52 protein-coding genes (2 of these 52 running past the window's edge) are annotated in these 56377 nt (G+C 72.9%); 32 read left to right on the plus strand and 20 right to left on the minus strand.

What is annotated here, in order from left to right; genetic code table 11:
* Positions 1–1052: the 5' portion of a type VII secretion-associated serine protease mycosin gene (gene mycP, locus ACQPXD_RS05230; RefSeq protein ID WP_432835351.1), read on the minus strand. The gene continues 277 nt to the left of window position 1, outside the view; 1052 of the gene's 1329 nt are visible here — the first part of the coding sequence; it begins with the start codon at positions 1050–1052; the stop codon falls past the left edge of the window.
* 94 nt (positions 1053–1146) lie between these two features.
* On the opposite strand from mycP, the gene ACQPXD_RS05235 reads away from it, so the two are divergent.
* Together ACQPXD_RS05235 and ACQPXD_RS05240 are read left to right on the plus strand one after the other, a co-directional pair.
* Positions 1147–1551, plus strand: a complete 405-nt coding sequence (locus tag ACQPXD_RS05235; RefSeq protein WP_432835353.1) for a YbaB/EbfC family nucleoid-associated protein — start codon at positions 1147–1149, stop codon at positions 1549–1551.
* Entirely contained in the window at positions 1548–1880 is a 333-nt protein-coding gene (locus ACQPXD_RS05240; protein WP_432835355.1) for a hypothetical protein, read from the plus strand. The genes ACQPXD_RS05235 and ACQPXD_RS05240 overlap by 4 nt, the downstream gene beginning before the upstream one ends.
* A gap of 334 nt (positions 1881–2214) precedes the next feature.
* On the opposite strand, the gene ACQPXD_RS05245 is transcribed toward ACQPXD_RS05240, so the two are convergent.
* A complete protein-coding gene (locus tag ACQPXD_RS05245) occupies positions 2215–2376 on the minus strand; it encodes a hypothetical protein (RefSeq protein WP_432835357.1) in 162 nt (53 codons plus the stop codon).
* 129 nt (positions 2377–2505) lie between these two features.
* Positions 2506–2832 carry a hypothetical protein gene (locus tag ACQPXD_RS05250; protein WP_432835359.1) on the minus strand — a complete coding sequence of 109 codons (327 nt, stop codon included), beginning with the start codon at positions 2830–2832 and terminating at the stop codon, positions 2506–2508.
* Positions 2833–4498: 1666 nt separating this feature from the next.
* Here ACQPXD_RS05250 and ACQPXD_RS05255 point away from each other — a divergent pair.
* From ACQPXD_RS05255 to ACQPXD_RS05275, 5 genes are all read left to right on the plus strand, one after another.
* Positions 4499–10891 carry a toxin glutamine deamidase domain-containing protein gene (locus ACQPXD_RS05255; protein WP_432835361.1) on the plus strand — a complete coding sequence of 2131 codons (6393 nt, stop codon included), beginning with the start codon at positions 4499–4501 and terminating at the stop codon, positions 10889–10891.
* A 97-nt stretch (positions 10892–10988) separates the two neighbouring features.
* Entirely contained in the window at positions 10989–11726 is a 738-nt protein-coding gene (locus ACQPXD_RS05260; protein ID WP_432835363.1) for a hypothetical protein, read from the plus strand.
* Positions 11710–13098 carry an HD domain-containing protein gene (locus ACQPXD_RS05265; RefSeq protein WP_432835365.1) on the plus strand — a complete coding sequence of 463 codons (1389 nt, stop codon included), beginning with the start codon at positions 11710–11712 and terminating at the stop codon, positions 13096–13098. Before ACQPXD_RS05260 ends, ACQPXD_RS05265 begins: the two co-directional genes overlap by 17 nt.
* A 120-nt stretch (positions 13099–13218) precedes the next feature.
* A complete protein-coding gene (locus ACQPXD_RS05270) occupies positions 13219–13698 on the plus strand; it encodes a DUF6301 family protein (protein ID WP_432835367.1) in 480 nt (159 codons plus the stop codon).
* Positions 13695–14171 carry a TY-Chap domain-containing protein gene (locus tag ACQPXD_RS05275; protein WP_432835369.1) on the plus strand — a complete coding sequence of 159 codons (477 nt, stop codon included), beginning with the start codon at positions 13695–13697 and terminating at the stop codon, positions 14169–14171. The genes ACQPXD_RS05270 and ACQPXD_RS05275 overlap by 4 nt, the downstream gene beginning before the upstream one ends.
* Here the strand turns inward: ACQPXD_RS05275 and ACQPXD_RS05280 are convergent.
* On the minus strand, positions 14147–14737 hold the full coding sequence (locus ACQPXD_RS05280) for a hypothetical protein (protein WP_432835371.1): 591 nt from the start codon (positions 14735–14737) through the stop codon (positions 14147–14149). The genes ACQPXD_RS05275 and ACQPXD_RS05280 overlap by 25 nt on opposite strands.
* On the minus strand, positions 14737–16413 hold the full coding sequence (locus tag ACQPXD_RS05285; RefSeq protein ID WP_432843651.1) for a right-handed parallel beta-helix repeat-containing protein: 1677 nt from the start codon (positions 16411–16413) through the stop codon (positions 14737–14739). The genes ACQPXD_RS05280 and ACQPXD_RS05285 overlap by 1 nt, the downstream gene beginning before the upstream one ends.
* A gap of 86 nt (positions 16414–16499) precedes the next feature.
* Here ACQPXD_RS05285 and ACQPXD_RS05290 point away from each other — a divergent pair, with 86 nt between their 5' ends.
* The 3 genes from ACQPXD_RS05290 to ACQPXD_RS05300 are packed head-to-tail and all read left to right on the plus strand — an operon-like array spanning position 16500 to position 18209.
* Positions 16500–16883, plus strand: coding sequence for a YwqJ-related putative deaminase (locus ACQPXD_RS05290; RefSeq protein ID WP_432835373.1), 384 nt, complete (start codon positions 16500–16502; stop codon positions 16881–16883).
* Complete coding sequence (locus ACQPXD_RS05295; RefSeq protein ID WP_432835374.1) at positions 16880–17365, plus strand: SUKH-3 domain-containing protein; 486 nt, start codon at positions 16880–16882, stop codon at positions 17363–17365. Before ACQPXD_RS05290 ends, ACQPXD_RS05295 begins: the two co-directional genes overlap by 4 nt.
* A 4-nt stretch (positions 17366–17369) precedes the next feature.
* Positions 17370–18209 carry an SseB family protein gene (locus tag ACQPXD_RS05300; RefSeq protein ID WP_432835376.1) on the plus strand — a complete coding sequence of 280 codons (840 nt, stop codon included), beginning with the start codon at positions 17370–17372 and terminating at the stop codon, positions 18207–18209.
* A 378-nt stretch (positions 18210–18587) separates the two neighbouring features.
* Here ACQPXD_RS05300 and ACQPXD_RS05305 read toward each other — a convergent pair whose 3' ends face one another.
* The 3 genes from ACQPXD_RS05305 to ACQPXD_RS05315 form a co-directional block, all read right to left on the minus strand.
* On the minus strand, positions 18588–19682 hold the full coding sequence (locus ACQPXD_RS05305) for a hypothetical protein (protein ID WP_432835378.1): 1095 nt from the start codon (positions 19680–19682) through the stop codon (positions 18588–18590).
* Positions 19679–20896, minus strand: coding sequence for a type VII secretion protein EccE (locus ACQPXD_RS05310; protein ID WP_432835380.1), 1218 nt, complete (start codon positions 20894–20896; stop codon positions 19679–19681). Before ACQPXD_RS05310 ends, ACQPXD_RS05305 begins: the two co-directional genes overlap by 4 nt.
* Before the next feature lie 120 nt (positions 20897–21016).
* Positions 21017–21397, minus strand: coding sequence for a nuclear transport factor 2 family protein (locus tag ACQPXD_RS05315; RefSeq protein ID WP_432835382.1), 381 nt, complete (start codon positions 21395–21397; stop codon positions 21017–21019).
* A gap of 71 nt (positions 21398–21468) precedes the next feature.
* On the opposite strand from ACQPXD_RS05315, the gene ACQPXD_RS05320 reads away from it, so the two are divergent.
* The 3 genes from ACQPXD_RS05320 to ACQPXD_RS05330 are packed head-to-tail and all read left to right on the plus strand — an operon-like array spanning position 21469 to position 25460.
* A complete protein-coding gene (locus ACQPXD_RS05320; RefSeq protein WP_432835384.1) occupies positions 21469–22095 on the plus strand; it encodes a Dps family protein in 627 nt (208 codons plus the stop codon).
* 22 nt (positions 22096–22117) lie between these two features.
* On the plus strand, positions 22118–24577 hold the full coding sequence (locus tag ACQPXD_RS05325) for an Hsp70 family protein (protein ID WP_432835386.1): 2460 nt from the start codon (positions 22118–22120) through the stop codon (positions 24575–24577).
* Positions 24578–24617: 40 nt separating this feature from the next.
* A complete protein-coding gene (locus ACQPXD_RS05330) occupies positions 24618–25460 on the plus strand; it encodes a hypothetical protein (RefSeq protein ID WP_432835388.1) in 843 nt (280 codons plus the stop codon).
* A 696-nt stretch (positions 25461–26156) separates the two neighbouring features.
* Here the strand turns inward: ACQPXD_RS05330 and ACQPXD_RS05335 are convergent.
* From ACQPXD_RS05335 to hisN, 3 genes are all read right to left on the minus strand, one after another.
* Positions 26157–29165 carry a putative bifunctional diguanylate cyclase/phosphodiesterase gene (locus ACQPXD_RS05335; protein ID WP_432835390.1) on the minus strand — a complete coding sequence of 1003 codons (3009 nt, stop codon included), beginning with the start codon at positions 29163–29165 and terminating at the stop codon, positions 26157–26159.
* Between the two features lie 152 nt (positions 29166–29317).
* Positions 29318–30295: a hypothetical protein gene (locus ACQPXD_RS05340; protein ID WP_432843653.1), complete on the minus strand. Its 978-nt coding sequence runs from the start codon at positions 30293–30295 to the stop codon at positions 29318–29320.
* Between the two features lie 82 nt (positions 30296–30377).
* Positions 30378–31196: a histidinol-phosphatase gene (gene hisN, locus ACQPXD_RS05345; protein WP_432835392.1), complete on the minus strand. Its 819-nt coding sequence runs from the start codon at positions 31194–31196 to the stop codon at positions 30378–30380.
* A gap of 52 nt (positions 31197–31248) precedes the next feature.
* On the opposite strand from hisN, the gene ACQPXD_RS05350 reads away from it, so the two are divergent.
* Positions 31249–31785, plus strand: coding sequence for a DUF2087 domain-containing protein (locus ACQPXD_RS05350; protein ID WP_432835394.1), 537 nt, complete (start codon positions 31249–31251; stop codon positions 31783–31785).
* On the opposite strand, the gene rsgA is transcribed toward ACQPXD_RS05350, so the two are convergent.
* Positions 31762–32790 carry a ribosome small subunit-dependent GTPase A gene (gene rsgA / locus ACQPXD_RS05355; protein WP_432835396.1) on the minus strand — a complete coding sequence of 343 codons (1029 nt, stop codon included), beginning with the start codon at positions 32788–32790 and terminating at the stop codon, positions 31762–31764. The two genes, ACQPXD_RS05350 and rsgA, sit on opposite strands and share 24 nt — an antisense overlap.
* 47 nt (positions 32791–32837) lie before the next feature.
* On the opposite strand from rsgA, the gene ACQPXD_RS05360 reads away from it, so the two are divergent.
* From ACQPXD_RS05360 to rsrA, 5 genes are all read left to right on the plus strand, one after another.
* Entirely contained in the window at positions 32838–33557 is a 720-nt protein-coding gene (locus ACQPXD_RS05360) for an SOS response-associated peptidase (RefSeq protein ID WP_432835398.1), read from the plus strand.
* 167 nt (positions 33558–33724) lie between these two features.
* A complete protein-coding gene (locus tag ACQPXD_RS05365; RefSeq protein WP_432835400.1) occupies positions 33725–34177 on the plus strand; it encodes a WhiB family transcriptional regulator in 453 nt (150 codons plus the stop codon).
* 11 nt (positions 34178–34188) lie between these two features.
* A complete protein-coding gene (locus tag ACQPXD_RS05370; protein ID WP_432835402.1) occupies positions 34189–34779 on the plus strand; it encodes an alpha/beta family hydrolase in 591 nt (196 codons plus the stop codon).
* A 140-nt stretch (positions 34780–34919) separates the two neighbouring features.
* Positions 34920–35825, plus strand: a complete 906-nt coding sequence (locus ACQPXD_RS05375) for a sigma-70 family RNA polymerase sigma factor (RefSeq protein ID WP_432835404.1) — start codon at positions 34920–34922, stop codon at positions 35823–35825.
* A gap of 6 nt (positions 35826–35831) precedes the next feature.
* Positions 35832–36116 carry a mycothiol system anti-sigma-R factor gene (gene rsrA / locus ACQPXD_RS05380; RefSeq protein ID WP_432835406.1) on the plus strand — a complete coding sequence of 95 codons (285 nt, stop codon included), beginning with the start codon at positions 35832–35834 and terminating at the stop codon, positions 36114–36116.
* On the opposite strand, the gene ACQPXD_RS05385 is transcribed toward rsrA, so the two are convergent.
* Complete coding sequence (locus ACQPXD_RS05385) at positions 36113–37954, minus strand: vWA domain-containing protein (protein ID WP_432835408.1); 1842 nt, start codon at positions 37952–37954, stop codon at positions 36113–36115. The two genes, rsrA and ACQPXD_RS05385, sit on opposite strands and share 4 nt — an antisense overlap.
* Before the next feature lies 1 nt (position 37955).
* Complete coding sequence (locus tag ACQPXD_RS05390) at positions 37956–39017, minus strand: AAA family ATPase (RefSeq protein ID WP_432835410.1); 1062 nt, start codon at positions 39015–39017, stop codon at positions 37956–37958.
* 123 nt (positions 39018–39140) lie between these two features.
* Here ACQPXD_RS05390 and ACQPXD_RS05395 point away from each other — a divergent pair, with 123 nt between their 5' ends.
* Both ACQPXD_RS05395 and ACQPXD_RS05400 read left to right on the plus strand, forming a co-directional pair.
* The gene (locus ACQPXD_RS05395) at positions 39141–39386 is read left to right on the plus strand and encodes a biotin/lipoyl-containing protein (protein WP_432835412.1); all 246 of its coding nucleotides are present in this window, start codon (positions 39141–39143) and stop codon (positions 39384–39386) included.
* Positions 39383–39895 (plus strand): GNAT family N-acetyltransferase, encoded by a 513-nt coding sequence (locus tag ACQPXD_RS05400; RefSeq protein ID WP_432835414.1) that lies wholly within the window; start codon positions 39383–39385, stop codon positions 39893–39895. The genes ACQPXD_RS05395 and ACQPXD_RS05400 overlap by 4 nt, the downstream gene beginning before the upstream one ends.
* Here the strand turns inward: ACQPXD_RS05400 and ACQPXD_RS05405 are convergent.
* Positions 39833–40615: a TetR/AcrR family transcriptional regulator gene (locus ACQPXD_RS05405; protein WP_432835416.1), complete on the minus strand. Its 783-nt coding sequence runs from the start codon at positions 40613–40615 to the stop codon at positions 39833–39835. The genes ACQPXD_RS05400 and ACQPXD_RS05405 overlap by 63 nt on opposite strands.
* Positions 40616–40707: 92 nt before the next feature.
* Here ACQPXD_RS05405 and ACQPXD_RS05410 point away from each other — a divergent pair, with 92 nt between their 5' ends.
* Positions 40708–42306 carry an MDR family MFS transporter gene (locus ACQPXD_RS05410; RefSeq protein WP_432835418.1) on the plus strand — a complete coding sequence of 533 codons (1599 nt, stop codon included), beginning with the start codon at positions 40708–40710 and terminating at the stop codon, positions 42304–42306.
* Positions 42307–43437: 1131 nt separating this feature from the next.
* Positions 43438–44466 carry an SIS domain-containing protein gene (locus ACQPXD_RS05415; RefSeq protein WP_432843654.1) on the plus strand — a complete coding sequence of 343 codons (1029 nt, stop codon included), beginning with the start codon at positions 43438–43440 and terminating at the stop codon, positions 44464–44466.
* Between the two features lie 96 nt (positions 44467–44562).
* Here ACQPXD_RS05415 and ACQPXD_RS05420 read toward each other — a convergent pair whose 3' ends face one another.
* Entirely contained in the window at positions 44563–45039 is a 477-nt protein-coding gene (locus tag ACQPXD_RS05420; RefSeq protein WP_432835420.1) for a hypothetical protein, read from the minus strand.
* A 53-nt stretch (positions 45040–45092) separates the two neighbouring features.
* On the opposite strand from ACQPXD_RS05420, the gene ACQPXD_RS05425 reads away from it, so the two are divergent.
* The 7 genes from ACQPXD_RS05425 to ACQPXD_RS05455 all read left to right on the plus strand — a co-directional run bounded on the left by ACQPXD_RS05425 (position 45093) and on the right by ACQPXD_RS05455 (position 52244).
* Entirely contained in the window at positions 45093–46589 is a 1497-nt protein-coding gene (locus ACQPXD_RS05425; protein ID WP_432835421.1) for a sensor histidine kinase, read from the plus strand.
* A gap of 392 nt (positions 46590–46981) precedes the next feature.
* Positions 46982–48673 (plus strand): nitrite/sulfite reductase, encoded by a 1692-nt coding sequence (locus ACQPXD_RS05430; RefSeq protein ID WP_432835423.1) that lies wholly within the window; start codon positions 46982–46984, stop codon positions 48671–48673.
* The gene (locus ACQPXD_RS05435) at positions 48670–48831 is read left to right on the plus strand and encodes a hypothetical protein (RefSeq protein WP_432835425.1); all 162 of its coding nucleotides are present in this window, start codon (positions 48670–48672) and stop codon (positions 48829–48831) included. The genes ACQPXD_RS05430 and ACQPXD_RS05435 overlap by 4 nt, the downstream gene beginning before the upstream one ends.
* Complete coding sequence (locus ACQPXD_RS05440; RefSeq protein WP_432835426.1) at positions 48828–49544, plus strand: phosphoadenylyl-sulfate reductase; 717 nt, start codon at positions 48828–48830, stop codon at positions 49542–49544. The genes ACQPXD_RS05435 and ACQPXD_RS05440 overlap by 4 nt, the downstream gene beginning before the upstream one ends.
* Positions 49520–50278 (plus strand): sirohydrochlorin chelatase, encoded by a 759-nt coding sequence (locus ACQPXD_RS05445; RefSeq protein WP_432835427.1) that lies wholly within the window; start codon positions 49520–49522, stop codon positions 50276–50278. The genes ACQPXD_RS05440 and ACQPXD_RS05445 overlap by 25 nt, the downstream gene beginning before the upstream one ends.
* Positions 50279–50309: 31 nt before the next feature.
* Positions 50310–50621, plus strand: a complete 312-nt coding sequence (locus tag ACQPXD_RS05450; protein WP_432843656.1) for a zf-TFIIB domain-containing protein — start codon at positions 50310–50312, stop codon at positions 50619–50621.
* A 570-nt stretch (positions 50622–51191) separates the two neighbouring features.
* On the plus strand, positions 51192–52244 hold the full coding sequence (locus ACQPXD_RS05455; RefSeq protein WP_432824726.1) for an IS110 family transposase: 1053 nt from the start codon (positions 51192–51194) through the stop codon (positions 52242–52244).
* A 235-nt stretch (positions 52245–52479) separates the two neighbouring features.
* Here ACQPXD_RS05455 and ACQPXD_RS05460 read toward each other — a convergent pair whose 3' ends face one another.
* Positions 52480–52737 carry a WhiB family transcriptional regulator gene (locus tag ACQPXD_RS05460; protein WP_190257048.1) on the minus strand — a complete coding sequence of 86 codons (258 nt, stop codon included), beginning with the start codon at positions 52735–52737 and terminating at the stop codon, positions 52480–52482.
* 381 nt (positions 52738–53118) lie between these two features.
* Entirely contained in the window at positions 53119–54057 is a 939-nt protein-coding gene (locus tag ACQPXD_RS05465) for a diacylglycerol/lipid kinase family protein (protein WP_432835429.1), read from the minus strand.
* Between the two features lie 85 nt (positions 54058–54142).
* Here ACQPXD_RS05465 and ACQPXD_RS05470 point away from each other — a divergent pair, with 85 nt between their 5' ends.
* Positions 54143–54532, plus strand: coding sequence for a hypothetical protein (locus tag ACQPXD_RS05470; RefSeq protein WP_432835431.1), 390 nt, complete (start codon positions 54143–54145; stop codon positions 54530–54532).
* A gap of 89 nt (positions 54533–54621) precedes the next feature.
* Entirely contained in the window at positions 54622–55317 is a 696-nt protein-coding gene (locus ACQPXD_RS05475; RefSeq protein ID WP_432835433.1) for a FadR/GntR family transcriptional regulator, read from the plus strand.
* A 356-nt stretch (positions 55318–55673) separates the two neighbouring features.
* On the opposite strand, the gene ACQPXD_RS05480 is transcribed toward ACQPXD_RS05475, so the two are convergent.
* Both ACQPXD_RS05480 and ACQPXD_RS05485 read right to left on the minus strand, forming a co-directional pair.
* Positions 55674–56102: an ATP-binding protein gene (locus tag ACQPXD_RS05480; protein ID WP_432835435.1), complete on the minus strand. Its 429-nt coding sequence runs from the start codon at positions 56100–56102 to the stop codon at positions 55674–55676.
* A 25-nt stretch (positions 56103–56127) separates the two neighbouring features.
* Positions 56128–56377, minus strand: the 3' portion of a protein-coding gene (locus ACQPXD_RS05485; protein ID WP_432835437.1) for an N-acetyltransferase family protein. The gene runs 236 nt beyond the window's last position; only the last 250 of its 486 coding nucleotides appear in the window; the start codon falls outside the window, past its right edge; the stop codon is at positions 56128–56130.

The raw sequence follows: 56377 nt of genomic DNA on the forward strand, positions 1-56377 counted from the left end.
GCGGGGCTCCGTGGCAGGGCCTCGTTGACCGCGCGGTACGGGTCGACCATGCCGTAGCCGAACTCGTTGCCGCGGGAGCTGCCGGCGATGCGGTCCGCGGTGGCGCGCAGCCGCCAGGAGACGTCCTTGTTGTTGAGGCTCGGCTGGGCCGCCCAGGTCAGGGCGGCCGCGGCGCTGACCAGCGGGGCCGCGAAGCTCGTGCCCTTCCAGTACTGGTGGCCGCCGACCCGGGTGGCGCCGAGCACCGTGTCGCCGGGGGCCGCGAGGTCGACGTAGTTGCCGACCTGGGACTCGTCGATGCGGCCGCCGTCCTGGTTGACGGCGGCGACGCCGAGGACCTCGTCGTAGGCGGCCGGGTAGGACGGCGGGTCGCTCGGGATCGGGTTGCGCGCGGCGCCGAGCGACGGGGCCGCCGTCGGGGCGGTGTGGTGGTTGCCGACGGCGGCGATGACCAGGCAGCCCTTGGCGTTGATGGCGTAGTCGACGGCCTGGGCGACGGCCGGGTAGTCCCGGTCGAGGCTCAGCGAGATGTTGATGATTTTCGCGTGATCGGCGGAGTACCGAATAGCCTGAGCAAAGACATCGGGACTGACCGCCTCGCCGTTGGTGCCGTCGGCATGGTCGCTGACCCGGACCGGCAGGATCTTCACACCGGGTGCGAGCCCCTCGAAGCCGACGCCGTTGACGTGCTTGGCGGCGATCAGGCTGGCCACCGCCGTGCCGTGGGACGTGCAGTCGAAGTCCGCGCCGGCGGTGTTGCGCAGGAAGTCGAAGCCGGCCAGCACCTGGCCCTGCAGCTGCGGGTGCGCGCCGTCGACGCCGGAGTCGATGACCGCGACCGTGATCCCGGCGCCGGTGGTCCTGGGCCAGATGCGGTCCACCCCGAACAGGCGCTGCGGCCAGGGCGTCTCCGTCACCACCGAGCCGGGCTTGGCCGCGTTGTCGCACACGCCCGCGGGCGGCGGGCCGGCGCTCGCCCGGACCGGCACCGCGAGCGTCACGGCCGCTGCGGCGAGCGCGGCGGCGGCCGCCGCCCAACGCTTGCGCTGCACGTCGTGACCCCTTCGCCGCGTCGAATCGGTCTGGTGGCATATTGCCGTTGTTGAGTATCGTACGGGTTGGACGGTCGGCGACGGGGAGGGCACCTTGGACAATCGTGCACTCCGTGCGCGCGCGGACGAGCTGCTCGGTGACCTCGACCGGCTGCGCGGCGGCATGCAGACCCTGCAGCAGCAGCTCCGGTCGATCACCGCGACCGCCAAGTCCGACGACGGGTTCATCACCGCGATCGTGGGCCCGCGCGGGCAGCTCATCCGGCTCGACATCGACCCGCGGATCTACCGGCGGCCGGACTCCCGCCAGCTCGCCACGGCCATCACCGCGACGATCCAGGCGGCGGCGGCCGATGCCATGAGGCAGGTCACCGAGGCGTGCAAGCCGTACATGCCCGAGGCCGACATCCAGGCGCACCTGGAGATGGATCTCGACGGCATGCGGCACCGGCTCGACTCGGAGCTCGGCCTGCTCGACGTGGAGAAGGAGAAGCGATGACGGCCGAGAACACCGCGGTCAACCCCACCGAGGCGCTCAGCGCCGCCGGGCAGCTGACCACCGTGGGCGACTCGATGCTCGCCAAGTGGCGGACGCTGCGGGGCCGCATCGACGACCTCAACGGTTCGCAGCCATGGGGCAACGACGACCCGGGCAAGAACTTCAACAAGAACTACCTGGAGGGCGACAACCCGCCGGCCAAGAGCGTGCTCGAGGGCGGCGAAAGCATGGTCGTCGCCGTCTCCAAGCTCGGCGAGCAGGTGCGGGAGGGCGTGCAGGGCACCGTCGACCTGGACGACCTGACCGGCGAGTGGTTCGGCAAGCAGTGATGCGGCCCCGCCGGGGTTGACACGGGGGAGCCGTAGCGTTGTCCGTACAGAAACCGGATCTGCATCCCCTCGACTGGCTGTGGGACGCCGTCTGCATCATCGGCGGCGGCTCCGCGTGGCCCGAGGGCGACGAGGACAAGCTGCGCGAGCTGGCGCACGCCTGGCAGGACCTCGGCACCGAGCTCAACGGCCGGCTGAACAACGCCGACACCATCGCGATGCAGGTCGCGCAGGCGTGGGGCGGCGACGCGGGCGAGGCGTTCAACACCTACTGGAACGCGCTCGCCGTCGGCCCCGAGCACGGGCTGTCGCAGATCGTCGACATCTCGATGAACTACTCCGCGGCCGCCGACAACGCGGCCATGGAGATCGAGTACGCCAAGCTCGTCCTCGTCATCACGCTCGTCATCACCGTCATCACGGTCCTCATCTGCCAGGCCCTCGCGTTCTTCACCGCCGGCGGCTCGGAGGCGGCGGCCGGCGCGGCGATCGCCACCGCCCGCACCATCGCGCAGCGGGTCTTCGCGCGGCTCCTGCAGTGGATCGGCAAGGGCATCATTCGCAAGCTGTTCGTGAAGTTCGTGATTCATGAGGTACAACAAATTGCCTTCACCGTCGGCGCGGATTACCTGGCCCAGGAGATCCAGATCTCCGCGGGCCACCGCAGCGAGCTCGACACGCATTCGCTGCTCAACAGCCTCGTGTCGGGCGCCGTCACCGGCGCGCTGACGTTCCCGCTCAGCTTCGTCCACCTGCCGATCAAGAGCCGCCTGCCCCGGGTGGCCGCGACGGCGGGCATCCACGCCGGCGCCAACGCGCTGGTCATGCCGGCCTCGATGATGCTCACCACCGGCTTCATGACCGGGGACTGGAGCTGGAAGAACATCACGCAGGGCATCTCGCTGGAGACGTTCCTCAACGCGGCGGCGATGGGCGGCGGGATGGGGGGCATCGGGGCCCTGCGCGGCCCGCACGGGCACGGGACCGGCACCGAACCGGTGCGGGTCACCGACGAGTCCGCCACCGGCTCCCGCGGCGACACCGGCAGCCTAGGCGCTCTTGGTGATGACGGAGTTACGGTCGGCGATCGGGGTGCGCAGGATGTCGGGGGGTCCGGGTACACTGCTGGGGACGGACAATCACTGGCGCCGACGTCCGAGACCCCGGCTGGCGGCTCCGTCACCGCTCCCGAGGGTTCGACGACGACGGCTCCGCGCGGCGACTCGGTAACTACTGCGGACTCGGGTTCGCACCACACCGGTGATCCGGTCACCCAGAGCTCGGGCGACCCGGTGGTCCGGGGCGGCGGCGACCCGGCGACCACAGTGGACGCCCACTCCGCCGCTGGTGATCCGGTCGGGCAGCGCGCGTCCGACACCGGACCGGCCGGCGGGCGGGACACGAGCGTTCAGGCCGGCCAGGGGGCGGACTCTGGCCGGGGAGGTGAGGCCGGTCGAGGAGCTGACGCTGGACGGGGCGCGGACGTCGGTGAGGCGGGCGCGCGCACGGGGCAGGAGAGCGGCGCGGCGTCCGGGGGTGAGCGTTCGTCCACTGTGGTCGGTGCCACCGAGCCCGGCCGGGCCGTGGACGGCGCCCGCACTGCGGACGGTGCGCGGACGACCGACGCGGCCCGCACCACGGCTGACGCTGCACGCACGGGCGACGGTGCGCGGACCACGGACGGTGCGCGGACGACGGACGGGGCGCGGACGACGGACGGGGCCCGCGCGGGGACGAACGGCGCGCGTAGCACGGACGCGACCAGGGCGGGTGAGGGCGCTCGGACGACGGATGGTGCGCGGACGACGGACGGTGCGCGAGGTGGTGACGGCACTCGGACGGCGGGCGGTGCCCGCGCCGGGGATGGTGCGCGGGCCGGGGATGGTGCGCGGGCCGGGGATGGGACCAGGAGCGGGGATGGGGCGCGTTCGGCCGATAGCGGGCGGGGCGTAGAGCAGAATCCGGCCAACGGTTCGGTTCGGGCGCCTGAGCATGCCGGTGCCGGCGGGGACGGTGTGCGGTCGGCGGAGAGTGGGCAGGAGCGGGGCGGGGCCGGAGAGCGGGATCGTGCTCATGATCCGGGGGCCGTGTTTGTGCCCCTGCCGCGGCTGGATGAGATGCCGGTGCGGATCGGTAGCGGCGATGCGCCGGGGACCGGGCGGGGCATGCCCGTGCGCGACGGCGGCGGCGGGGAGCACGGGGGCGGGCGAGGGACCGATGCCGCCGCGCCGGTGCGGGATCGTGGGACGACCGGTGGCGAGCGTGGCGGGGGCGGGGACGACAATCCGCCGCCCGGGGATCGGTCCGGGGGTGGGGACGACAATCCGCCGCCTGGAGATCGGTCCCGCGGTGGGGATGACAGTCCGCCGGCCGGGGATCGGTCCGGGGGTGGCGACGAGAACCCGCCGGCCGGGGATCGGTCCGGGGGTGGGGACGACAGCCTGCCGCCCGGGGATCACCCCGGGGGTGAGGACAATCCGCCGTCGCGGCTGTCGGCCACCGAGACCGCCGACGGTACGCGGAGCTATGAGGGGCCCACGCGGCACTTCGAGGGGGATCCGTCCTCGCCGGAGGGGAAGGCCGCCGTCGATCGGGCGGCGCGGGATTTCGCCGATGCGGTGCGCGATCAGATGGCCGAGGAGAAGCTCGGGACCAGGAACCGGGTGCGGGTGGCCGGGGCGCTGCTGACGCCCGAGGACTCGAGTATCACCACTCATACCAGTGTGCGGCCCATGCGGCACGGGGACGGGCGGGCGCCGACCGACCTGAATGTGCACCCCGAGGCGCAGCGGGTCCTGGACCGCATCAAGGCGGTGGCGGACAGCGAACCGGGGGTGCGCAGCGGGCAGAACCACGGGCGGTGCGCCGAAGTGGTGCTGGTCTCGGACCGGCTGTACGAGCTGGAGCGGCAGTGGCAGGCCGAGGGGCGGCCCGGCGAGTTTGCCGAGTACGCGCGCGACAAGCTGCGCGGCGGGGTCGTGGCCACGCACTGGATCGGGGACAACACGCTGCTGGAGCAGGAGCACGGTGACTACGCGCCGCCGTGTAACTCCTGCGAGCCGTTCCTCCGGGAATTCGGGATCGAGAGTATCGACCCGCGCGAAGGGTTCGGCACCTCCGAGCACGACACCGGGCCCCTCGGGCCGCACAGCGAGGCGGAGCCGCCCAGCACGGTCGGGCAGGTCGGCGACGGGCGTACCGTCGCGGAGACCCGCGCCGGGCGGCACATCGATCCGCCCAAGGAGGTCGACCAGGCGGCCCTGGACAAGGCGTTCCCGCGGGACGAGCACGGGCGGCCGCAGCTGCACGCCGATCCCCGCACCGGCGAGTGGGCGCAGAAGGTCAACGACGGCGGGCCGCTCGAGCCGGGGCGCAACAACAACTGCCCGGACGTGGCGATGGCGTACCTCGCCACCCACTACGGCGATCCGACCGTGGCCGGCTCCATGCACGATCCGCGGGTCGGTGGCGAGCACAACGGCGCGCAGCGCATCGCGGAGTGGACGCGCGGGCAGTGGTCCATGGACGGGCGCGACGCGGCCGGGCTCGGGCGGGTCGAGGCGGCGCTGCGCGAGGCCGGGCCCGGTTCCGCCTCGGTCATCGTGCTGAAGTGGGCCGACACCGGCGAAGGGCACTCCTTCAACGCGGTGAACGTCGGCGGCGACATCGTCTGGGTCGACATGCAGCGCGGGCTGATCTCCGACGGGGCGCCGTTCTACGACCACAACATCGCCGGAGTCTGGTCGATCACGCTCGACCCGCACGGCGACCCGCTGATGCCGGGATCCCACGACCACCTCGCGCCCGTGCACGACGGGGGGCTGGGCCGGCCGGAGCCGTGGCGGGCGCACGAGCTCACCGACCAGCCGGTGCAGCGCGGCACGATGGTCGAGATCGACCTGTACCGCGGCGGCGACGGCAAGCTGCACATCCCCGGCGATCCGCACGGCACCTGGCGCTCGGGGACCGGCTTCCTGCGCGACAAGACCGGCTACGTCCAGGACTGGCACACGGCGTCGCGCAACGACATCGTCGTGGAGAGCCACGAGGTCAACGAGCACCCGCACCGGCTGGAGCACGACCCGGCGCTGCGGACCGACCCGGTCGACGGCGTGCACAGCGCCTCGCAGGACTGGCACGCCGCGCAGGACCGGGCGGGCGACGTGATCCGGCAGCGCAACGACCTCGTCGACGAGCTCAACCAGCTCCTCGGCGGCGAGGGCGACGAGGCGTACCGGTACGACGCGTTCAAGCCCGGCAAGACGCTGGAACAGACGCTGGGCCGGCTGGCGCTCGATCCGGACGTACCCCCGGAAATGATCGACAAATTCCGGCAGCTCGAGTCCGATCTCCACGCGGCCCGCAACGACCAGGCCCGGGCCAGCGGCGTGGCCGGCATGCACGCCGGGCTCGGCACCGCCCGGGCCGGGCTGCTGGAGGGCGGATACCCGCCGGAGACCGTGCACGTGCTCGGCGACCCCACCTCGGCCACCCCCGGCGAGGTCGACATCATCGCGCTGCGCTGGAACACCGACGACCCGGCCGGCAACCGGCTGGAGATCTGGGAGGCCAAGGGCGGCGACGGCCGGCTCGGCGGGCGCTACATCCCCGAACTGGGCGGCAAGGCCGAACAGGGCACCGCGCCCTACCTGACCTGGATGCTGGAGAACGACCCGAACCTGCTCCAGCTCTACCGCGACCACCCCGGGCTGATCGACGCCATCAAGCGCGGCGAGGTGCCGGTCACCTACCACAAGGTCACCCAGTCGATCTTCCCGCGGGGCGAGGGCGCCGAGCCCGGCGGGCGGCCGGTGGTGATCGACCCGGACGGGTCGACGACGACCGTCAGCGACTTCCTGATGGAAGGCACCGACAACGTCTTCCACCCGGAGCGGCTCGAGCCCAACTGGGACCGGCTGGACAACGCCCCGCCCAGCCGGCTCGGCGTCGGCGGCCCCGGCTCCGGGCCGCTCGGCGCCGTCGACGTCGGCGACGGCGGCCGGGTCTGGCACGCGCACCTGCCACCCGGCCTGACCCGGCCCGGCGACCACCAAGGCTGGCCCGCCGGAGCTTCGCCAGGGCGGCCCAGCCCAGGTGCGGACCCGCACGCGCTGCAGGCGCACGTCCAGGAGCTGCTGCGCGGCGCCGCCGACCCGCGGCACTGGAGCCACGACGGGCCGCCGAAGATCGTCATCCACGCCGAGCACGGCATCGACGCGGCGACCGCCCGGCAGATCGAGCACACCCGGCTCGACGGTGCCCAGCCCGGGCCGGCGCCGCGGATCATCGTCGACGGGCCGCGCCTGCACGGCGACCCGATCCGGCTGCCCGCCGAGATCATCAGCCAGGACCAGCGCGACGGCGTGCCCTACTTCGACGCCGAGCAGCAGGCCGAGCACACCATCCGGGTCGTCGACGGCCGGCTGTACGACCGGGAGGGCCTGCCCCTGCACGGCCACTACATCTACGCCGTCGACGAGCGCACCCAGACCATCCACGCCATCCGCTACGCCGACGCCGGCGCCGCCAAACACTCCAGCCTGTTCGCCGGCGGCAACGTGCACGCGGCCGGCGACCTCATCGTCGAGCACGGCAAGCTGACCGTCCTCAACAACCACAGCGGCCACTACACACCGGTCGCCGACCACGTCAGCCGCGGCCGGGACGCGCTGGCGTACCACGGCGCCGACCTGTCCGGCGCCGACTTCCGGGTGGTCGGGCACGAGCCGACCGACTACTCCACCGCCCGCGGCGAGGCCGCCTTCGACCGGGCGATCGCCGAACTGGGCCGGCCCGGCGAGTTCGACGGGGTGGTCTCGGTGCGGCGGCTCACCGAGGGCGAGGCGATGGCCCGCACCGGCGAGTCCGCGCTCGTCCGGGTCGAGCTCGCCGACGGCCGGCACGTCGACGTCGACGCCACCGGGGTCCGTGAGTTCCTGCAGGCGGCCCGGCCCGAAGGCCCGGACACGGGCCTGTTCCCGCCCGACCGGGCCACCGTCACCGCCGACACCGACCTCGCCTTCCAGGGCTCCGACCTGCTCCGCGACCGCATCCAGGCGGCGCTGCCCGAGGCGCACCCCGAGGACGCCTCCCCGGCCGCGGCCCGCCCGGCCGGGCGGGCCGACCACGTGCTCGTGGAACTCGACCGGCTGCTCGCCGAGCGCCTCGGCGACCCGCCCCTGCACGACGGCGAAGGCGGGCCGATCCCGCCGCCCCGGCACACCAACCACGCGGTCGCCGCGCTGCGCGACCTCACCGACACGCACATCCACCGCCTCGCCGAGACCGCCGGCCTGACCCCCGAGCGGGCCGACCGGCTGGCCCGCGACCTGGCCGCGCGGCGGGACCGGGTGCTGGAGCGGTTCACCCGCCCGGCGCTGCCCGAGGAGATCGCGCGGATGACCGACGCGGTCCGCCGCGACCTGCGGTACACCCCGCGCGAACTCACCGGCCGTGAGCTCTACGACCTGCTGCGGGAGCAGACGTACCGCAAGACCGGGGACTTCTCCACCGGGCTCACGATCCGCGAGGCGGCCCGCGCGCTGGGCGGCTCCCACCACGACCTGATCGACGACTACCTCGCCTCGCCCGAGGGGCGCGCCCACCACGAGGCCGTGATCGGCCTCGACCTCGCCGCCGCCCACGGCCCGCGGTTCGACCTGATCGACGAGCGCTACCGCGAGCCGTCGCCGGAGCGGGTCCAGGAACACGCGGCCGAGCACGCCGGCGACTGGACGGGCCCGCAGCACGAGGCGGTGCGGCGGTACACCGGCGGCGGCGAGGGCGGCATCGACCGCTTCCTGCGGACCGGCGAGGCGGCCCGCCCGGCCGACCGTGCCGACGCCTTCCGCATCCAGGGCGCGATGCGCGAGTCCACCGCCGACCTGCGCCTGCACGGCAGCATCGACCCGCGCCGGCTCGGCCTGACCGACCCGGCCGACCTGACCGGGCTGGCCGGGCTGGTCGGCGGCGAGGTCACCATGGACAGCTTCACCCGGCTCGGCGCCGACGCCGGGCACGCACCGTACCTCGGCAGCGTGACCCTGATCGTCGAGGCACCCCGCGGTACCCCCATGGCCTGGATCGGCGCCATCGGCGAACACGCCGACGGGCACGTGCTGCTGCCCGCCGGCGCCCGCCTGCACGTGCTGGAGCTCGGCCGGGTCGGCTACGACCGGTACGAGCTGCGGCTGCGCTACGAAGGCTACGACGACCCGGCCGCGCTGGCCGGAAGGCTGCGCGTGACCGGTGAGCCGGAGTGGCCGCAGGTACTCCACGAAGAACTGCTGCCGCACGGCGCCGGACTGCCGATGACCGCCGAGCAGGTGTACGAGGCGGCCCACGCCGCCGGCGTCGACCTGCGCGGCATCGAGATCCGCGTGGTCACCGACCCCGAACAGGCCCGATACATGGACGCCCAAGGCGTGGCCGCGATCCTCCCGCCGGAGGACGGCGGCCGCGTGTTGCTGGTCGGCCCGGCCGCGTTCACCGACCACGACACGCTGGCCGCGACCCTGCACGACACCGTCCGCGAGACACCCGGGGGCCACGATGATCCGATTCTCGGTGGAGACGACGTTCGACTGGACCGGCCGGGGCCGGCTGATCTCGGGGATGACGCTGGGGGGAGTCATCGAGCCGGGGATGGTCCTGGGGGACGGGACGGGGGCCCGCACCCGGGTCCTCGGGATCGAGCCGGAGAGCCCGCGGGACCGGCGGGAGGGCTGGACCACCCTGCTGGTGGAGCCCGTGACGGCGAACCCGGCGGTGCCGGGCGCGGTACTGACCGTCCAGGAGAGCCCCGAGATCCCGTACACGTATCACGAGAGCCCCGCGACCGTGACGATCTCGGAGGCGACGCCGGGGACGAGCCGGGCGATCTGTTTCGACCGGGCAGCATCGCGCTGGCACTGGGCGCCGAATCCGCCCTCGGACAGCCGGGAGATCACCCGGGAGCACGCGGAACGGCTCCTGTGGGAGCTGGGGACGATGCTGCCGCCCGGCCCGGCCCTGCGCCGGATGCTGCTGCGGCGACGCTAGAGGCCCACCGGGCGGTGCAGGAGCGGATCGCGCCGCACTCGCCCGAACTCGCCGATGTCGTACAGCGGCTGCTCGACGACCCGCACGCGCTCAACGTCACCAACTCGCTGCGCAACCCCGCCCTGCGCGAGGTCGTGCTCGCCCACCTCGAAGAACTGGCCCGCGGCGACGCGCTGACACCCTACGACTTCGACCTCGTCGCGTTCCTCGCCGACCACCCCGGCCAAGGCCCGCTGTACGAGAAAGTGCCGCCGCACATCAACAAGGTCGTCATGCCCGACGGCACCGAGCGGACCCGGCTGGACCTCTACGTCGAACGGCTCAAGGCGGCCGACCCGGCGCTACGCGTGGGCGCGCACCCGACCGCCCACGAGATGCAGCAGGTCCGCGACTACGCCCAGCGCCTGCTCGACGAGGTCAAACCCGAGGTCGACCGGCAGCTCACCGCCATCGCCGACCGCATCCGCGCGACCACCGACGGCCCGGTCGACTACAACAGCCGGCCCAAGGACGCCAACGGGCTGATCGACAAGGTCGTCCGGATGAGCCGCGGCCGGCCCGGCGCTCCGCCCCGCGACTGGTACCGGGTCGGCGATATCGTGGACGCGGTCGGCGCCCGGATCACCGTGCCCGACACCGCGAGCCTGTGGCGCACACTGCAGGCGGTCGTCCAGCACTACGGCGTGGGCGACGGCGGGCGCATCGTGGAGGTGGACAACATGTACGCCTCGCCGAAGTCGAAGCGCCCGGAGTACCGCGTGATCCCGCTCTGCATCGGCATCGAGGTGGGCGGCCACCAGTATGCCTTCGAGCTGCAGCTGACCACCCTGCGCGCGTCGGTCGCGGCGGACATCGAGCACAACTCGCTCTACAAGCCCTACGTCGCGCTGCTGTCCCAGGCCGACGCCGAGGCCGTGCGCCGCGCCTTCGAAGAGGCCGCGGCCCTGGACCAGCTGGAGGACAGCTCGTGAGCGGGAGCGTGAGCGGTCCGGAGCGGAGCGGAGGGGCCGCTCACCATAAACACAGCTTTCCGTCGCGGCGGCGCCGGAGCGAAGCGGAGGTGGCGTCGTGACCGAGCGGCAGACGCTCTACGTCTTCCGGCTCGGCGAGGCCTACGACGACCTGGAGCCGGTCTTCGCCGTCGACGGCCGCGACTACCCCGACGACGAAACAGTGCGCGCCGACGTGCGGGCCGCCAGCGCCGCCCTCGCCGACCGCCGGCTCATCGCCGATTTCGAGACTTCGACGGTACCCCCGGAAGCTCCTCGAATCGGCCTGCCCTCATGGCCGCAGTGGCGCGCCCGCCACATCGACGGCGCCGAGCCGATCGGCGTGCGGCCCCGCCCCGACCACCAGCCCACCCCGCCCGGCTGGGACGCCATGGGCCGCTGGCTGGAGGGCGCCCAGGCCTGGCTGTCCACCCAGGTCGCCGCCGCGGCCGGCGCCGCCGGCGGCACGGCCCGCGCGCTCGCCGAGCCCGAGCCCCACCGGGTCGGCCGCGCCTCCGTCGTCCTCGCCGAGGAGCGCTACCGCGTCGACTGCGAATACCTGGCGATCCCGCCCGACGGCGGCAGCGGCCCCGTCGCCCTGCAGCAGATCGCGGCCTGGCTCAACGCCAACGACTGGCAGGTCGCCCCCGCGGTAGAGACCGGAACCTCCACCACGATCGAGGCGGCCAACGCCGGCTACACCATCGCCGCCGTGTGGAACCACCGGGGCGGCTCGGTCTGGCTGCGCGGCTCGTCGCCGACCGTCGACGCCACACACTTCGACCCAGCGGGAGGGGCCGGTGCCGCGCACGTTTGACGGTTCGGTGGACTGGCCGGCGCTGCGGTCCCGATTCGCCGGCCGGCTCGACCCGGACACACTCGCGGCCCTCGACGCGGCGGTCGCCTTCGCCGCCGAGCGGCACGGCGACCAGCGCCGCCCGGCCGGCGAGCCGTACCTCGAACATCTCCTGGAGGCCCTGCAGGTGCTGGTCGACGCCGCCGGCGTGACCGACCCCGACACGCTGCGCGCCGCGGTGCTGCACGACGTCGTCGAGGACACCCCGACCACCCTCGACGAGGTGCGGGCCCGCTTCGGCGACCGGGTCGCCGAACTGGTCGGCTGGGTCACCAAGACCGGCGACCGCGCGGAGTACCTCGCCCGGCTGCGCGACGCCCCGCCCGCCGCCATCGACGTCAAGCTCGCCGACCGGCTCAGCAACGTGCAGCGGCTGCGCACCCACCCGCGCCCGGCCAAACGATCCTCGTACTACCGCGAGACCGTCGCCACCATCGTGCCGCTCGCCGCCGGACGGCCGTTCTTCGCCGAGTGGTACACCCAGTGGCAGGCCGAGCACGCCGACCTCGCGTTCCGGATCGTCACGCTGACGGAACCGGTCCCCGGCGAGCTGACCGAGGCCGACCGGCGGTTCCATCGGGTGCTGCGGTACCTGCGCAGCGGCGCCTGGGTCATCCGCGACCCGCACACCTTCGGCGCCGACCCGCTCGACCCGGCCGCCCCGGCGGCGGTGCCGCGCGGCTACCGCACCGACGGCGACTGGATCTGGCCGGTGGCGCTGGAATACCACCTGGAGCACCACGGCGTCGCGCCCCCGCCGGAACTGCTCGACCTCATGGCCGAGCGCGGCTACTACAGCCCCCGCGTGCCCGCCGACCGCTGCGGCCAGGCCCACCAGGCGCTGCTGCCGCACCGGCCCGGCCCGTTCGAGCCGCCGGCGCCCATGCAGTTCCGTCTGCCGCCCGACGTCTACGACCTGCTGGTCACCGTCGGCTGGGCCCCCGGCCGGGACATCGGCGAGCGCATCGACCGCTGGGCGCCCGGCCTCGACCCGCAGCGGCGCGCCATCCTCGCCGAGTTCGGCGGCCTGACCTATCCGGTCTACGGCTACGGCCGCGACTGGCCGGTCATGGCATTCCACCTGCTACCCAACGGCCCGGCGAGCGACCCGTCCCGCATCGCCGCGGCCGAAACCCGCCTGGGCGCCCCGCTGCTGCCGATCGGCAGCGTCCCGCAGTGGGGCGCCGAAATTGTGCTGCACCCCAAACTTGGCATCGGCACCGCCGGCGACATCGAGCGCTACCTCGGCGCAGACATCGACGAGGCGCTAACCTCCCTGGTCCGCGGCACCGCCCCAAAGCGCCCGTGGTCGGCGCACCACACTGAGCAATGAGCCAATTTTTGCCCGTCTGGTACGGTAGGGAGTAAGGCCAGGCCGTACCGCCGAGGTCCGCTTTTTCCCGCGGTTTCTTCTGCGGTTTCTTCCGCGAGTCGCAGCGCTAGGTTAGGCGGCATGTCGATGGACCTGCGGGTGCTCGCCGCTGACGAGGTTCGCGCACTCGCCCGCCGGCTCTTGGACGAAGGCCCGCTGCTGTATGCGGTCTCGCCCGCCCACATCCTGGCCGACCTGGGCTGGAAGCCGCTCGAGAGCAGTGCCACCACGGTCCTGCTCGCCGACCCCGGCCTCGGCCTGGGCCGCGGCCGGGCCGCGCTCAACCTCACCGACGACGGCACCGTGCGCAGCATCGCCACCCCGATCTGCGACGTGCTGCCCCGCCCGATCACGCCCGAGGGCCGCGAGTTCGTCCAGGACGCCTTCGCCCTCGGCGGCCGCGCCCTGGCCGAGGAGTTCGGCCCCGCCGAGGACACCGAGCCCGGCGACGAGCCCTCCCTCGCCTGGCGCCGCGGCGAGTCGACCCTGGCCCTGAGCCGCGGCCGCAACGTCGTGAGCCTGCACCTGTGGCGCGCGTCGGACTACGAGGACGCCGCGTGACAGCGCCCACGTGGGACGAGTTCCGGGCGGCGCTGGCACGGGAGCTGGCGCGGCTCGGTGACGGCGTGTTCGTGGTGCTCAACGTGCGCGCCCGGCCGTGGCACTACGCGCAGTTCCACCAGGGCCGCAGCCACCTCGACGCGGAGGTCGCCGGCGAGGCGAGCGAGGACTCCGACGAGATGGCCGAGACGCCCGCCGGGCGGGCCCTCATCGAGTCGCTGGGCTGGGCCCCGCCGCAGCCGCCGGACGCGCCCGCCTGGAGCAAGTCGCTGCCGTGGCCGCTGACCGGGCGGGAGTACCGCGCGCTGGTCGACGCCGTCGTGCGGGTGCTGCGCGAGGTCAACGGCGTCGGCGGGCCGGCGGAGCTGGAATACCGGGCCTGGGAGGGGCGGCAGGGCAACCGGCCGTGGGCGGTGGATCTCCCCGGGGTCGGGCGCGGCGAGAGCCGCTACGGCAGCAGGTCGGGGCGGTAGCGGCGGAACCAGTCGCCGATGCGGCCGGCCGGCCACGAGCGGTCGATCATGGCCAGGCTCAGGCGCAGCGCCTGGGGCTCGGCCAGCGGCAGCCAGGAAGGGCCGTGCGCGTGCTGCCGCGCGACCGCGGCCGGGCCCAGCAGCTCGCCCACGCCGGTGATGCCGGGGCCCGAGTTGGCGTCGGCGAACGCGGCCGCGCCCTGCTCGGCGGCGGCCCGGCCCACGCCGTAGGGGGCGATCACGGCGCTGGTGCGGCGGTTGATCACCACCACGGCCTCGATGTCGGGCCAGCGCACGCGGGCGATCCGGCCGTCGCGGCGCAGGAACTCCACGCCGGTCGGGGACAGGCGCAGGCCGTGGCCGCGGCTGGCGACCCGCTGCAGCAGGGTCATGCCGCCGACCAGGACCACCGGCAGGATGATCGCGCCGGGGTAGCCGCCGACGGCGTAGCCGATCATGAACGACAGCAGCGCCACGACGATGTTCGCGACCAGGAACGGCTTGACGTGGGTGTGCCAGGTCTGCGCCCAGGTGGCCCGGAACTCCTCGGGCTGCGCCGGCTCCATCAGCCTGCCCCCACGACCGCTTCCACGTCGGCCAGCTCCAGGATCCGCAGCTCGTCGAGGCTCGGCCGGCGGCCGAGCACCCGCAGGCGCTGCGCCTGGGCCTTGCGGACGCTCTCGAACAGCTTCCGCGCGTCGCGGGCGTTGCCGAAGTTCGCGTCGCGCTCGATCGCCGCGAAGTGCCGCAGCAGCGCCGCCTCGGCCAGGTCGCCGAGCTGGTAGTCGTCGGTGGCGCACATCCGGCGTACGATGCGGACCAGCTCCTCCGGGGTGTAGTTCTCGAACACGATCGTCTTGGTGAACCGCGACGCCAGGCCCGGGTTGGCGGCGATGAACTCGTCCATCTCGGCGGTGTAGCCGGCCGCGATGACCGCGATCTCGTGCCGGTGGTCCTCCATCAGCTTCACCAGCGTGTCGATCGACTCCTGGCCGAAGTCGCCGCCCGAGCCCATCGACCTCGACAACGTGTACGCCTCATCGATGAACAGCACGCCACCGCGCGCCTCCTCGAACGCCGCCGACGTCTTCTCCGCGGTGTGGCCGAGATACTGCCCGACCAGGTCGCGCCGCGACACCTCCTTGAACGCGCCCTTCGGCAGCACCCCGAGCGCGGCCAGCAGCTTGCCGTAGACGCGGGCCACGGTCGTCTTGCCGGTGCCCGGCGCGCCCGCGAAGACCAGGTGGTGGCTCATCGCGCCGACGGACAGCCCGGCGCTGCGCCGCCACTCGTTGACCTGGATCTCGTCGATGAGCGCGCGGACCTCGTCCTTGACGCCGGCCAGCCCGACCATCGAGTCGAGCTCGGCCAGCAGCGCCTCCACCGCGACCGCGTCGCCGCCGGCGGCCGGGCTCGCGTCGCCGATCGTCAGCGGCGGCGCGTCGGGGCGGGCGGCGATCACGACCGGCGTGGCGCCGTCGGCGATGTCGAGCGCGGGCACGCCGGTGTTCTCGATCTGACACTCCTCGACCCGGCCGGCGCAGCCCCGGGCGAACGAGACGCCGACACCCTGCGTGTCGTGGACCTTGCACCGGCGGATCGTCGGCGAACTCTGATGGGCCACGACGATCCCGGCGTCGCCGGTCTGCGTGACCTCGCACCCTTCGAGGGTGGGTTTTCCGAATTGGTACACATACACGCCCCGCCGCCCGCAGCCGCGCACCACGGTCCCGGTGATCACCGGGTCGGCGCCGATGCGCACGATGATGCCGTCCTCGGCGACCTCGGTGATCTGACAGTCGTCGATGGTGCCGGGGGCGTCCTCGACCACGATGCCATACTGCGCGCCGGCGATCGTGCACTTGCGCATCTCGATGGAGCCGCCGGCCAGGTCGACGCCCGGCCCGAAGCCGGCGCTGAGGTCGCAGCCCTGCAGCGACAGCTGCGTGCCGCGGGCGGTCACCACCGGCGCGTCGGCGGAGCGCAGCGTGAAGCCCTCGATGGTCAGCGACGCGTTGCGCACGCTGACGGCCGGATACGGCACGGCGGTGGCGTCCAGCGTCACCGGCCCGCCCGACGGGTCGGCGTTGGCCAGCCGCAGCCGCTTGCCGGTGACGAAGATGGCCTCGGCATAGGTGCCCGGAGCCACCGCGATCACCGAATCGTCGGTGGCCGCGGCGAGCGCGTCGCCGATGGTGGCATACGCACCCCGCTGCTGCGGTGAGACGAGGAGTGTGCGAATCGTGGGCCCCCGGGTTGCGCGGTCGATGGGTACCCACTTTATCGGGCCACACCTATGCTCGGCGCCCGGCGGTTAGGCTGTCCGGCATGGTTCGTAGGCTGCCGCTGACCGCGGGCGCGCTGCTGGTGGGCGACACCGTCTTCCAGCACACGTCGGTGCGCGGCGACACGCCGCCCGAGCTGCACGCGCTGATCCGCCGGTTCCTGCACGAGCTGCCGGTCGAGTCGCGGGAGCGCTACGCCGGGTCCTGCGCCGAGATCGTGCTGGTCTCCGACCGGCTGCACGAGGCCGAGCGGCGGCTCGGCGCGCCGCTGACCCCGGCCGCCGCCCGGGCCGAGCTGTGGGGGGCGCGGCTTTCGCTGGTGCACATCCGGGAGCGGGGCGACCCGATGCACGGGCGCCCGGCGCCGCCCTGCCGCGGCTGCACCGCCCTGCTCGACTGGCTCGGCGTCGAGGTGGGTGACGAGTGACCGGCTTCCCTGCCGAGGTGGAGAGCGCCCTGCGCGAGGCCGGCTGGACGCCCGGCCGCGCCGACACGGCCCGGGCCCGAAGCTGGGCCCTCGCGCTGTCCTCGCACGCCTCCCCGGCCGGCCACCAGCACACCGTCGTGCCGCCCGCGCTGGCCGTGTTCGCCGAGTTCGGCGGGCTGACGGTGCGCGCGGACGGCCCCGGCGCGGAGGTGGCCCGCTGCGGGATCGTCCTCGACCCGCTGCGCGGCCTGCACTTCGCCGCGACGCTGGCCGACCTCGGCGCCCTGATCGGCGCCCGGCTGACGCCGCTGGGCGAGCAGCTCGACGGCGCCGGGCTGCTCGCCATCGACGAGCACGGCCGGGTGTTCGTCCTCGACCACACCGCCGACTGGTATCTCGGCGCCTCCGTCGAGGAAGCCATCACGGTGCTCGTCGCCGGTCGCGTGCCGGCCCGCCTCCGCGACGACGGCGCCTGGGCGTAACGCGATGACCGTCTGGCGGCCCACGACGGAGGCCGAGGAGGCGATGGCCGCGGCCGTCGCGGCCGGCGACGAGCTCGCCTACTGCAGGGCGCTGTCCGACGAGGCGCTGTACCTGCCGATCACGCCCGAAGCCGCGGCCGGGCGCGAACCGGTGACCCTGGCGACCGCCCGCGCGCGGGGCGTCACCTACGCGCTGGCCTGGACCTCCGCCGCCGCGCTGCCGCCGGAGATCCCGGCGGTGCGGCGGGCGCCGCTGTTCGAGGTCGTGTCCGCGATCGCCGGGCTGGGCTGGGGCATCGCCGTCGACCCGGGGCTGCCGGTGCAGGCGTATCTCTCGCCCGACGCGGTGCGCACCCTGCCGCCCTGGGAGCCGGAGTGGGCGCCGCTGGATCACGCGCTGCGGCTGGCGGTCGAGGCCGGGGACCGCGACGCGTACATGGGCGCGCTGCTCGACGCTCAGCTGCTGCTGCCGCTGCCGACCGCGGAGGAGCTGTCGGTGGCCGCGGCGACGCCGGACGACTACTGGACGCCCGTGCGGACCGACGTCTCGCGGGACATCACCGACCCGGAATTTCCGTGGTGGCGGACCTCGCGGGTGGACGGCGAGGCGGTGGTCTTCGCGTTCAGCTCGCTGCCGCACCTGCAGGCCGAGCTCGGGGACCGGGAGTGGATCGCCGTGCGGTTCGTCGACGTGGTCGTGGCGTGGCCGGAGGGGGGCGGGGCGCTGCGGGTCAACCCGGGCGGCGGCAACGGGGTGGAGCTGCCGGCCTCGGCGCTCGCCGACATGTATTCCCTCGTGCTCGCGGCCCTGCACGAGAAGAACCGGCCGCGGGATGAGCGATAGTCCCGCTGGTGCCGTGCCGCTTTCTGGGCGCACTAGGGCCTGTGTCGAAGTCGGCGGTACTGGCGGACCGCGCTGAGGTTCGGGCGTGTCGAGATCGGCGATGAGCGAGGTCTCCGGTCGTTGGTGAACGGCCCCGGCGGCGCTTTCTCTCCGCGATCATGCCGAGGAGCGTCCCGAATGGCGGGATCTCCATGATCGTGGAGCGATGATGTACCAGGAGCGGCACTATCGCTCCGGGATCATGAGGATCCCAGCCAGTGGACGCGTCCGGTGCATGATCGCGGAAGCAAAACGCCGCACCGGCCGTACACCACACCGGCCGCAGAGGCCACCAGCGCCGCACACCCAGGAAAACGCGTGGCCCAGCGTAGTTTCGGGCTAACGCTGGGGTGGGCCGTGGTACTGCCGCTCGACGGTGGTGGGGGAGAGCCAGACGTAACGGTTGGCGCCGCTGCCCATCAGGGCCAGCATGTCGGGCGACATTTCCTGCAGCAGGCCGGCGCCGCTCTCGGTGAGGTTCAGGGCCGAACCGGCCACGGCCGCCTCCGGCCGGCTGAGCTGCTGCAGCATCACCAGGTTGCAGCCCTGCAGGGTGTGCGCGTGCTCGGCGCCGAGGCGGCGGACCACGGTCACCTGGGTCTGCCACGGGCGCAGCTCGGGGCGTGCGCCGAAGCCGACCTGGCTCACGTCGGTCACGATGAGCAGCGGCTGCCGGGCGCTGGCCGGCGCTGAGGGCGGGCGCGGGTCGTTCCAGAGCACCAGGCGGTCGTTCATGCCCGTTGCCCACTCGCCGAGACCCTGCCACGGGCGCGGGTCGCCGGTCATGACGATGACCCGGGCGCCGAGGGCCAGCGCGCGGAACACCAGGATTCGCTGCGCCCACAGGCCGCCGACGAGCGTCACGCGGGTGGGCTCGGGGCGGAAGAAGCGGATCGGCACCGGCTGCCGCTGGTAGTCCACGCCGAGCATGAGGCCGGTCGTCCCGGTGCCGCCGCGCACGTGCTTCAGGGCGGCGGCGCTGACCTCGTGCCACTCCACCCGCAGGCGGGGCAGGTCGAAGGCGGGGAGCCGGCGGCCGGTCCGGGCCGCGCCGGCGAGGGCCACCGCCTCCGTCGGGGGGCCGCCCGGTCCCTCCTGCCAGAGGCTCCGGTCCGTGGTCGCCGGCTCGGCGGGCGCGATGGTCGCCGCGGCCGCCTGGGCGGCCTGCCAGGGCAGGCTTGGGGCGGAGGTCCGGGAGAGGGAGCTCTCCAGGTCGAACTGCGGCTGCGCCACGGCCGGGCGCACCTCGGTCGTCGTGTGCGGCTGGGCCTGCCGCTGCTGCGGCACCACGGGCTGCGCCGGCGCCGGGACGGCCGGAGCCGGCTGCGGGTGTGGTTGCGCCTGGACGGCGTAGGGGCCGGGCGGCGCCGGACGGTAGAGGCCGACCTCGTCCGGCGGCTGGGGCTGAGGCTGGGGCTGGGCTGGCTGGGTCACTTGGCACCGCCTCCGGTCGGGGCGCAGGCGTAGACGGCCGGGCCGTGCTCGCCGTCGAGCCGCACCAGCTCGGCGTGTGCGGCCGCGGCGGCCTCCTCGACCGCGCGCGCCGACGGCTCGAGGGCGGCCGCGGTGGCCGCGACGCGCACCAGGCAGCGCAGCGCCAGGCCGTCGCCGTCGCCGTCGCCGTCGCGGGTCAGTGTCAGCGATGTCGCCGAGGAGGCGGCGGGCAGCGAGACGAGCCGCTCCAGCAGCGCGGACGCGTCCTCCGGCCGGGGCCAGGTCTTGAGCCAGAACGCGTTGTGCGACAGCTCCCCGGACCGCCAGGCGGTCCACTCCTCGTTGGGCCGCCACGCCTCGCCGGCGGCGGCCGGGTCGAGCTCGCAGGCCCGCACCAGGGCGTCGGCCAGCTCGTCGGCGGTGAGGATGCGGTGCTCGATCCCGGCGTCGCGCAGCAGCCGCCCGACCTTGCGGATGAGCGAGCCGACCAGCGCCGGGGCGTGCTCGGCGTCGTAGCTGCCGGCCATCCCGGCCTCGGCCCGCGACCGCGCCTCCAGCCGCACCGCGACCCATGTGGTGCGCTCGGCTGGCAGTGGCGGCGCGGCCTGCAGCTGCTGGAGCTCCCGATACGACCGGGCGGCGAACTGGGCGTCGTCGACCTGCTGCCACGGTGCCGGCACGCTGACCGTCGTGACCTGCACGACGGCGCCCGGGTGCTCGGCGTCGTCGAGGACGCGGGCGAGCAGATCGAGCGGTACCCCCGAATCGGCATCGCCCCGCATCGACGTCTCGGCGCCGAGGACCGCCGCGGCATACCACCCGGCGGCGTCGCACCCGATGCCGATCCGCGGCCCGTCGGCGGTGCCGCCGGGCACGTCCCGCACGACCAGCCCGGGCGCGAGTGTGCGCAGCATCACCAGCCGCCGGTCGGCCTCGGGCGTCGGGTCGGGCGCCGAGCGGCGCCGCCGGGCGTGCGCGCGCGCCAGCGAGCGCCGCTCCAGCCACCACCGGCCGTGCGTGCGCAGCAGCGCGACCAGGATGACCAGGATTCCGGCGAACGCGGTGATTCCGGCGATGATCGGCCCGTGCGGCAGCATCGCGCCGATGGCCAGCAGCACGGCCTCGACCAGCACCAGCCGCCCGATGGGCAGCCCGCCGATGGATCCGGGCCGGGGCCGCAGCCGCGGCGGCGCGGACACGGGCGGTTGAGTCATCTGGCCGGCACCCCCGTAGCTTGGTTTCGGGATCGCAGCTTACCTATCCGGCTCACCCTATGGCGGGTGCGGCGTCGAGCCCTTCATCGACGCCGCGAAATGTCACACCGGGGCGGCGGTTCAGCGGGTGATCACGCGGTGCGTGATGCGCCAGCCGTCGCTCAGGCGGCGGACCGTGTCGTCGTAGGCCACGCTGCCCACCCGGCCGTCACGCAGGACGCCGAGGCCCTTCGACAGGGCCCGGACCGAGCCGTCCGGGGACTCGCTCAGCACCACGTTCGTCACGTGGTGGGCGACCGGGCCGGCGTCGCCGAGCGCCTCGGCGGCGGCGCGCATGCCGTCCACGCCGTCGAGGACGCCGCCGCCGAGGGCCCGCACGTCGTAGACGACGTCCTCGGCGAACACCGCGCGCAGGCCGGCGAAGTCGGAACGGTCGACCAGGTGGCCGTGGAGATGGATCAGGTCGGTGATCGCGATGCGGTCTTCCATGCTCAACGTCACGGCCGCCCACTTTAGGCCGGATCACCGCCGGGGGTGAGGGTGTTTCGGCCGCGGCGGGGCACAGTCGCGCCATGCCACCAAAGAAGACGCAGGCCAAGAAGGGCGGCGGCCAGAGCCAGCCGTGGCTGCACCAGCAGGGCCGGGAGATCCAGCACTTCGGCTCGATCCGGCAGTTTCCGGTCGCGCTGCCGGCCGAGGCCCGCATGTACTCCTGCGAGCGGCTCAACCAGGTGCTCGCCGACACCCAGATCCTCTACTCGCTGTACAAGAAGCACCACTGGCTCATGCGCGGGCCGACGTTCTACCAGCTGCACCTGCTGCTGGACAAGCACGCGGGCGAGCAGCTCGAGCTGATCGACTCGATCGCGGAGCGGGTGCAGACGCTCGGTGGCATCGCGGTCGGCGATCCCCGGCATGTCGCCGAGATCACCCAGGTGCCCCGGCCGCCGGACGGGGCGGAGGAGGTGCCGGCGATGCTGTCCCGCCTGCTCGAGGCCCATGAAATGGTACTTTCCGAATCCCACGACGCGGCCGCGCGCGTGCAGGAGATGGGCGACGACGGCACCAACGACCTGCTGGTTTCGGAGGTCATCCGCACCGGCGAGCTGGAGGCCTGGTTCCTCGCCGAGCACCTGGTCGACACCCCGCTGGTGCGCACCGGCGAGGAGGCGCGGGCAGCCGCCAACGGCAGGCGTTGAAGGGAGGCGCTACCGTGTCGGCGTGACGAGGCATATCGAGTCTCAGCTGGGCGTCGACTTAGGCACCACCCACACGGTCGCCGCACTGACCGCCGCCGACGGTCGCAGCCAGCCGCTGCTGTTCGACGCCAGCTTCCTGCTGCCGTCGTCGGTCTACGCCGAGGTCGACGGGCACCTGCTCGTCGGCAGGGACGCCGAGCGCAGCGCCCGGCTGGACCCGTCCCGTTTCGAGCCCAACCCGAAGCGGCGCGTCGACGACGGCACGGTGCTGCTGGGCCAGCGCGAGTACGCGGTCTCCGACCTGCTCGCGGCCCTGCTGCGGCGCACCGCGGACGAGGCGTCCCGGGTGCTGGGGATCATGCCGGTGCGCACGGTACTGACGTATCCGGCGAACTGGGCGACCCATCGCCGCTCGGTGCTGGCCGACGCGGCGGCCCGGGCGGGCCTGCCGGCGCCGATCCTCGTCCCCGAGCCGATCGCGGCCGCCGCCTACTTCACGACCGTCCTCGGGCGCAACATCGTGCCCGGCGGCGTGCTCGTGGTGTACGACTTCGGCGGCGGCACGTTCGACACCACCGTGCTGCGCCGCCGCCCGGACGGCGGCTGGGACGTGCTGGCCAGCGACGGCCTGCCCGACGTGGGCGGCGTCGACCTCGACGCGGCGATCATCGGCCACCTCGGCCAGTCGCTGACGGTCACCGACCCGGAGCGCTGGCGGCAGCTCGTCGAGCCCCGCGACGACGCCGCCCGGCGCCGCAGCCACCTGCTGCGCGAGGACGTGCGCGCGGCGAAGGAGCAGCTCTCGCGCAGTTCCACCGCGAGCGTGCACCTGCCGCTGTTCGAGACCGACGTGCACGTGACGCGCACCGAGTTCGAGCAGCTCTCCCGGTCGTACCTGGAGCGCACGGTCGACCTGACCGCCACCACGCTGCAGCGCGCGGGCGTGCGGATCGACCAGATCGGCGGGCTGTTCCTGGTCGGCGGCTCCAGCCGGATCCCGCTGGTCAGCACCCTGCTGCACCAGCGGCTCGGGGTCGCCCCGACGCTCATCGAGCAGCCCGAGCTGGTCGTCGCGCTCGGCAGCGTGCTGGCCGCGATGCCGTCCCGGCCCGCGCCGTTCCCGTCGCCGCCGCCGCCCGCCGGCCCGCGCCCGCCGGTCATCGCCGCCCCGGGCGGTATCCCGGCCGGTGGCCCGCCGCCGAACGCCCCGGTCTCCGGGCCGGTCGGGATGCCCGTCTCCGGCGCCGGGATGCCCGTTTCCGGGGCCGGGATGCCGCCGTCGCCCGTGTCCGCGCCGATCGCGGGCGCGGTCTCGCCGGCCGGATTCTCCTCCGCCGCCATCCCGAACAGCCCGCCGCCGAACGGCCCGCCGACGGGCCGCCCGCCGGCCGGGCCGAACCCGACCGCCGTCTTCGGCGCCGCGCCGCCGCTCGCGCCGCAGATGCCGCCGCCGTACCGGCCGGTCACCCCGCCGCCGCGCTCCGGCGGTTCGGGCGGCAAGCTCGGCGTGCTGATCGCCGTTGTCGCCGTCTGCGTGCTGCTGCTCGGCGTGGGCGGTGTCGCCGCCTACCGGGCGGTCAGCGACAACAGCTCGACCCCGGACCGCGCCGCCGGCAGCGGGAGCGGTGGCGGCGGCAACCGGGGCTCCGGCGGAGGCGGCGACGCCGGCTCGGGCGGCCAGGCGGCCAGCACCAAGGAAGCCCGGCCGGGCGCCGACCAGCAGACCGTGCAGGTGAACAAGTCGGTGTGGTACGCCCAGTACAAGATCACCGTCGGGAAGCTGACCTACGACGCCAACGCCGACTCGCACAAGCTCTCCGCCGAGCTCGTGGTCGAGAACCTGGGCGAGAAGGACCAGACGCCGTATGTCAACGCGGTCTTCTCGGTCGGCGGCCAGCAGTTCACCGGCTCGCTGCGGGAGTCCACGACGGTCGCGGGCGGCCAGAAGAGCAACTACAACCTCGACTTCGGGGTGTACGAGAAGCTGAAGGCGAGCATCGCGACCGGCGAGTTCCTCTTCGGTGAGGCGGGCGAGGCCCAGGCGAAGATCCCGCTCGGCGGCGGCCCGGTGGTCGACTACGCGCCGGTGAACCTGGTCAAGGACAAGAAAGTCACGGTCAAGGACCTCGTGGTCACGTACACCACCTGCGACCTGCGCGGCGGGTTCTTCGACTACAACGGGCAGGCCAAGAACGGCTACCGGGCGATCACCTGCAAGGTCGACATCCAGTACACCGGCAGCAGCAGCCACTACGTCGGCGCCGACAACTTCCGGCTCGGCCAGCCCGACGGCACGGAGCTCGGCCCGACGACCGCGCCGAACGAGGCGCTGTCCGGCTCGCAGGTGGCGGTCGGCACCGACCTCGGCTTCCAGGTGAAGGCGGACGCGCCGGGCACCTACAAGCTGCGCCTGGTCGACCTCGACGACCACAAGACCCGCCAGGCCGGCGACATGGTGGAGGTCGACCTGGTGCTCAAGTAGCGCCGCGGAACCGATCGCCCGGCGGCCGCGTCGAAGGGGCATGAAGCGCCTGTTCGTCCTGGCCGCCGCCGCGCTCGCGGGCCTGGCCGGCTGCGCGTCGCCCGCGGGTGTCGCGCAGCCCGAGGTGTCGTTCGCTCCCGCCGATCTGGTCCTGCAGGTGCGCAGTTCCGGCGGGTTCGTCCCGGTCGAGCTGACGGTGACGGCCCTGCCGGAGCTCAGCGTGTACGGCGACGGCCGGGTCATCACCACCGGCCCGGTCCCGGCGATCTACCCCGGCCCGGCGCTGCCGAACGTCCAGGTGCAACACATCGCCCGGGCCGACGTGCAGGCCCTGGCCCGCCGCGCGCGGCAGGCCGGCGTGGGCGGCGGCGCCGACCTCGGCATCCCCAGCGTCGCGGACGCGCCGTCGACCCGGATCACCGTGCGCACCGCGGAGGGCGTGGCGGTCACCGACGCCCCCGCCCTCGGCATCGGCGACGGCACCGGCCTCACCGACGCGCAGCGTGCGGCCCGGCGGAGGCTGGAGGACCTGGTGACGGCGCTGCGGGACCTGCCCAAGACGCTCGGGGACGGCGCGATCGACCGGCCGGTGGCCTACGAGCCGGCGCTGATCGCCGCGGTCGCGCGGCCGTGGGCTCCGGCGTCGGACGGGCTGCCGGCCGACCCGCCGCCGATCGCCTGGCCGGGGCCGGCGCTGCCCGGGCCCGCGGTGCCGGACCGGCCGGGCGTCGCCTGCCTGACCGCGGAGGCGGCGCCGGTGCTGAGCGCGGCGAAGGGGGCGAACTCGCGCACGCCGTGGACGTCGGGCGATCAGCGCTGGGCGGTCGAGTTCCGCCCGCTGCTGCCGGGGGAGTCGTCCTGTGCGGACCTGACGGCTCGCTAGGGCCTGTGTCGAAGTCGGCGGTATTGGCGGACCGCGCTGAGGTTCGGACATGTCAAGATCGGCGATGAGCGAGGTCTCCGGTCGTTGGTGGAACGACCAAGAACCGTAAGGGGCCCGCGGTGCGGCGCTTTCTTTCCGCGATCATGCCGAGGCGCGTCCCGAATGGCGGGATCCCCATGATCGTGGAGCGATGATGTACCAGGAGCGGCACTATTACTCCGCGATCATGAGGATCCCAGCCAGTGGACGTCTCCGGTGCATGATCGCGGAAGCAAAACGCCGCTCCGGCCGCAGGGGCCCCCGGCGCCGCGCGCGGCGGGCTGGGGCGGGCTGGGGGCGTGCCGCTGTGGATCGGCGGGGTTGAGCCGGCCGCTGGATCTGGCGGCGTGGGAGGGCGCAAGCCGGGGTCGAAGGCGGCCGGGCACCGGCTTTCGGCCCGTAACCCCACCAGCAGCGCCACGCGGTGGAGTGCGGGTCGAGCGCAACCGCGCCGTCGCGGCCCGGGGTGGCGCACCTGGGGGCTACGAGACTGCGGTGCACATCGCCGCGATCAACGAATGGCTGCGACTGACTTTGATACAGGCCCTGGCTAGGGCACGTGATGCGGGTCGTGGTGGTGCCGCCCGACAGCTTCCTGTCACCATACATGAGCCGAAAAAATCGGACCCCTGGCTGTAACCGGCGCAGTGTAGCGGGTCAGGCCAGGGCGGCGGCCGGGGCATCGGTCGGGGGGAGCAGGGCGAAGGCCTCCGCCTCCGGCAGGGGGCGGGCGAACAGGTAGCCCTGGCCGTAGGGGCAGCCGATCTGCCGCAGCGCCTCCCGCTGGGCCTCGTGCTCCACGCCCTCGGCCACGACCGACAGGTTGAGCGTCCGGGCCAGCTGCACGATCGCCGTGACGACCGCGCGCTGCTGGGCCGACGAGTGGATGTCGTCGATGAAGGACTTGTCGATTTTGAGCACGTCGATCGGCATGTGCTGCAGGTACGACAGCGACGAGTAGCCGGTGCCGAAGTCGTCGATGGCCAGGCGTACGCCCATCGCGCGCAGGGCGTCGAGGTCGGCGCGGACCTGGTCGTCGTCGCGCAGCAGCAGGCTCTCGGTGATCTCCAGCAGCAGGGTGCCGGGGGCCATGCCGCTGCCGCGCAGCAGCTGGCGGATCTCCTCGACGAACCCGGGCGTGCGGAACTGCCGGGCCGAGACGTTGACGCTGATGTACCGCGGCGCCCCGGCCGCGCCCGGGCGCTGCCCGCGCACGGCGGCGGCCGCGGCCTGCTGGAGCACGGTCCGGCCGATCGGCACGATGAGGCCGCTCTCCTCGGCCACGTCGATGAAGTGGCCGGGCGCGACGATGCCCCGGCCGGGGCGGTTCCAGCGCACGAGGGCCTCGAAGCCGCGGGGTTCGCCGGTCTCCAGGTCCACGATCGGCTGGTACTGCAGGACGAACTGCTGCTCCTTGACCGCCTGGTCCAGCGCGGCGCGCAGCTCCAGCCGCTCCAGCACGGCCGTGTGCAGATCCGACTGGTACCGCCGCCACTGCCCCTTGCCCGCGCCCTTGGCCACGTAGAGCGCCAGGTCGGCCTGGCGCATGAGCTCCTCGGCCGAGCCCGCGTCCGGTGTCGTGGACAGGCCGATGCTGCTGATGCCGTTGACCGACGCGCCGGCCACCGCGAACGGCTCGGCGAGGGCGTTGGTGATGTGCTCGGCGGCGAGCTCCAGGTCTGCGATCGAGTCGGTCTCCAGCAGCGCGGCGAACTCGTCGCCGCCGAGGCGGGCCACCGTGTCGGTGGGGCGCAGCGCGCCGCTGATCCGGGCGCCGACCGCCTGCAGCAGCGCGTCGCCGACGGCGTGGCCGAGCGTGTCGTTGACGATCTTGAAGTCGTCGAGGTCGATGAAGAGCACGCCGACGTGGCTGCCGTCGCGCCGGGCGCGGGCCACCGCCTGCTCGGCGCGGTCGGCGAACAGCACGCGGTTGGCCAGGCCGGTGAGCGAGTCGTGGAACGCCTGCCGGATGAGCTGCTCCTCCATGCGCCGGCGCTCGGTCACGTCCCGCACGGTCAGCACCAGGCCGCCGACGGTGGGGTCGGCGCGCAGGTCGCGGCAGTCCACCTCGACCAGCAGGCCGGCGCCGTCCACCCGCACCGCGCGCACGTCGATCATGTCGTGGCCGTGCCGGCCGGCCCGGACCTGGCCGAGCCGCTCCGCCAGGCGGACGCGGCCGTCGTCGGCGACGAACCGCCACAGCTCGGCGCCGGCGATCCGCTCGTCGCCGAAGACCGGGCCGGCCGACGGGCTCGCATACCGGATGACGTCTCCCTCGTCGACGATCAGGATCACGTCGGAGGTGTTGTGGATGAGGGTACGGAAGTATGCCTCGCTGCTGCGCCGGTTGACCTCGGCGGTCAGCGCGATGCGCTCCAGCGCCATGGCGGCCTGCGCGGCGAGCACCTCGAAGGTCGGCTGCAGCGCCTGCAGCGCCTCGGTCGGGGCGGAGAGGTACAGCGTGTCGCCGGTGACGCCGAGCGGGTGGCGCAGCGCGGAGCTGAACTCGCGCAGCTCGGCGCGGAGGTCTGGGGACAGGCCGGCGACGCGGACCAGGCCGGGCGCCGGGGAGCGTCCGGCGGCGCCGTCGCGGGTCAGCAGGACGATGTGCCGGGTGCCGTCGGGCAGCAGCCGGGCCAGCGCGCGGCGGACCGCGGCGACGACCTCGCCGGGGTCGGCCGCCGACACCAGGGTGGTGGTCGTCTCGCGCAGCTCGCGCTCGCGGGCCACCGCCTGCCGGTGGTTGGCCATGACGCCGGCCAGCCGGGTCAGCACGAGCACGAACATGACGCCGGAGCAGGCGGCGACGACGGAGGCGTCGCGCACCTCGCCCAGCACCTCCTCGGCCAGCAGCACGCCGGGGGCGATCAGCGAGGCGGTGCCGAGCAGCGCGATGCGCCGCACGCCCAGGTCGGATGAGCCCGCCCGGGCCGGCTGGGTCAGCTTGACCATCGAGGGGTGCAGGGCGGCCGCGGCCCAGCCGAAGTAGCACAGCACCCAGCCCAGGTCGGTGGGGCCGCCGACCTGCCAGGAGCCGTTGAGCTGGATGAGGCCGTACACCACGTCGGCGACCAGCAGGCCGGTGGTGCCCAGGCCGAGCAGCATGATCGCGCCGGTACGCCGCGCGCCGCCGGTCAGCAGCCGGGCGAACACGGCCAGGGTCAGCACGTCGCCGAGCGGGTAGGCGACCGAGACCACCTTCTGCACCGCGGTCAGCTCGTGGCTGCGCACGTAGGGGTCGATCAGGAAGATCCACGACAGCAGGGCCAGGCCGATCGTCAGGGTCGCGGCGTCGAGCAGGGCGTCGCGGTCGTTGCGGCCGGTGCGCGAGCGGATGAAGCCCAGCAGGCCGGCCGCGACCAGGGGGTACATCGCGAGGTACAGCCCGTCGGGGAAGGACGGGAACGGGTTGGTCAGCCCCATGACGTCGGTGAGCACGTTGTAGCAGAAGTCGCCCAGGCCGAAGCAGGCCAGCGCGGCGGCCAGCAGCAGCCACGGCCAGCGGCGCTCGGGCCGGTGCACGACGACGCCGACGATCACGCCGGCGACGCTGGACAGGCCGATCGCGCCCCACCAGAGCATGTGCATGTCCGGCCAGCGGTAGAAGGCCGCGGTCAGCAGGGCCATCCAGATCGCGAACCAGGCGCTGAGCTTGTGCTTGGACACGCTTGCCCCTTCCCGGTTCGCGATCCGCTGGCGCGACCTATCAGATCGGTCGTTTCGGCGCGGTTCTGAACGAGAATGCGGTGAGCGACTGGTGTCGAAGGAGTTGCCCTAAGGCCCTTGGCACCGCGGACCTGGCAGCGCCGGGCCGCCCTTCAGGCAGGCCCGGTGCGGTTCGCCCAGTCTGGCTCGGTGGGCTTCGCGGAGACCGACCCAGACCAGGCGCTCGCGGCAGGAACGGTCTGTGCGTGACGCGGCCCGAGCCCAGAAAAATCTGGAAATTCGTGAAACGCCCGAATCTCCGGCTCCTCGATGGCGTCCGGCGCGGTCTTGTGATGGTGTTGTGGCTCGGCGTAGAAGCTCAGCCCGAGCACGCCGCCGAGCGTGACCACGAAACCGGCCGCGACCAGCCACTCCCGGTGCGGCCACACGCCGTCGCCGAGGAAGAGCAGTCCGACCAGGGCGGCCGGGACCGCGCCGGCGGCGTCCATCGCGGCCACCGCGGCGGTCGTTGAGCCGCGCTGCATCGCCAGGCCCAGCAGCAGCTGGCCGACGAGCGAGTGGGCGATCAGCAGGTAGGACAGCGGATTCGTGACGAACTGCGCGAGCGAGTCCGCCGAGGCCAGCGGCCGGGACGCCACGGCGGCCGCGCCGAACGCGACCCCGGAGAGCGCGCCCAGCACCACCGAGCCGGGCGCGCCGTGCAGCCGGCAGGCGAAGAAGCCCACGGCGCCGAGCGTGACCAGCACGACGATCAGGGCGATCACGCCGCCGGTGCCGAGCTGGCGGGACGGGGCCGGTTTGGCGGCGAGCACCAGCGCGGCGATGCCCACGGTGAGCGCGAGCAGCAGCGCGATCTCGGTGCGGGGCAGCTTCCACTTGAGGATCAGCACGCCCAGCAGCGTGGTCACGCCCAGGCCGGCCGCCATGGCCGACTGCACGAGGAAGAGGGGCAGCTCGCGGCGGGCGAAGAAGGCCAGCAGGAAGCCGCCGACCTGGCAGGCCACGCCGACCAGATACGACTTGTGCCGCCCCAGGCGCAGCAGCAGCATCGGCTGGAAACCCTGGTGGAGGTCGGTGCGTGCGGCGGCTACGGACTGCAGCAGGTTGGCGACGCCGTAGGCGGTGATCATCGCGCCGAGGAACAGCCAACTCCAAGATGCCACCCGGGCAGGATAGACCCCTCCGGGAGCCGGGGCATACGGACCTAAAGGTTCACCCGGACAATCCGGACAGTCGGGTGTTGCTCAAACGGGTGAGCACGTCCTCATGCAGGTGGCCGTTCGTGGCGACCGCGCTGCCCCCGCCCGGCCCCGGGCGGCCCTCCAGGTCGGTGAACGTGCCGCCGGCCTCGGTGACGATCGGCACCAGGGCGGCCAGGTCCCACAGCGACAGCTCGGGCTCGACCATGATGTCCACCGCGCCCTCGGCCAGCAGCATGTAGCCGTAGAAGTCGCCGTAGGCCCGCTGCCGCCAGGTGCGGCGGCTGATGTCCAGGATCGCGCCCAGCCGCCCGGCCTCCTCCCAGCCGCCGAGCGACGAGTAGCAGAACGACGCGTCGGCGAGCCGGTTGACGCCCGACACCCGGATCGGTGTCGCCGCCGCCGTGTGGCGGCCGGCGTAGGCGCCGTGGCCGAGCGCGCCCCACCAGCGCCGGCCGAGCGCCGGGGCCGACGCCAGGCCGACGACCGGCTGGTCGCCCTCCATGAGTGCGATGAGCGTGGCCCAGATCGGCACCCCGCGCACGAAGTTCTTCGTGCCGTCGATCGGGTCGATGACCCACTGCCGGCTGCCCGGGCCGGCCGCGGCTTCGGTCGCGCCGTACTCCTCGCCGAGCACCCCGTCGCGCGGGCGGGCCCGGCCGAGCGTGGCCCGCAGCGCCTTCTCCACCGCCGTGTCGGCGTCGGTCACCGGCGTCAGGTCGGGCTTCGCGGTCACGTGCAGATCCTGTGCCCGGAAGCGCGGCACGGCGATCGCGTCCGCGGTGTCGGCGAGGAGATGAGCGAGGGCCAGATCGTCCGCGTAGCGCGCCATGCGCGGAAACTTAGCCGACGATCGCCACCTTCTGGCAGTACTGTCGCCGTTTGTGACGCCCACAGCTCTCTGCGGCCTGCTCGCCGAGCCCGATCGTCTGCGCGTCTTCGCCGCCGTCGTCCTGGGCGCCCGCACGCCGAGCGCCGTGGAGTCGGCCACCGGCCTGCCGGCGCGGCTGATCGAGCCGGCGATCCGGCGCCTGCAGCAGGGCGGCCTGCTGGCCGTCGACGGCGGCGAGCTGTCCGCGGCGGCGGATGCCTTCAAGGATGCGGTACGTCACCAGGCCACCGCCGCCGCGCCGCAACCACAGCTGGACCCGGACCGCCAGCGCGACCTGATCCTGCGCACGTTCATCGCCGACGGCCGGCTGACCCAGATCCCGGCCGCCCACGCAAAGCGCACGGTGGTGCTGGAGCACATCGCGTCGTCGTTCGAGCCGGGCGTGCGCTACCCGGAGCGCGAGGTGAACGCGATCCTGCGGGCCTGGCACGACGACCACGCGGCGCTGCGCCGGTATCTGGTCGACGCCGGGCTGCTGTCCCGGGACAGCAACGTCTACTGGCGCTCAGGCGGGCCCGTCGTCGTCTGAGGCCGCGCCCTCCTTGGAGGCCAGCAGCCGGCGGAACGAGGCGAGCCGGCGCGGGTCGGCGCCGCCCTCGGCGACGAGCTTGTCCAGGCCGCAGTCGCCGCCGGCGCCGGTGTGGTCGCAGTTGGGCGGGCAGCGGGTCGAGGCCTCCACGAGGTCGGGGAAGCCGTGCAGGAGGCTGTCGGCGGAGACGTGCGCCAGCCCGAAGGAGCGCACGCCCGGGGTGTCGATGATCCAGCCCTCGTCGCCCGGCAGCCGCAGGGCGAGGGCGCTGGTGGAGGTGTGCCGGCCCTTGCCCACCGCGCTGACCGTGCCCACCGCCCGGTCGGTGCCCGGCACCAGCCGGTTGACCAGCGTGGACTTGCCGACCCCGGAGTGGCCGATCAGCACCGACACCCGGCCGCGCAGCTCGGCGAGGAGGTCGTCCAGCGGCCGGTCCGGGCGGCACAGCACATACGGCAGGTCGAGCTCGGCGTAGTAGTCCAGGATCGCGTCGGGCGCGGCGAGGTCGCCCTTGGTCAGGCACAGCAGCGGGTCGATCTCCGCGTCGTAGGCCGCGACCAGGCACCGGTCGATGAACCCGGTCCGCGGCGGCGGGTCCTGCAGCGAGTTGACGATCACCAGCTGCTCGGCGTTGGCCACCACGACCCGCTCGAACCGGCCCTCGGTGCCGCCTTCCTCGTCGTCGGCGGTGCGCATCAGCACCGACTCGCGCTCGTCGATGCGCACGATCCGGGCCAACGTGTCCGGCCGGCCGCTGACGTCGCCGACGATCTGCACGTGGTCGCCCACCACCACGCCGTGCCGGCCGAGCTCGCGGGCGCGCATCGCGGTGACGGTGACGCCGGCGTCGCCGATGTGGCAGGTGTACCGCCCGCGGTCGACGGCGACCACGAAGCCCTCGACGGCGTCGCTGTGCTTGGGGCGCTGGCGCGTGCGCGGGCGCGAGGAGCGGCCCGGGCGCACCCGGACGTCGTCCTCGTCGTACTCGCGCTTCCGCCTCACCATGATTGACCTTAGCGGTTTTGTCGTACCCCCCGGCTAGCGTGGGCGGCATGTGTGGCAGGTATGCGACCTCGCGCAGCAACGCCGACCTCGCGGCGCTGTTCGAGGCGACCGACGACGCCGGCGAGCTGGCGCCCGACTACAACGTGGCCCCGACCGACCCGGTGCCGATCGTGCGGGTCTCGCGGTCGGCCGGCGGCCGGGTGCTCGGCACCGCGCGCTGGGGCCTGGTGCCGTCCTGGGCCAAGGATCCGAAGGCCGGCGCCCGGATGATCAACGCCCGGGTGGAGACGGTCACCACGTCGAGCGCGTTCGCCCAGTCCTTCGCGCGGCGGCGCTGCCTGGTCCCGGCCGACGGATGGTATGAGTGGGTGCGCGGCCCGGAAAAGGCGAAACAGCCGTACTTCATGACCCTCGGCGCCGCGGAACCGTGCGTATTCGCGGGACTCTGGACCGTGTGGGGCAAAGCCGAAAGCCGGTTGGTCACGTGTTCAATCATCACCACGCCGGCCGTCGATGACTTGGCGCTCATCCACGACCGCATGCCGTTACTGTTGCCGGCCGACCGGTGGGCCGCGTGGCTGTCCGCGGAGCCCGGCCCGGCGCTGCTCGCCCCGACGCCGTCGTCGCACGTCGCACGCCTGGAGCTACGCCCCGTAGGCCCCCGCGTGGGCGACGTGCACAACGACGGCCCTGATTTGACCACGCGGGTTCCGGCCCCGCCGCTGCGCCCCAGCGATGTGGAGGCGATCGATCTGACCCTTTTTTAGGCCGTAAGTCCAGATGCTGATCGGCCGTTTTTGCTAAACCTTGTGAAAACCCTTGTATTTGCGGTCGTTTCTGGGATAGAACACAGCGCCGGTGAGTCTATGTCGGATGCGGCATCCCGACGTTTACTCACCTTGCGTAGGTTTGACCCACGGGGGAGGTGGGTGTAATGACCCGGGCGAGGATGCCACGCCCTCACGAGGTAGCGGCCGCGCGGCGAGACCCGCGACTGCTACGAGCCGTCCAGGAGCAGCAAGGCGACGGGGCCTGGCGCATCCGCGGCGCATGCCAGACGGTCGACCCAGAAACGTTCTTCCCGGCTCCGACGGAGCCGGCCGATGCCGCCGTGGCGCTGTGCCGCACGTGCGACGTCCAGGGCGCTTGTCTCGCCTGGGCGCTCAGCGTGGGCGACTGCCACGGCGTGTGGGGAGCCACGACGCCCCGCGAGCGGCGTGCCATGCTCGTGGCATGGCGCAGCGAGGGGCCAGGCCAGGCGGTGCCGGCCGGGGCCGGCACGACGGATCCGACACTGGACGCGGTGGCCCGGCTGCCGCTGCTGCCGATCCCGCGCCCGCGCCGCGCGGCGGAGCGGCCCGATCCGGTGGGCGCGGGCGCCACGTAGCCCCCGGCGGCGTGCGGGAGGTGGCCACGCCGCACGGGGCGGCGCGGTATGTCCTGGACGTCCCGGCCGATCACGCCGGGACGCTGCTCGTGCTCGGCCACGGAGCGGGCGGCGACGTGGACGCGGCCGACCTGGTCGCCGTCCACGACGCGGCGCTGGGCCGCGGGGTGGCGGTGGCGCTGGTCACCCAGCCGTATCGGGTCGCCGGCCGCCGCGCGCCGGCCCCGGCCGCCCAGCTCGACGCCGCGTGGCTGGCGGTCGTCGCCGCGCTGCGCGCGGCGCTGCCGGTCACCACGCTGGTCGTGGGCGGACGCTCCAGCGGCGCCCGGGTGGCCTGCCGCACCGCCCGGGCCGCGGACGCGGCGCGGATCCTGGCGCTCGCGTTCCCGCTGCACCCGCCCGGCAAGCCGGAGAAGTCGCGGGCCGGCGAGCTCGAGACCGGGGTGCCGACCCTGGTGCTCAACGGCGACCGCGACGCCTTCGGCGTGCCCGAGCCGCAGCCGGGCGTCCGCGTCCAGGTGCTGCCCGGCGAGACCCACGCCCTGTCCAAGAACCCGGCCGCCGTCGCGGCCGCGGCGATCGGCTTCGTCGCCGGGGAGTGATCGTCACCGCCGGCGGCCGTGGCTCGTTGACGTGGATGTGACCGGTGCGAACCGGCCACATCCTCCCAGGCCCTTCCTGTTCCGGCGGCCGGCCGGTCCCAAGCGCGGCCGGTCGCCGGGCAGGCCGGGTGATCTCCCGGATGATCACCGGCCGCCCCATTCAGGCGGAATGCCGGGCGGCCCGCGGTTGTTACACCCCTCGTGCGGTGCTGCCGACGGCGCCGCCAGCGGAGGGAATCTTCAGCGTGGCCACACTTGAGCGTGACGATCTGCGCATCCGCGAGCTGCTGTTCAGCCCGTCCTGGCCGACGGCGACCGACGCGGAGCCCGATCCGTCGTGGCAGCCGATCGCCCGCGAGCGTTTGACGGGCGCCACAAACACAGAACCCGCACAGCAACTCGGCGTATCCTCGGCGGGACGGTCGAGGGTGGGAGTCGCACGAGTGGTCAGCAGCGAGAGCACGGAACAGCAGCGTATCCGGTTCGAGCATGACGCGCTGCCCTTCATCGACCAGCTCTACGCGGCCGCCCTGCGCATGACGCGCAATCCGTCCGACGCCGAGGACCTCGTCCAGGAGACGTTCCTGAAGGCGTTCGCCGCGTTCCACCAGTTCGAGACCGGCACCAACCTCAAGGCCTGGCTGTATCGGATCCTCACCAACACCTACATCAACTCGTACCGGCGCCGGCAGCGTCAGCCCGTCCAGGCGCCGACCGAGGAGATCACCGACTGGCAGCTCGCCGAGGCCGAGTCGCACACCTCCAGCGGCCTGCGCTCGGCCGAGACCGAGGCCCTGGACCGGCTGCCCGACTCCGACGTCAAGGAGGCGCTGCAGTCGCTGCCCGAGGAGTTCCGCCTGGCCGTCTACCTGGCCGACGTCGAGGGCTTCTCGTACAAGGAGATCGCCGACATCATGAACACGCCGATCGGCACCGTGATGTCACGCCTGCACCGCGGACGGCGCAACCTTCGCCGGCAGCTCGAGGCTTATGCTGCCGACCGGGGTTTCACCCGCAACCCGTCCGCTGAGCCGAGCGAGGTCTGAGATCCGATGAGCTGTGGAGACCCGCACGAGACCGACTGCAGCGACGTCCTCGCGGAGGTCTATCTCTACCTCGACCTCGAGTGCGCCGACGACCGTCGCTCGCTGATCCGCGACCACCTGGACGAATGCTCGCCCTGCCTGCGGGAGTACGGCATCGAGCAGGAGGTGAAGGCCCTCGTCGCCCGCTGCTGCGGCAGCGAGCTGGCCCCCGCCGAGCTCAAGGCGCGCCTGCGGCACAAGCTGTCCGAGCTGGTCGTCAACGCTGATACCCGCGAGCTGCGGACGGACTAACGCAGGCGGAAGACCGGGCCGCGCGGGGTGAAGGGCAGGCGGGCCTGGTCCGGGACCAGAAACGCGTGCTCGCGGCGCACCCTCAGCACGTCGCACTCACCGTCGGTGATGATCAGGATGGGCGCGTCGGCCGGGAAGTCGTCGGCGCGCTCCAGCAACCGGATGCCCGGCTGCAGCGTCGTGCCGCCGCGGCCCTTCACCCGCACCCGGCCGGCGATCTCCTCCACCGGCAGGTAGCCGGCGTCGTAGGCGGCCGCGTCGCAGAAGACGACGCGGGCCGCCGGGACGGCGCGGGACACCGCGTAGGAGGCGATCGCGCCGAGCGCCTTGCCCAGCAGGGTGCGGTCCATCGACCCCGACGTGTCCAGCACCACGCCGAACGTGCAGCGCTCGACCTCCTCCTCCGGGTAGAACCAGCCAGGGCGCGGGATGCCCGGGCTCGCCGACTGCCGGCGGGACGGGCGCGCGTAGGAGCGGCGCGGCTGCGGGGAGCGCACGTGCTCGGCGAACCAGCGGGCCAGCTGCGCGTCCCAGGGCAGCGGCGGGTGGTCCAGCGCGCGGATCTCCTCGACCAGGCCGGCCGGGAGCAGGCCCCGGCCCTGCGACTCGTGGTAGGCCAGGCCGGTGGCGAGGGCCCGGCGGTAGTACTCGTCGAGCTCGGTGCCCCGGTGCCCCGGGTGGCGGTGCTCCCCGCCGAGGATGTCGCCGAGGCCACGGCCCCGCAGCGTGCCGAGGCGGCGCAGCCGGCGCAGGTCGGTGGCGATCCGGTCGTACACCTCCTCCGCCCCGGCGCCGGCGAACTGGGGGTCGTGCAGCGCACCCTCGGGCAGGTCGCCGAGGGCCATCTCGACCAGCCAGCCGTTGATGACGTAGTCGGTGGCGATGTTCCACAGGTACGGGTCGCGCGGCCCCACCCGGTCGCCGTGGCGCAGCGCCGCGTGCAGCATCTCGTGCGCGATGACGAACCGCCGCTCCTCCGCGCTGAGCGGCGCGAACGGGTTCACGTAGATCTCGCCCAGGTCCGCGTCGACCGCGGCGACGGCGATGTCCAGCCGCCGGACCACCTCGTACTCGCTGACCAGCGTGAAGCCCGCGGCCAGGCCGGCCAGCAGCGGGTACGACGAGATGAACCAGCGCCGCGCCGCCTCCCAGCCGGCGTGTACCGGCCGCGGCCCGGTCGCGCGCACCTCGCCCGCCTCCTGCACCGCCGCGGCGGCGGCCGCGCCGAGGCCCACGGCCAGCCGGTCCGGCCAGCCCATGACCGTCGTGCCGAGCGTGGCCGCCCGCCGGGCCTCGTAGGCCGCCCGGCGCGGGTCGTCGGGCTCGGCGGCCACGTCACCGGCCGCCCCGCCCGCGCAGCATAGGGTGACCCGGTCCGGTATGCCGCCGGTGCGCCAGCGCTCGGCCAGCGCCTCCTCGGGCGCCACCGGCAGCTCCGGCAGCAGCATCGGGGAACGCCCGATCCGCAGCTCCTCCTGGAACCGCGCCACCGCGACGCACCGCGCCACCGCCAGCGCGCTGTCGGCGGCGCCGCCGGTGCCGGTGGTGTGCCCGAAGCCCAGGTGCAGGGCGCAGTGGGCGAAGACCCAGATCCACTCCTCGACGGCCAGCGGCGCGAGCTTGTTCGCCACCACCACGCCGTCGGGGTGCACGCGGGCGTAGCCGCGGGCCCGCACCAGCTCGGTGTCCTCGGCCCAGCGCATGCCCAGCGCCGGGCCGCCGGTGTGCGCCGGGTCGTGGGCCAGCCCGTCGAACAGCGGGCTGCTCACCACCGCCGCCCAGGCGTCCCGCGCCGCCACCAGCCGCGGGTCGGGCGGCGCTTTCTTGCCGCGCGCCATCTCAGGCCCGGGCCGCGACGAGCCGGGGCAGGTCCCGGGTCACCTCGACCAGGAACCAGGCCGGCAGCACGGGCACGCCGTCGTCGTCGGCGGCGATGACAAGCTGGGCGCACTCCAGCGAGATCTCCGCCAGCTCGACCAGCAGGGTCTTCGCCCGCACCGCGAACCGGCGCACCGACGGCGAGGCGTGCTCGCGCCCGGCCGGCAGGTCCCGCATGAGCCGGGCCCGGAACGCCTCGGCGAAGAAGTACAGCAGGTCGCGATCGGTGGGCGAGCGCGGCCACGAGGCGTCGCCGCGCACGATCGCCTCCAGGCCGTAGCGGTGCCGGACGACCTTGATATACGCGCAGAAGGCCGATGCGTGGGTGGGGGACAGGGTGCCGGAGGTGAGCACCTGCAGTACCGAATCGGCCAGATCGGCGCCGAAGGAATGCAGGGCGTCGCTGAGCATGTGCCAGGACCGCGGGGTCGAGAATGGCTCCTCGCCCTTGGGCGGCTTGGCCCACAAATGGTCGGGCCGCTGCTCAAGGTAGTCCACCACCCACTCGTGCACGCCGGCGCCGCGCGCCCAGGCCAGCCAGTCCTCGGCGCTGGCCCGCAGATGCACGTGGATGAGCCGGTTGACCAGCGCGGAGGCCATCGGCCGGGCCAGCGCGTTGTCGGTCGTCCGGTTGCCGGCGCCGATCACGATCGAGCCGGCCGGCAGCTCGTAGTCGCCGACCCGGCGGTCGAGGATCAGCGAGTAGAACGCCTTCTGCACCTCGGGCGAGGCGGAGTTGAGCTCGTCGAGGAACAGGCAGTACGGCTCGTCGCGGGCGATCGACTCCGGCGGCGCGAACCGGCTGCGCCCGCCGCGCAGCTCGGGCACGCCGATCAGGTCCTCCGGGGCCAGCTGGGTGCCGATGAGCGTCACGCACTCCAGCCCGAGGGCAGCCGCGAACTGCCGCACCAGGGAGCTCTTGCCGATGCCGGGCTGCCCCCACAGGAAGACGGGGCGCACGACGGCCAGGTGCAGCAGGATGCCGGGCAGGGCCGCGGGAGTAACGGTGATCGCCGATTCCATCGCTTGTCATGATGGGCTCCCGCGGCGCCGGGGCGCGACCGGGTTTCACCCTGATAAGCTGCGTCAAGTTGCGTCAAGTTGCGTCAAGCTGCGTCAAGCTCAGCGGCAGCGAAGGAGACCCGGATGGCCGAGGAAGTCCGCGCCGAGATGGTGTGTCGCCTCGCTGACCTCGGCGCTTTCAGATGTTCGCCGCTGGTGATCCTCGAGTCGATGAAGATGGAGATCCCGGTCGTGGCCGGGTCCGGCGGGACGATCAGCCAGATCGCCGTCAACGAGGGCGACGTGGTGCGGGAGACCCCGACCCTTACGTCGCCGCCGGAGACGGCGGCGCCCCCCGCCGCCGAGGACCTGATCGCCGTGATCGGGTGAGCTCGGCCGGTCTCGTCGTCCGTCCCATCGCGCCGGGCGACTATGCCGAGGTGTCCCGCCTGACGGTGGCCGCCTACCGGGCCGACGGCCAGCTGGAGGCCGCGCCCGAATACGGCACGGTCCTCGCCGACGTGGCGGGCCGCGCGGCGGCGGCCGAGGTGCTCGTCGCCGCCGAGGACGGGGTGGTGCTCGGCGCCGTCACGTTCACGCTGCCCGGCGGCGACTACGCGGAGGTTTCCCGCCCCGGCGAGGCCGAGTTCCGCACGCTGGCCGTGGACCCGTCCGCCCAGCGCCGCGGCGTGGCCCGCGCGCTGGTGCAGGCCTGCATCGATCGCGCGGCCTCGCTGGGCTGCCACGCCCTGGTCATCTGCGTGCGCCGGTCCAGCAGCGCCGCGTTTGCGCTCTACGGCGGCTTCGGCTTCGAGCGGGACGCGACCCTCGACTGGTCACCCGTGCCCGGCGTCGACCTCCTGGGCCTCCGCCTCGCGCTGCCGGTCCTCGCTCAGTAGCGCGCCCGTCTCGGTCTCCACCCGCGCGTGCAGGTAGTCGCGCAGGAGCCGCTCGACGAAGCTCTCCGAGGCGTCGCCCGCCGCGGCGATGTGGTCGGCCGAGGCCATCAGCTCGGTCGCCACCTCCAGCGCCGCGGCCCGCCGCTGCTCCGGGGTGCCGGGCCGCTCCCGCAGCAGGAACCCGCTGGCGTGGAGCGAGAAGAGGGCCATCGCCCGCCGCAGCTGCAGGGCCAGCGTCTCCTGCGGGTCGATGAGCAGCTCGAAGACCCGCTTCATCTGCTCGCCCAGGCGCTTGCCCGCCGGCAGGGTCTTGACGACCGTCTGGTTGCGCTCGAAGAACCGGACGACGTTCTCGTGGGCCACATGGTCGTGCAGGTCCGCATAGCGCTGGATGAACTCCAGCCGCATCTCGGGAGTGCGCGGCTGCGTCTCGGCCCACCGCAGCAGGTCCTCGATGGCGGCGATGCGCTGCTCGACCAGGCTGTTGACGATGTCGTCCTTGGTCGGGAAGTGGTAATAGAGCGCGGCCTTGGTCACGCCCAGCTTCTCGGCGATCTCACGCAGCGAGGTCTTGTCGTAGCCCTCCTCGATGAACAGGTCGACCGCCACCTGCTGGATGTGGCGGCGCACGTCCGCACCGTCGGAGTCGCCGACGCGGATGCGGTTGCGTCCACGGACGACCCGGGCGGTGGTCTGCGCGGTTTCTTCGGTCCGTTCCATCACTCGCCATCCTACTTGACGCCCGGCTAGTACAGAGCTTACCGTACGGCTAGTAAATTCACTAGCCGGCAGGTAAGTTCGGGGGCGACAAAATGTCCGAAACAACAGCGGAAACGGCGTCCGGGACGCCGCAGCAGTCCACGGCACCGGGACAGGCGGCGCAGGGCGCCATCAAGGTCGTCCTGCCGGGCCTGCTCATGGCGATGCTGCTCGCCATGCTCGACAACGTCATCGTCGGCACCGCGATGCCGCGGATCGTCGGCGACCTGGGCGGCGTCGACCACCTGTCCTGGGTGGTCACCGCCTACGTGCTCGGCACCACCGTCTCGACCCCGATCTGGGGCAAGCTCGGCGACCTCTACGGTCGCAAGACGGTCTTCATGACCTCGATCGCGCTGTTCCTGCTCGGTTCGGTGCTGTGCGGCATGGCGCAGAGCATGCCCGAGCTCATCGGCTTCCGCGCCTTCCAGGGTCTCGGCGCCGGCGGCCTCATGGTCGGCGCGATGTCCGTCATCGGCGACCTGGTGCCGCCCCGCGACCGCGGCAAGTATCAGGGCCAGTTCGCCGCCGTGATGGCGGTGGCGATGGTCGGCGGCCCGCTCGTCGGCGGCTTCATCACCGACCACGCCAACTGGCGGTGGGCGTTCTTCGTCAACCTGCCGCTGGGCGGCGCGGCGCTGATCCTGCTCGCGCTGCGGTTGCACCTGCCGAAGCGGCGCACCGAGCACCGCATCGACTGGCTGGGCGCGCTGCTGCTCTCGGTCGGCGTCACCGCGCTGGTGCTCATCACGACCTGGGGCGGCAACCAGTATGCGTGGGGTTCCGCCGAGATCCGCGGGCTCGCCGTGGTCGCGGTGCTGACGCTGGGGCTGTTCGTGCTCGTCGAGCGCAGGCACCCCGAGCCGATCCTGCCGCTGGGCATCTTCGCCAACCGCAACTTCACGCTGGTGGCGTTCGTGGGCTTCCTGGTCGGCTTCGCGCTCTTCGGCGCGGTGACCTTCCTGCCGCTCTACCAGCAGATCGTGCAGGGCGCCTCGGCCACCAACTCCGGCCTGCTCCTGCTGCCGATGATGGGCGGCCTGCTGCTCACCTCGCTGGTGGTCGGCCGGCTCATCACCAGCACCGGCCGCTACCGCATCTTCCCGATCATCGGCGGCGTGGTGATGGTCGCGGCGATGCTCCTGCTGTCGCGGCTCGACGCGCACAGCTCCAAGCTGGAGTCGGGCGCCTTCATGGCCGTGCTCGGCCTGGGCATGGGCTTCCTGATGCAGACCTCGATGCTCATCGCGCAGAACAGCGTCGAGCTCAAGGACCTGGGCGTGGCCAGCAGCACCGCCACGTTCGCCCGCTCGATCGGCGGCGCGTTCGGCGTCTCGGTGTTCGGCGCGATCTTCAACAACCGCCTGCACACGCTGCTCGGCGAGCGCCTCGGCACCGCCGCCGCCGACCAGATGGCCAGCGGCGGCGGAGGCGCCAGGATCGACCCGACGACCCTGTCCCACCTGCCGGCCCAGGTCCGCACCGCCGTGATCGACGCCATCGCCGGCGCCACGTCGAGCGTGTTCCTGTGGTCGACCGTGGCCGCCGTGTTCATCCCGCTGCTGGCCATCTTCATCCGCGAGGTCGCCCTGCGCGGCAGCGCCCCCGAGCCGTCCTCCGAGCCCACCCTGGCCGCCGTCCCAGAGCTCTAGCCCTACCCCTCACCACCCTCAGCGTCACCACCCTCACCACCGTCACCACCCGCGCGGGCCAGCCCCCGGCGCGCCCCGGCCGGCCCGCGCGGGCCGGCGTCAGGCGCGCCCGGGGCTGGCCCGCGCGGCTCGGTCCCGGTCGCGCCCTGGCTGGCCCGCGCGGGCCGGCGTCAGGCGCGCCCGGGGCTGGCCCGCGCGACTCGGTCCCGGCCGCGGCTCCGGCTGGCCCGCGCGGCCCGGTCCCGGCCGCGCCCCCGCGGCCGGTGCTTCGGCCCGCGGTCACCCGTGCCGCGCCCGCGCTCCACATCCCGTGCTGCCTGTGGACCCGGCACCACCAGCGCCGCGCTGCTCGCCAGTGACCATATTGCTCGCCGGCGACCGCGCTGTCCGTCGGCGACCGCGTTGCCCGGCCGGTGCGTCCCGGCGTCCACCGCGATCCGCGATCCGCGCTCCGCGCTCCGCGCTCCGCGATCCGCGATCCGCGATCCGCGCTCCGCGATCCGCGCTCCGCGATCCGCGCCACACGGCGGGCCGTGGTCGGGTCGTTGCACGGTTGACGCTGCACGCCGGGGAGCACAGCGCGGCGACCAGAAGTCTCCGTGATCATGCTGCGCTGGGCACCGGCACCAACGGTTTTTCATGATCACGGAGTGTCTATGTACACCCGTGTACCGAAAGTCTCCGGGATCATGGCAAACCCGTGATTCGCCACGACGGGCAGCATGATCACGGAGACATATGTCCGCCCCGGCCACGCCGATCGGATGTCCGCTCGGCGGGCGAGACATCCGCGACGGTCGGACTGCCGCGCCGGCCGGGGGTTGGCGCCGATCAACGCCGCGCTCGGTGCGGCGGCCGGCGATGCCTAGCCGCAGTTCGCCGCCTGCCGCCTACAGCAACCACGGCGATCAGGCGCTGGCCAAATTCATGCGCCGCGACTTCAGGCGTGACCGATGCCGTGTGGGTGGGTGCGTGTGGGCGATGCATGGGGGGTGCGCGGGGAAGGGGGTTTCGCGCATGGGATGCGCGGAGTTGGGGGGAAACTGGCGTTCGGTGCGCGAAACTGCGACACTATGAGCAGGATCGCGCAGGAATCGAGGGGTTATCGTGACCGAGCAGCCCGGGGCCGGGATGAAGGCCGACATCGCCGAGCAGCCTGAGGTGTTTGCTCGCCTGCTTGAGGAGCGGGCCGGGCAGATTGGTGAGGTCGCCGCGCAGATCGCGCAGTGGCGGCCGCGGAGCGTTGTGTTCACCGCGCGTGGCACGTCGGATCATGCGGCGCTGTATGCCGCGTACCTCACCGAGATCCGGCTCGGGATTCCCGCGGGGCTGGCCAGTCCGTCCGCCATGACGGTGTACGGGGCGCGGCCCGATCTGCGGGACACGCTCGTCGTCGGGGTCAGCCAGAGCGGTGGCTCGCCCGACCTGCACGAGGTGTTGCGGGTGGCTCGCGAGCAGGGCGCGCATACGCTGGCCGTGACCAACAATCCCGACTCCCCGCTGGCGCAGGTCGCCGAGCGGCACGTCGACGTCGTCGCCGGGCACGAGGTGGCCGTTGCGGCTACCAAGACCTACACCGCCGAGCTGCTCGCGCTGCTGATGCTGGTCGAGAGCGTCCGGGGCGGGGGTTCGCTGCCCGCCGACGAGCTCGCCGAGCTGCGCAAGCTGCCGGGGCACGCCGAGTCGCTGCTGAGCGACGACGCGGCGGTGGATCTCGCGGCGCGGTATCGGTTCGCCGGGCGGGTGGTCACCACCGGGCGCGGGTATGCGTACCCGACGGCGCGGGAGGCGGCGCTCAAGCTCATGGAGACCTGCTACCTCGCCGGGCTCGCGTTCTCCGGGGCCGACCTGCTGCACGGGCCGCTCGCCATGGCCGACCCCGACGTGCCGGTGCTGGCCGTGGTCGGCAACGGGGCGGCCGGGGCGTCGATGCGCGACGTGGTGGCGCGGCTCGGTGAGCGCCGGGCGGACACCGTCGTGTTCGGGCCGGGCGCGATCGAGGGGGCGAAGGGCTGGGTGCGGACGCCGGACGTCGACGAGCGCTACGCGCCGCTGCTGGACATCCTGCCGCTGCAGCGCCTGGCGCTGGCGCTCGCGCTGCTGCGCGGCGAGGACCCCGACGCGCCGCGTGGGCTCAAGAAGGTGACGACGACGCTGTAAGCGAAGGCGCGGGCGACGGCGAAGAGGACCCGGACGCGCCGGGCGGGCTCAAGAAGGTGACGACGACGCTGTGAGCGAAGGCGCGGGCGCGCGGGCTCAAGAAGGTGACGACGACGCTCTGAGGGAAGGCGCGGGCGACGGCGAAGAGGATCGCGCCGTGGAGGGCGAGACTGGGATCACGGCCGGCTTGCCCTCGCGGAGGTCCTTGGTGGCGAACCGCGCGGCCGGGCGGTCGCCGACCAGGATCAGGTAGCTGTCGCGGCTGCCGGAGATGTTGCGCAGCTCGAAGGCGAAGTTGCAGTCGAAGCCGGTGCCGTCGGCGGAGAGCACGCCCCCGGCGAGGTCGGTGGCCGCGATGACGTGGCCGTCGGCGTCGGCGACCTTCACCGAGCCGCCCGCCGTGATGTCCGGCACGGTCGCCGGCGCCTGGCAGGGCGTGCCGGTCGCGCCGGCGGCGGCGCCGGCGACGCTGACGTACCCGTGCAGCAAGATGCCGTCGGGTTTGCTCGTCTCGTCGGCGCGGCCGAGCCAGCCGCAGCCGCCCAGGGCGAGCACCGACGCCAGGGAAGACACCAACGCGAGGGGAAGCACCGAACGCCGCACCCGGCAACCTTAGTCTTGTCAGCGTGTCGACCCTGCGAGACCTCGTCGAGGAGCACACCACCCTCGAGCCCGACGACATCGAGCACCTGCACCGGCTGGCCGGTGACTGGCAGATCGTGTCCGACCTCAGCTTCGCCGACCTGCTCATGTGGGTGCCGATCGAGGCGCGCGGCGAGTTCGTCTGCGTGGCCCAGGTGCGCCCGACCACGGCGCCGACCGCCTACCAGGACGACCAGGTCGGGCGGATCGCCGGCGGGCCCGAGGTCGCGCACCTGCAGATCGTGCGCCAGCAGGGGCGGATCTGGCGGGAGGGCGACCCGGTCTGGTATGGCGACATGCCCGCCCGGCACGAGGCGATCCCGGTGCGCCGGCCCGGCCGGGACCGGATCATCGCCGTGCTCGGCCGGGACACCAACCTGAGCACCGCGCGCACGCCGGCGCAGCTCGAGCTGAACTACCTGACCACGGCCGACGACCTGGCCCAGATGATCGCCGACGGCAGCTGGCCGCCGCCCCGGCACCCGGGCGAGACCACCAGCGCGCCGCGCATCGGCGACGGGCTGGTGCGCCTCGACGCCACCGGCAAGGTCACCTACGCCAGTCCCAACGCGCAGTCGGCGTACCGCAGGCTGGGCCTCGCCGCCCACCTGGTGGGCGAGAGCCTGGCCCAGATCACCGGCCGGCTGGTCGACGACCCGCTGGAGGGCGCGGACGCGACCGAGCGCATCCACTCCGCCCTGCACGGCGAGGCCCCGGCCCGCAAGGAGCTGGAGGCCCGCGGCGCCACGGTGCTCATGCGGGCGCTGCCGCTCATGCCGGCGGGCGTGCCGATCGGCGCGCTCGTGCTGGTGCGCGACATCACCGAGGTGCGCCGGCGGGACCGGCAGCTGATGACCAAGGACGCGACGATCCGCGAGATCCACCACCGGGTCAAGAACAACCTGCAGACCGTCGCCGCGCTGCTGCGCCTGCAGGCCCGGCGGGTGGGAGTGCCCGCCGCCCGGCATGCCCTGGAGGAGTCGGTACGCCGGGTGGCCTCCATCGCGCTGGTCCACGAGACGCTGTCGATGTCCCCGGAGTCCGCGGACGAGGCGGTGGAGTTCGACGGCATCGTCGACCGGGTCGCCGCGGCCGCCGTCGAGGTCGGCGCGACCGGGTTCAGCGTGACGGTGCGCCGGCAGGGCGACTTCGGCGTGCTGCCGGCCGAGATCGCCACGCCGCTGGTCATGGTGCTCAACGAGCTGCTGCAGAACGCGGTGGAACACGCGTTCGAGCCGACGGTGCCCGAGTCGCCCGAGGTGGTGGTGTCCGTGCACCGGTTCCGCAAGCAGCTGCACGTGACCGTCGCCGACAACGGCTGCGGCCTGCCCGAGGGCTTCGACCTGGACGCCAGCGAGCGGCTGGGCCTGCAGATCGTGCGCACGCTGGCCACCGGCGAGCTGCGCGGCACGATCGAGCTGCGGGCGCGGGTGGGTGGCGGCACCGAGGCGGTCATGGTGGTACCGCTGGCGAAACGATGAAATCAACCGGACTGTGGGACGGCAGGGAAAACGTGCCCGGCCAGCCGCGCAATCGGGACCCTGAATTCCTATCGGCTGAGTCGAATTTCTGTTACCGGTTTGTGAATTTGCACTGAGACGACTCTCACGCGGGCGTGGCGTAAGGACCGCTCTCCGTGGAAGACTGCAGCTTATGCACGCTGCTTCGCTGCGGCTCGTCAGCCGCCGCCACGTCGACTACGGTCGCGTGCGCAGCGCCATCTGTCCGGCTCGCTGAACCGCCGCCCGCCAATTTTCCCGGGCGCGCGACTTCACGCCGGAATCCTTATATGACGTCGACGTCATCCGGGCCCGATCGTTCGGGCACGGCCGGCGCTAGGTCGCGTGCTCTCCAAACCTGAGAGGACGCCGACATGTCGGTGAACACCATCCGCGGACGTGGTGCGGCCGGCGGGCGACCTCGCGGTGAGGGGCAATGGGCCCTCGGCCACCGCGAGCCGCTCAATCCGAACGAGCGCAGCAAGAAAGACGACAACCCGCTCAACGTGCGGGCCCGCATCGAGAACATCTACGCGCACCGCGGCTTCGACTCGATCGACCCGGCCGACCTGCGCGGGCGGTTCCGGTGGTACGGCCTCTACACCCAGCGCCGCCCCGGCATCGACGGCGGGCGCACCGCCGTGCTCGAGCCGGAGGAGCTCGACGACCGGTACTTCATGCTGCGCATCCGCAGCGACGGCGGCCAGCTGTCGGTCGCCCAGCTGCGCACGATCGCCTCGATCTCACAGCGCTTCGGCCGCGACACCGCCGACATCACCGACCGGCAGAACATCCAGCTGCACTGGATCGAGATCGAGAACGTGCCGACGATCTGGTCCGAGCTGGAGGCGGTCGGCCTGTCCACCACCGAGGCCTGCGGCGACACGCCGCGGGTGATCCTCGGCAGCCCGATCGCGGGTGTCGCGGAGAGCGAGGTGCTCGACCCGACCGAGGCGATCACCGAGATCAACCACCGCTTCGTGGGCGACCCGGAGCTGTCCAACCTGCCGCGCAAGTTCAAGTCGTCGATCTCGTGGCTGCCGGACACGCCGTACGAGGCCAACGACATCTCGTTCGTCGGGGTCATCCACCCGGAGCACGGCCCCGGCTTCGACCTGTGGGTCGGCGGCGGCCTGTCGACCAACCCGATGCTCGCCCAGCGGGTCGGCGTCTGGGTGCCGCTGCACGAGGTCCCCGAGGTCTGGCACGGCGTGATCCGGATCTTCCGGGACTACGGCTACCGCCGGCTGCGCGCCCGCGCCCGGCTGAAGTTCCTGGTCGCCGACTGGGGCATCGGGCAGTTCCGGCAGATCCTGGAGAACGAGTACCTCGGCCGCCGGCTCATCGACGGCCCCGCGCCGGAGCTGCCGGAGAAGCCGATCGACCACATCGGCGTGCACAAGCAGTGGGACGGCAAGTACTTCGTCGGGGCGGCGCCGGTCGCCGGGCGCAGTTCCGGCACGCAGCTGGCCAAGGCCGCCGACCTCGCCGAGGAGCACGGATCGGACCGGCTGCGGCTCACGCCGTACCAGAAAATCCTGATCCTCGACGTCGACGAGTCGCGCACCGAGTCGCTCGTGCGGGGCCTGCAGGCCATCGGCCTGGAACCCCGCCCGTCGAACTGGCGGCGCAGCACGATGGCCTGCACCGGCATCGAGTTCTGCAAGCTGGCGATCGTCGAGACCAAGGCGCGCGCCGCCGAGCTGGTGGAGCACCTGGAGCAGAAGGTCGCCGAGCTCGACGCCGACATCTCGATCCACCTCAACGGCTGCCCCAACGCCTGCGCCCGCACGCAGATCGCGGACATCGGTCTCAAGGGCATGCTGGTGCGCGACGACGCGTCCGGCGACATGGTCGAGGGCTTCCAGATCCACCTGGGCGGCGGCCTGGGCATGGCCGAGGGGCAGACCGCCGGCTTCGGCCGCAAGCTGCGCGGCCTCAAGACCACCGCGGCCGACCTGCCCGCCTACGTCGAGCGGGTCACGGGCCACTACAAGGCCGGGCGCGAGCCCGGCGAGTCCTTCGCCCGCTGGGTCATGCGCGCTCCGGAAGCGGAGTTGCGATGAGCGAACGGCAGGCGCCGTTGTACTGCCCGTACTGCGGCGACGAGGACCTCCGGCCACACGAGGACACGCACGGCGCGTGGGAGTGCCGCAGCTGCGCGCGGGTCTTCTCACTGAAATTCCTGGGACTGGCGGCAAGAGCGTTGGAGGCGAAGCGGTGAGTACGACGACCGTTGCCCGAAGTACACCTGCGTCAATCGAATTCGCCAAGGAAGCCTCGGCGCGGCTGGAGAACCAGCCGGCCGAGAAGATCATCGAGTGGGCCGCCGGCGCGTTCGGCGAGCGGTTCTGCGTGACCAGCTCGTTCGCCGACGCCGTGCTCGCGCACGTGGTGTCGAAGGTCGTGCCCGGCGTGCCGGTCATCTTCCTCGACACGGGCCTGCACTTCGCCGAGACGCTGCGGGTGCGCGAGGTCGTCCAGCGCACGCTGCCGGTGACCGTCCGCTCGATCCGTCCCCGCCAGACGGTCGCCGAGCAGGACGCCGAGCACGGCCCGCGGCTGTATGCCCGCGACCCCGACGAGTGCTGCTTCCTGCGCAAGATCGAGCCGCTGGAGCGGGCACTCGCCGACTACGACGCCTGGGCCGCCGGCCTGCGCCGCGACGAGTCGCCGAGCCGGGCGAACACCCCGATCGTGGGCTTCGAGCAGGCCCGCGCCAAGTTCAAGGTGTCGCCGCTGGCGCAGTGGACGCAGGCGGACGTGGACGCGTACATCTCCCGCTACAACGTGCCGGTCAACGCGCTGATGCGGCAGGGGTACGCCTCGGTCGGCTGCTGGCCGTGCACCCGGCGCACCCCTCCGGGCGGCGACCCGCGCGGCGGCCGCTGGCCGATGTTCGACAAGACCGAGTGCGGCCTGCACACCTCCGGATGACCGCGGTACTCCTCGTGGCCCACGGGTCGGCTGACCCACGGGCGGCCGCGGCCACTCGCGCGCTGGCGCGGGCGGTCGCGGCCCAGCGGCCCGGCCTGGACGTGCGCTGCGCGTTCCTCGACCACGCCGGCCCGCGCCCCGGCGAGCAGCTGTTCGCCTGCTCCGCTCTCGGGCACTCCGCGGCCGTGGTCGTGCCCTTGCTGCTGACCTCGGCGTATCACGGCCGCGTCGACCTGCCGGCCGTGCTGGACCGGGCCCGGGCCGACGGCCTGCGCATGCCCGTCACCACCACCGAGGTCCTCGGCCCCACCCCGACGGGCGGTGTCCCGCCGCTGCTGCTGGCCGCTCTGCGCCGGTTGTTGCCGCGGATTCGGTACGACGCTGTCGTGCTCGCCGCCGCCGGCACCCGCGACGACCTGGCCCGCCACTCGGTGGATGTGGCGGCGGGGGCCCTAGGGGCGTCGCTGGGCGTCCCATGCCATGCCGCCTATGCCTCGGGGTCCCCGGTGACCGGCGCGGTCGCTGTGGAGGCGCTGCGGGCCCGCGGGTGCTCGCGGATCGCGGTGTCGTCCTACTTCCTGGCGCCCGGCCGGCTGCACGATCACGTGGTGTCCTCGGCGCTGCTGGCCGGGGCGCTCGCACCGGTGGCGCCGCCACTGGGCAGCAACCTGGACCTGGCGCGACTGGTCATGTCGCGCATCGGCGCGGCGGAGGCACTCGAGCGGGTCGCATGACCGTCACGTGGCACGTGATGGTTACCGTTGTCTGATGCAGATGACATGCCCGAAATGCCGTGGCGAGATGCGCCAGTTCGAGCGCGGCGGTGTGACCGTCGACCAGTGCCTGGAGTGCCGCGGCATCTTCCTGGACCGTGGCGAGCTGGAGCACCTGATCGACGCCGAGCAGTCCTGGCACGGCGGTCGCCAGCAGTCACATGGCTACCCGCAGCAACAGCCCTACCAGCAGCAGCCGTATCAGCAACCGTACCCGTCGCATGGTGGCTACGGGCACTACGGCCACCACAAGAAGCACCGCCGGCACCATCGTGAGAGCTTCTTCGGCGAGCTCTTCGACTGACCGCTTGGTTCGGAGCACTCGCCTCGGGCACGCCGCGCGCCTTGGGCGCCGGTGCTTTGGGCGCGCCGCGCGCCCGACGCGGCGATAAGTCTCCGTGATCATGCACGTGCCCGGCCCGACACCACGGGTTTGTCATGATCGCGGAGACTTACTGTACACAGGTGTACGTTTTCGCTCCGTGATCATGAAAAACCGGGGTGTCGGCGATGGGTCGCGCATGACGCTTCTATAGGGAAGGTGATCGGGCCCGGGGTTCGTGATCCGCTAGGTTCGATGCCGGTGATCTTGGATGACTCTTCCGTGATCTGACCACCGTGTGGTGTGTCTTTCGCATGACGTGTCGACAAGGTCACCGGCGTCGGCCCAGCTCGCTGTCCCTTGGCCTGATCAGAAGCCTGTCCGTGCTCAACCACGTGACTCATCACAGATGTGCCATGGTCAGCACCGTGTTCCCGGGCCGACGCCGTTGCAACGGCAGCGCTCATGGAAGGAACCACCGTAATGACCATGGTGACAGATCGTCGGGGCCGGCGTCGCCGGGCAGCGCCCGCCGGGCAGGGCGGCCGGGCTGTGTCCACCGCGTGGGTGGTCGGGGTCGACACGCACACCGACACCCACACCGCGACCCTGGTCGACGAGGTGAGTGCGGTCCTGGCCCAGACCGAGGTCCCGGCCACCCCGGCCGGCTACGCGCAGGTGCAGGCCTGGGCGCAGCGGCAGATCCCGGCCGGGCAGCGGATGTTCTGGGCGGTGGAGGGCACCCGTTCGCACGGGCACGGCCTGACCCGGCACCTGCAGGCCGCCGGGTACCGGGTCGTGGAGGCCGTGAAACCCGAGCCGGCCCGCCGGCGGCGGGGCAAGTCCGACCCGATGGACGCCACCCACGCCGCCCTGGCCGCGCAGGCCGTGGAGCGGGACCCCGCCGCCCGGCACGCCGAACCCCGCGCCGACGGCCGGCGGGAGGCGCTGCGGATGCTGCTGGTCACCCGCCGGCACGACTCCGACGTGCGCACCGCCACGGTCAACCTGTTCAAATCGCTGCTGCTCGGCGCCGGGCAGCTGCGCGAGACGCTGCGCGGGCTGACTACCACCCGGCAGGTCCGCGCCGTGGCGGGCCTGCCCGACGACCCGGCCGCCGACCTGGAGACCCGGGTCCGGCTGCAGGCCCTGCGCCGGGCCGCGGCCACCATCGCCGAGCTGGACCGGGCCATCGCCGCGGCCGAGAAACAGCTCGCCGGGCTGGTCAAGCAGGCCTGTCCCGGCCTGCTCGACCAGCCCGGCGTCGGCCCGGTCACCGCCGCGACCCTGCTCACCGTCTGGTCCCACCACGGCCGTATCCACAGCGAGGCCGCGTTCGCCGCGATCGGCGGGATCAGCCCCCTACCAGCCAGCTCCGGCCGGGTCGTCCGGCACCGGCTCAACCGCGGCGGTGACCGCGCCCTCAACACCGCCCTGCACACCATCGTCACCGCCCGCCGGCGGATGAAACACCCACCAACCAGCGACTACATCACCCGCCGCACCACCGAAGGCCTCTCCAACAAAGAAATCCTTCGATGCCTCAAACGCTACGCCATCCGCCAGCTCTACCGCTTCCTGGAAGCCAACGCCGTCGACGCTTGACAAAACCCTTCACAGATCACGGAGACTTGTGGTCGCTGCGGTCGCGTGGTCGCCGGCTGCGGTTGTCTGCCGTGGAGCGGGCCCGGCGGTGGGGCTTTCGGCCTGCTGCGGGGCCGCGGGCTGCCAACTGCGGCTGCGGGTGCCGCCGCCGGGAGGGCGCGCCGGGAGGTGGATGCAGCAACGCCCCGGCCGTGTGGCCGGGGCGTTCGCGTCTTGTGGTCGTGAAGGCTTTTGCTCAGGCAGAGTGAGCGCGGACCCGAAGGCCGCCGCGACGCTTCATCAGGCGACGCTCGTCTTCGCTCATCCCGCCCCAGACGCCTGCGTCCTGACCGGAGTCGAGCGCCCACTGCAGGCACTCGCTGGTCACGGAGCAGCGCTGGCAGACCGCCTTCGCCTGCTCAACCTGCAGCAACGCGGGTCCGGATGTCCCGATGGGGAAGAATAGCTCCGGGTCCTCGTCGCGGCAGAGGGCATGGTGGCGCCAGTCCGACATGGCGGCAACACTCCTTGTTTTTTTCGCGGATCGTTGTTGGTGATTCCCTATATGCATCTCATGTAACGGTTCGGCTAGGCGGAGCCTGAAGATCCGTAACATGTGTGCGGGCAACGCTCAGTGGTCGTTTCGCTTGTGAATGCTTTCACGAACTACCGCGATGTCAAGGGGTCCAAACCAAAAAAATCCAAGTCGGTGAGCAAGCTCACGCACGGTTTGTCCGGTTTTGTGGTGATTGGTGACCCTGGATCGCAACAGTCAGTGACCAATGTAGTACGCTTCGGTCAACGACCGATGGGCTTTCGGAGATGCGGCCGCGGTGTCTCTGTCGCGACTCTCTGCAACTTTCTCCCCCTTCGGTGGTTGATCGCCGGGGGTGACTCAACACACTACGCGTAACGCCCCCGGCACGGACGCGAAATCCAACTTGTCGACCTCCCCGAGGTACTCGCCGTCGACCTGGAAAGCGATCGGCCGCGCGGCGGTCAGCGTGAAGCCTGGCAGATCATGCATCCGCACGACCTGCTTTCCCCGGGGACTGTGGCGGCTCGACACCAGCTGGACCATGGTCCGCGTCGTGCTAGCCACCTGCAACACCCGAAGTCCCAGCACGTCGAGCCCGGTTTCGAACGACGCGCGCGGATTCGGATTCACGGACCGCTCGCCGATGTAGGTCCACGGTGCCGTGTTCTGTACCAGCATCCAAGCTAGCCCGGCCTGCGCCGGTTCGCCCGGCAACTCGAGCGTGAGCAGCGGCACGCGGCGGTTCGTGGCGGCGAGCTGCGCCATGGTGGAGCGGAAGTACAGCCACGGCGTGGACATCGAGCCCTTGTGCCGGGCCTGGTCGACCCGCCGCACGACCTCGGCGTCGAGGCCCAGTCCGGCGCAGAACGTGAAGTACCGGTCGTCGGCGCGGCCGAGCCCGATGATCCGCTCGCGCCGGTCGCGCAGGGCCTCGAGGATCGCGCCGGTACCCTCGGCCCAGTCGCTGGGCAGTCCGAGCGCCCGGGCGAAGACGTTGGTCGAGCCGCCCGGCACGACGGCGAGCGCGGGACGGTCGTGGGCGCGGTCGGGTGCCGGCCCGGCGTCGAAGGTCATCAGGCCGTTGACCGCCTCGTTGACGGTACCGTCGCCGCCCAACGTGACGACGAGGTCCAGACCCTCGCGGGCCGCCTCGCGGGCGAGGTCGGCGGCGTGGCCCCGGCGCTGCGTGTAGGCGACGTCCAGGTCGACCTGACTGCGGAGGGCCCGCACCAGAATGTCCCGGCCGCGTTCGGTGGTGGTCGTCGCATTGGGGTTGACCACCAAGAGCGCTCGCATGGGCGGCACTGTACCCGCTTCGCGGCGCGATAAGGTTGGACCCGCAAAACCCGTGACATGGACCTCCACCAGGAAGGACACGCCAGTGAGCGGGACGGCCGAGCAGACACCGTCGACCCTTCGCTGGGCGGTCCGCCTGCTGCTGCTGGAGGGCGCCGGCCTGGCCGCGCTCACGCTGTGGTTCGTCTACCAGGACCTCACCGCCTCGTGGACGGCGGCGGAGATGGCGCTGTCCTCCACCGGGTACCTCGCGCTCATGACGGTGCTGTTCATCGGCATCGGCGTGGCCCTGCACCGCCGGCGCCGCTGGGCCCGCGGCCCGGGGATCGTGGCGCAGATGCTGCAGATGCCGATCGGCTGGACGATGCTGACCCAGGGCCAGCCCTACGTCGGCGCCCCGATCTTCCTGCTGGGCCTGGCCGGCGCGGTCCTGTTGTTCGCCCCGTCGACGCGCATCGCTCTCGGCGTGCGCTGACGCGCTTCCGCGGAGCTGTCGCACTTGCGGTCCGTCGAGGTCGCGTCGAGCGGTCCGAGATGCGGTTCGGTGCTTTACGCTCGATTCTCGTGACGGTCGCTCCCGCCTATCAGGTCCTCGCCGGCCGTATCCGCGACGACATCATGTCCGGCCAGCTGCGCCCCGGCGAGCGCCTGCCGACCGAGCCGCAGCTGTGTGAGCAGTCCGGCCTGAGCCGCTCGACGGTCCGCGAGGCGCTGCGCCTGCTCAGCAGCCAGCACCTGATCGTCACCACGCGCGGCGTCAACGGCGGCAGCTTCGTGGCCGAGCCCGACGCCCACACGCTGGGCGAGACCCTCTCCGACGGCGTCGGCCTCCTGCTGGCCCGGGGCGCGGTGACGGGCGAGGACTTCCTGGAGGTACGCCGGATGCTGGAGGTCCCGGCCGCCGGCCTGGCCGCGGCCCGGCACCAGCCGCACCATCTCGCCGACCTGGAGCGCGCGATGTTCGACCCCGAGCGCGACGATCTGGAGCGGTGCATCGAGGCCCACGCGGAGTTCCACCTGGCGGTCGCCGCGGCCGCGGGCAACTCGCTGCTGGGACTGGTGGTGCGCCCGCTCTACCACCACTCCGACCGGCGCGCCGTCGCCGAGGCCGCGCCGCCGGCGATGTGGCGGGCGATCGACCGGGACCACCGCGAGCTGCTGGCCGCGATCCGCGACGGGGACGTGCCGCGGGCGATGGAGCTGGCCCGCACGCACATCGACAACGTACGGCCGGCCGACCGCCTCCTCCTCGCCGTCTAGCCTCCCGAAGCGCCCGGTCGTGCCTGCCCGGGCTCGCGCGAAGCGCGGCGGAGGGCCGGCGGTGCGCTCCGGCGCAGCGGCCGGAAGTCTCCGCGATCATGCGCAACTGGCACCGACACCAACGGTTTTTCATGATCACGGAGTGTTGATGTACCCCCGTGTACCGAAAGGTTCCGGGATCATGGCGAACCCGTAGCACGGCCACCGCGGGCAGCATGATCACGGAGACATACATCCGCCCCGGTCCGCTCCGCCGCTGTGGGAATCGGGCAAACTGGCCCGAGTGCGCACCGAAATAAGGTATAAATCGGATATGTCCGGACACGGAGTGTCTGGACATATCCGAAGGCAGCGGGTCAGGAAGGGCGGCGCTTCGTCAGGCGGATGCCGGCCTGATGCCCGTCGACCGTGGCCGAGACCTCGTCGGCCAGGGCGCTCAGGACCTGCCAGGCGAAGGACTCGCCGGCCGGCAGGCGCTCGTCCGGCGAGCCGAGCGGGACCGTGGTGTAGACGGTCAGCGCGTCGCTCGTCACGGTGAATCGGCAGGACAGCTCGACCGTGTCGCCCAGCTGGGGGGTGTCGGCGGCGACCGCCAGCAGCATCGCGCAGGCCTCGTCGACCGCGATGCGCAGATCCTCGATCTCGTCGAGCGTGAAGTGCAGGCGCGCGGCCAGGCCGGCCGTGGCCGTGCGCAGCACGCCCAGGTAAGCGGGTGACGCCGGCACCGCCAGCAGTACGACGTCGTCGCCGTCGCTGCCCGACCGTTTCGATACGAGCTGTGTCACGCTGACTACCCCCTCCGAGGCGACTCTACGACGTCAGCGCGTCCGATGACGCGGCGAGTGCGGCCAGTGGCGCTCCGGAGAGGCGGTACGGCACCCAGTCGGACTTCGGGCCGGCGCCCAGGGCGGCGTAGAACTCGCGGGCCGGGTTCCAGTGCAGCACCGCCCACTCCAGCCGCGGGTACCCCCGCTCGACGCACGTCGCGGCCAGCGCGGCCACCAGCGCCTTGCCGGCTCCGGTGCCGCGAGCGGCGGGGCGCACGTAGAGGTCCTCGAGG

The organism is Dactylosporangium sp. CA-092794 (assembly GCF_050948465.1).
Classification (GTDB): domain Bacteria; phylum Actinomycetota; class Actinomycetes; order Mycobacteriales; family Micromonosporaceae; genus Dactylosporangium.

What these genes read in the sequence shown, in the direction of transcription:
- ACQPXD_RS05240 (WP_432835355.1), top strand. Translation starts at nt 1,548, where the DNA reads ATGACGGCCGAGAACACCGCGGTCAACCCCACCGAGGCGCTCAGCGCC.
- ACQPXD_RS05250 (WP_432835359.1), bottom strand. Translation starts at nt 2,832, where the DNA reads ATGCCCCCCATCCCGCCGCCCATCGCCGCCGCGTTGAGGAACGTCTCC.
- ACQPXD_RS05270 (WP_432835367.1), top strand. Translation starts at nt 13,219, where the DNA reads ATGTCGATGGACCTGCGGGTGCTCGCCGCTGACGAGGTTCGCGCACTC.
- ACQPXD_RS05280 (WP_432835371.1), bottom strand. Translation starts at nt 14,737, where the DNA reads ATGGAGCCGGCGCAGCCCGAGGAGTTCCGGGCCACCTGGGCGCAGACC.
- ACQPXD_RS05290 (WP_432835373.1), top strand. Translation starts at nt 16,500, where the DNA reads ATGGTTCGTAGGCTGCCGCTGACCGCGGGCGCGCTGCTGGTGGGCGAC.
- ACQPXD_RS05300 (WP_432835376.1), top strand. Translation starts at nt 17,370, where the DNA reads ATGACCGTCTGGCGGCCCACGACGGAGGCCGAGGAGGCGATGGCCGCG.
- ACQPXD_RS05310 (WP_432835380.1), bottom strand. Translation starts at nt 20,896, where the DNA reads ATGACTCAACCGCCCGTGTCCGCGCCGCCGCGGCTGCGGCCCCGGCCC.
- ACQPXD_RS05320 (WP_432835384.1), top strand. Translation starts at nt 21,469, where the DNA reads ATGCCACCAAAGAAGACGCAGGCCAAGAAGGGCGGCGGCCAGAGCCAG.
- ACQPXD_RS05330 (WP_432835388.1), top strand. Translation starts at nt 24,618, where the DNA reads ATGAAGCGCCTGTTCGTCCTGGCCGCCGCCGCGCTCGCGGGCCTGGCC.
- ACQPXD_RS05340 (WP_432843653.1), bottom strand. Translation starts at nt 30,295, where the DNA reads ATGATCACCGCCTACGGCGTCGCCAACCTGCTGCAGTCCGTAGCCGCC.
- hisN (WP_432835392.1), bottom strand. Translation starts at nt 31,196, where the DNA reads ATGGCGCGCTACGCGGACGATCTGGCCCTCGCTCATCTCCTCGCCGAC.
- rsgA (WP_432835396.1), bottom strand. Translation starts at nt 32,790, where the DNA reads ATGGTGAGGCGGAAGCGCGAGTACGACGAGGACGACGTCCGGGTGCGC.
- ACQPXD_RS05360 (WP_432835398.1), top strand. Translation starts at nt 32,838, where the DNA reads ATGTGTGGCAGGTATGCGACCTCGCGCAGCAACGCCGACCTCGCGGCG.
- ACQPXD_RS05365 (WP_432835400.1), top strand. Translation starts at nt 33,725, where the DNA reads ATGACCCGGGCGAGGATGCCACGCCCTCACGAGGTAGCGGCCGCGCGG.
- ACQPXD_RS05375 (WP_432835404.1), top strand. Translation starts at nt 34,920, where the DNA reads ATGATCACCGGCCGCCCCATTCAGGCGGAATGCCGGGCGGCCCGCGGT.
- rsrA (WP_432835406.1), top strand. Translation starts at nt 35,832, where the DNA reads ATGAGCTGTGGAGACCCGCACGAGACCGACTGCAGCGACGTCCTCGCG.
- ACQPXD_RS05385 (WP_432835408.1), bottom strand. Translation starts at nt 37,954, where the DNA reads ATGGCGCGCGGCAAGAAAGCGCCGCCCGACCCGCGGCTGGTGGCGGCG.
- ACQPXD_RS05390 (WP_432835410.1), bottom strand. Translation starts at nt 39,017, where the DNA reads ATGGAATCGGCGATCACCGTTACTCCCGCGGCCCTGCCCGGCATCCTG.
- ACQPXD_RS05395 (WP_432835412.1), top strand. Translation starts at nt 39,141, where the DNA reads ATGGCCGAGGAAGTCCGCGCCGAGATGGTGTGTCGCCTCGCTGACCTC.
- ACQPXD_RS05405 (WP_432835416.1), bottom strand. Translation starts at nt 40,615, where the DNA reads ATGGAACGGACCGAAGAAACCGCGCAGACCACCGCCCGGGTCGTCCGT.
- ACQPXD_RS05410 (WP_432835418.1), top strand. Translation starts at nt 40,708, where the DNA reads ATGTCCGAAACAACAGCGGAAACGGCGTCCGGGACGCCGCAGCAGTCC.
- ACQPXD_RS05415 (WP_432843654.1), top strand. Translation starts at nt 43,438, where the DNA reads ATGAAGGCCGACATCGCCGAGCAGCCTGAGGTGTTTGCTCGCCTGCTT.
- ACQPXD_RS05430 (WP_432835423.1), top strand. Translation starts at nt 46,982, where the DNA reads ATGTCGGTGAACACCATCCGCGGACGTGGTGCGGCCGGCGGGCGACCT.
- ACQPXD_RS05435 (WP_432835425.1), top strand. Translation starts at nt 48,670, where the DNA reads ATGAGCGAACGGCAGGCGCCGTTGTACTGCCCGTACTGCGGCGACGAG.
- ACQPXD_RS05460 (WP_190257048.1), bottom strand. Translation starts at nt 52,737, where the DNA reads ATGTCGGACTGGCGCCACCATGCCCTCTGCCGCGACGAGGACCCGGAG.
- ACQPXD_RS05465 (WP_432835429.1), bottom strand. Translation starts at nt 54,057, where the DNA reads ATGCGAGCGCTCTTGGTGGTCAACCCCAATGCGACGACCACCACCGAA.